Raw genomic sequence first — 57,671 nt, forward strand, 5'->3', positions numbered from 1 at the left:
TTCCTTCATCAATAGCTAATTCAAATATATTTTTATGTATAAAGTTAATTGTTAATCCACTCTCTTTAGCCCGCTCTTTTCCCCATTTCAAACTTTCTTCAGATGAATCTACGGCATCAACATGACAACCTTTTTCAGCAAAAAAGACTGCATTTCTCCCGGGACCACATCCCAACTCCAATACTTTACTCCCTGGAACAAACAAGCCCTTATCGAAATACTCTACCAAGTTTTCATCAGGCTGATTAGAAAAAAAAGGTACATTCCGATCACGATTTAAATAAAATTGATCCCAATCAAACCTGGTTTTTTCTTTTAATAATTGGTCCATCATCTTCAGCAAATCTTCATGGCTATAAATAGTTTCCACTACTTTTTCCTGCCTCTCTAAATTTATCAACCAATCACATATTACCATTTTATAACAATCCAGCATATTAGACTACATTACTATTAGCAGTCATTTGGAATGATACATCCATCTGTACGACGTTTTAAAATAGCATGTAAAAGCCAGGGATTATAGCGGCCTTTTAATGAATGTATAATTCATCTATATAACAATGCCATCTTCAGGAAGTGATGTTTCACCTAGAGTTGAATGGTTTTCTATTTTGAGTATAACAAAGAGCACCTTCTGGATTATAGGCGGATATATCGATATCCGTTTCTTGCCCGACTATTAACTTTGAGAGCTGTGAAGCGATAAATGGACCCATCGTCAGACCTGATGCCCCTAGGCCATTTATGACATAAAGATTAGAGTGATGCGGCATGCGGCCGAATACTGGAAGAAAGCCTGGCGTAAAAGGCCTGAAGCCAACCCTTGTTTCGACCAAACCCGCATTCGCAAGACCGGGAGCAAGCTTAGTTGCTTTAGTTAGTACTTCCAGTACACCGCCTGCCGTTACCCCGGTATTCATCTCTTCATCGTTTTCGTGCGTAGCACCAGCTATTATCCTTCCATCTGGAAAAGCAAGCAGGTATTGATCGTTAGGCGGAATAATTACCGGCCAATCATGTGTGTCAATATTGTGCAGCTGTAAATGACAAATCTGCGCTTTCTGAAAGCTGACTTGCATCTGATATCCTAAGGGTTCTAATAATTGACCTGCCCAAGCCCCAGCAGTAACTACGACCTGGTCAGGCATCCATTCTTCATTGCCAGCTGTCACAACGATTCGTTCTGCTTTCATAGAAAGCTGTGCTTCGGCTGATACGAATCGTGCATTGTATTTCCTAGCTGCCCTTTGCAAGGCATTTCGTAAAGCCCGTCCATCAACGCGCGCAGCACCGCTGATATGTACCGCTCCATATCCTTCAGTAAGCAAAGGAAATAACCGTTTTGCTTCGTTTTCGTTAAGAAAGCTTATCTTGCCCATCTCCGGTGCATCCGTTTTTCGCATTTCAGCACGTTGAAGCATCGCATCCAGTTTTTTCGGATCCTCATGCAGACTCAATGCACCTACACGGGCATAACCTGTTTCAGTTTCTCCATCTTGACGAAGTTCTTCAATTATTTCTGGATAATAGCGAGCACCACCTTTGGCCAGCTGGTACCAATCTTTATTTCGACGCTGGGAGAGCCATGGACAAACAATCCCTGCTGCAGCATCTGTCGCTTGTCCTTTATCAAAACGATCGATCACAGTTACCTGTAAGCCCGCCTTGGCAAGCTTATATGCGGTAACCGAACCTGCTATACCTGATCCAATTATTGTTATATGCATATATACCGAACATCCTTTTCTTCATTTAACTACAATATACCATAGCACAATCGGCCTTTTCTCAGTTTTATGAGTGAATGGGACGCAGTAAAAGTGACCTGAACATTCTCAAGACGGACCACATTGATGAGGATAGACTTACTTTGAATTTGAGAAGTGACAGGTTAGTTGCAGCTCACTCAATCAATAAAACAAATCATGAATTAACAGAAAAAAAGCCTAAAAAAACCTCTCATACGAGAGGTTTTTAAAAGCAATCCTTCTATCTTTTTATACTCAAAATCTCTTTATGGCATAAGTACCATGTTGAATTTTCCTTTATTGCTATCCCCTTCTATTCTTTCGTCGGAACCCAGCCTTTTGTCTGCAGGATGATGTTCCAAAGCGGTTCTGGAAGGCCATGACGATCTTCGCGAGTAGGATCAATCAAGCTGGTAATTTCGTCTTCGCGTCCTTCTTTGAGCTTTGTAACGAATTCCGGGTCGATTAACAATTCACGTCCCATGGCAATCAATGGTACTCCCGTATCTTTGGCTGCAGCCACGTCTTCGGCAGAGTACAAGGATCCAACGCCGATAAGAGGCATTCTATTATTGATGCGTTCCTGGATCAAATCAATGCGTTTGGCGCTCGCATCCGCACCGCGGCGAGCTGTGGAATGGAAGTCCATTAAAGAAACATGCAGGTAATCTAATGGCTTTTCCACTAGAGCATCAATCAGCTCAAGTGTTTCTTTCATCGTTAATCCAGGAGTTTCCGGTTCCTCAGGAGAGAAACGATAACCAACTATAAAGTCTTTGGAGCCGTGTTTATCAACAGCACTTCTGACTGAGTCGATGACAGCCAAGGGGAAACGCAAGCGCTCGCCCCATTCATCTTCACGGCGATTGGAAAATGGAGAGTAGAATTGTTGGATAATATACCCATTTGCACCATGAATTTCGACGCCATCAAAACCAGCTTCGATAGCACGTCGAGTTGCTTCGCCGAAATCAGCAACGATTTGCTGTACTTCTGCAGTTTCCAGTGCACGTGGTGTAGCTGCACCTTCTTTTTCTACAGCGCTTGGAGCAACTACATCCCCATTGGGTACAAGATCTGCTCCTGATTCCCGTCCACCGTGGTGAAGTTGGATGATTGCTTTAGCTCCTTCGCCTTTTATTGTATCTGCTAACTTCTTCAGACCTGCTATATATGTATCGCGTACAATGGATGGCTGTCCTGGGAACGCCTTTCCGTTATCGGATACATTTGTTGCAGCAGTGATGACTAAGCCGATATCCTTGGAACGCTGCGCGATATATGGAAGCTCCTGATCGGAAATCGTACCATCAGGATTAGAAGAGTAATGTGTCATTGGAGCGAGTATGAATCGGTTTTTCAGCGTAACGCCATTTGGCAGTGTAAAGCTTTCAAAAAGAGAAGCGTATTTTTCATTCATGAACTATTCCTCCTTTGTATGACCTTTATTCTAGTGAGTTACAAAAAGGGTAGCAAACATAACGCTCATTCGTAAGCAGGTTATGATTTGTAACAAGTAAACATGGAAGAAGCTAATCATTGGTTTGCTGGGTTCAGCAGTTAATGATTTCGGATTATGAATTCGTCCAAATTTATTGCTTTTATATTGATTCAAATTCCCCCTCGAAAATTTAGTTACTTATTCGTAATAAATTTAATATCTTTTTCATCTAAATGATATTGATAATCGTTATCATTTGAATTATACTAATGGTAGAACACATCATAAAAGCCATAGAACATAAATCCCCCCCTCTTGCATAAAGGCCCTAAGATTATCTCTTAGGGCCTTTAGCTATTTATCTATTTCTAAACCCTATCATTTCCATATACTTCCTTACCTTTGCTATGATTGAATCATTACATGTTAAGGGGGTTTTTTTATGAATAACAAAATTCAGCTAGGTAAAACAGACTTACTTGTAAATCCGATAGGTCTTGGAACTAATGCAGTTGGAGGCCACAATATCTACCCAAATCTCGATGAGGAAACAGGACGGGAAATCGTACGGACTGCCATCGATTATGGCGTGAATTTTATTGATACTGCCTATATTTATGGCCCGGAACGGTCAGAAGAATTAATTGGAGAAATTGTTAAAGAAAAAGGCAATCGTGAAAACCTTGTTATAGCTACAAAGGGGGCTCATAAATTCATTGAAAATGATGTTGTAGTTGATAACTCCCCTGCATTCCTTATTAAAACTGTGGAAGAAAGTCTAATGCGTTTACGTACAGATTATATAGATCTCTTCTACATTCATTTCCCAGATCAGGATACACCAAAGGACGAGGCAGTCGGCGCCTTAAAGAAACTAAAAGATGCCGGAAAAATCCGTGCGATCGGGGTATCCAATTTTTCATTGGAGCAATTAAAAGAAGCCAATAAAGATGGATACGTGGATGTAATCCAATCTGAGTACAATCTATTTAAAAGAGATGCTGAAAAAGAGCTTCTCCCCTATACCGCCCAACACAAAATTTCCTTTGTCCCATACTTCCCGCTGGCTTCTGGTCTTTTAACCGGAAAATTCACAAAGCATTCTACTTTTAATGATGGACGTTCCCGTAATCCATTATTTCAGGCAGAACTTTTTAAGCAAAACCTAGAAAAAGTAGAACAACTGCGAAAGATTTCGAAAGCTAAAGACGTTGAAATCGCTCATCTTGTCCTGGCATGGTACTTGGCGCAGGATTCAATTGATGTTGTTATCCCTGGCGCAAAACAGCCGGAACAAGTCGTTGATAATCTTAAAACACTGGAAGTTATGTTATCCCGTGAAGAAATCCAACAAATCAGTTCAATCTTTGAATAAGAAATTATGATACAAATGGTAAAGTGGAATCGAACAGATGATTTGCTTAAGCCAATCGTTTCTCTGTATCAACAAATATGGAATATTAATACCGACTGTACAGAACGATTCATGCGGCACATGGACTACGCTGGTTTCAGAGGATTTGTATGCCTGGATGAAGAGGAAATGCCTGTTGGATTTGCCTATGGTTATGCTTCTCTATCAGGCCAATATTATCGCGAACTATTGACAAGCCATTTGAAACCTGACTTATCCAATGAATGGCTGGCAAATTGTTTTGAGTTCGTTGAATTATGTGTTCATCCATCCGTGCGCCAAAAAGGAATCGGATCACTATTACATGATTCCCTAATGAAAGACATACCTTTTGATACAACTATATTAACAACCCAACAATCCAATCTGGCTGCACGGAATCTATATGTTAGAAAAGGATGGATTGTCATTGATGATTCCTTCTTCCCTAATGAAAAGACAAAAGAACGGTATCTAATATTAGGTAAAAAGCTATCTTAGCTTGCATCAAAAAAAGGAGAGTAGCCTACTCGGCACTCTCCTTCCATCTTTATATTAACCTTGTATTTGATTAATTTTTGCAAGCGCCTGGTCAGTACTCCAGAATATATTGTCTTCTCCAACAACATCCAGAATACCACCTCTTTCAAATCTGCTAAGAACTCTCCGCTGTACTCCGCTAAAGATGATTTTTACACCTTCTTGTTTCTTTAATTCACAGAATTCCACCATAGCTTGTACTCCTGAACCGTCAATGGAGGATACTCCACGCATAGAAAGGATCATAACTCCTTGATTAATGTCTTCAAGGCGCTCAGTCAAAGAGCTCACCGTTGCAAAGAATATAGGACCGGTGAGATAAACTACCCGAATATCTTCGTATGTCTGATTTGATTTTATCCCTTTTCCTTCCAATTTTTCGATATCAACTTTACTGACATTCATTTCTACGTCGGCACTGTTAATAACAAACAATATGGCTGAAAGGACAATTCCTGCAACAATGGCAACCGTTAAATCAAACACAACAGTAGCTAGCAATGTTAGCAAAAATTTAAAGATAGCGCCTTTGAATTTGTGAGAAAAGATATAATGAATACTTTCCCATTCATTCATCCGCCATGCCGTCACAATCAAAATACCTGCTAATGCAGACATCGGTATACTCGACATAATTGGGCTGAGGAGAAACATTGACAAAAGCAAACCAATCGCATGGAAAATCCCCGTCAATCTTGTTACCATACCAGCTTTAATCGCTACACTCGTACGGGCAATCGCAGCAGTAGCCGGAACACCGCCAAAGAATGGGATAATCATGTTCCCAATTCCCTGTGCAACTAGTTCCCGATCCCCATTCATTTTTTCTCCAACCATGCGACCGGCAGATGCTCCGCATAATAAACTTTCAATCATTCCTAATGCCGCAATACTGATTGCCGGCCATATCAAGGCTTCTATTTTAGCGAGGGATAAATCACTAAATACCAGTCGATTTTCCGGAAAAAATGTTTTCGGTATATCTCCCACGACCGCAACCGGTAATTTTAAAACGGTATTAATAATTAAAACAATCAGTAAGGCTGCTAAGGATGACGGGATTATGGCGTTCCATTTTTTCGGCCATACAATCATCGTGACAACTGTTATAATACCAATTAATAATGTAGCAAAATCAGGATTAAAACCATTCTCTATATAAGACATGATTTGGGCAATTGGATTCTCTCCGCTCGATTCGACTCCAAAAAAGTTATCTACTTGTCCCATCGCTATAATGATAGCAATTCCTGATGTAAACCCCGTTATAACTGGCATCGGTATGATAGAAACGACACGGCCAAATTTCAGTAGACCGGCAATCACCAGTAGGATACCCGCCAGCAAACAGGCAATAAATACTCCATCAAGTCCATACTGGGCAACAACAGCAATCAATATAGCAGACATCGCTCCCGTTGGTCCTGATATTTGATAGGACGCGCCTGATAGCATACTGATAATTAATCCTGCAAGAATCGCTGTAATTAATCCAGCAGCCGCATCCGCCCCACTGCTCACCCCGAACGCTAGAGATAAAGGAAGTGCAACAGCGGTTACTGTAATACCAGCCATAATATCTTTGCGTAGCTTTTCAGAATTATAGCCGGCAAATTCATTATGCAAATCGTGAATATATTGTTTAAGCATGCTGATTCTTCTCTCCATAATAATATGATAATAATCGCAACCTTATTATTATACTGACCTCAGATAATGAATTCTATTAACAATCAATTCCAAATTCACCTAGTATAAAAGAAAATGGTATATATCGAATATTAACGTATATTTATTCCCCAAATTTAGAGAATACTATATCGTAACTTCTATACAGCACTCCATTTAGGATATATAAATAAATCCAAAAGTTTACAAAATAACCTATAATTAAACTGTAAAATATTGTAGAAATAATTTTTAATCCCATTAGAAAGAGTGAGTTACTCTGTATAAAAAAGTCTTCAAATGGCAAATTGGCCATCGTTTCTTCTGGAGTTTATTATCAATTGGATTTATCTGGATATATTTAAACTTAGGTTCACTGTTCTATGTTAAAAGTGAATTTTCTTCATCGAACAAAGTGCTGAAACAGCTGGATTCTATGAATCAACATGTCCTCGTACTCTATCAGTCTTTAATTGACCAAGAGACCGGACAGCGTGGGATGCATCTCAACTCCCTCTCCATCTCTCCTTTTTATCTATTTTAATGCAAAAAACACTTCATTTTTAGAATGATTTCTTAAATATGAAGTGCTAATCTTAAATCTTGGTTCTCCGATTCTCGGATATCCCAAATACTGTTTAACATGCTAGTCCCCCTATCTAAAAAAGCCCAAACTAAAAAGCATTTCTATCCTCTTCTACTAAAAAGATAGAAATGCTTAAAAAACGTTCCCTAAAACTTAGGTTTACTACTTTTCACACCTCCCTATCTCCACGTAGGTGTTGTAGTGTTAAAAAAGAATGGTAGGTCTCCTGACTTAGGATCTTCACTTTTTCCATATTCGTATAGATTAGTCAAATACCCGTTTTAGGAATCAACCTGATGATGCGGTCATCCTTGTCTGATGGATTCCCCCTGCCATCCCTATTATTCGTCATCATATATAAGGTTCCATCCGGCGCTTCGATGATATTCCTGATGCGCCCATACTGATCTTTAAAGAGCGATTCTATGCTTTTCACCTGTTTTCCGGATTCATCAAGCTCTACCTTAAGAACCTGCACGCCACGCAGATTGGCAATCAGCAATTGGTTTTTCCATTCACCCTTCGAGACAAATGTCATTCCCGACGGGGCCCATGTTTCAGTTGCGCTATGAGCAATCGGCGTTTCCATTCCCTCTTTTGCTTCATCCCCCTGAATTATTGGCCATCCATAGTTTTTCCCTGCTTCAATCAAATTAATTTCGTCATGTGCTGATTGACCATGTTCCGAACTGAATAAATCTCCTGTAACAAGATGCCAGGCAAGTCCCTGCGGATTGCGATGCCCGTAGCTATAGACAGGCGACCCCTCAATTGGATTATCATCCGGAATGGAACCATCAAGATGGATTCTAAAAATTTTACCGCCCATACTTGTCTTATCCTGGGCTAAGTCAGGTTCATACCGATCTCCTGCTGTAATATAAAGCATCCCGTCTGGTCCAATCATAATTCTCCCACCATTATGATTTGTATCTCCAACAATTCCATCAAGGATCACTTTATCAATCCTTGCTTGATTGTCACCTACTACAAGACGAAGAATACGATTTTTGATTTCACCATTATCTTCATAGGAGTGATACGTATACATAAAATGATTCGTTTGGAAATCAGGATCCAGTGCCAGTCCAAGTAATCCTCCCTCCCCTTCACTGATAAAAGGCGCTGGCAAAGACAGGAGAGGTTCTTCCCTTACTTTCCCATTACGGATTTCTCTTATTTGGCCAGGCCGTTCCGTAAAAAATATTCGTCCATCATCGGCTATAACCATTTCCCATGGTACATTGAGACCTTCAGCAACGACTTCTATCTCATATGGCTGCTTTTCATCTGTCTCAGTCTGTTTAACAACCGTGTCATTTTTCTCTTCCTTTGAACAACCAAGCAGAGCCATCATAATCAAAAAGGGGGGTAACAAGCGAAATATTTTTTTCATATTGGCCTCCTATTTATATGGGCTTTTTCAATGATTCTTCTAAAGAGGTCATACAAGGGGATTACTACTTCTCAGGGCGAGTAGGAGGATATCCCTGCGTATTTCGATATGCCTTCCGCTCGTCCGTAAAATCAGACCATACTAACACACAATTCAATTCATTGGCATGATAAACAATACAGCGGATTTGATCTTCCACACATGGATCGACACGGCATCCAACCAATTCTTCATAGCGGTCGAATAATTCTACAGGATTTTCATTTCTAACGTCGTTTACAGAATAGAATCTCAGTACTTGTACCATCATTTTAGATGCACCCAGCCCGATTGAAGGGATTTGCTGAAAGTCTAACAGACCTTTTAACTCCTTAGCCCGATCTGCAGAACAATTCAGTATGGTTTTTAATTCCTCTGTTGTTTTCGTTGGTATTTGGTCTATTCGAACCCTGTTTTTACGAAGATTACTCCGTTCCGTCCCCGATAAAGGCAGTTTCATTTTTAGCCTCCTCTTATTCTTAGTTTTGTTAAATTTTATCATAATCCTTTCATACAGCTAAACGATATCGTCTAGAATACAAATACTATATAGAATCTCTTGAAATATTTAAGTAAATTATCCATAATAGAATAACTTGGGAGGAAATGAAAAAATGACTAATTCTGAAGCAAATATCACCTTATTTCGTGCAGTCAATGACATTGGTAAAGAGTATCCGGACATCAATCCACTTTTTATTTTTTTTGCTGAATATACAGTATACTGCTTAATGCTGGTTCTATTGTTTTACTGGCTAACTCGTAATACTAGAAATAAATTAATGGTTGTCAGTGCTGTTATTGCTTTTTTTATCGCCGAAGTAACGGGCAAGTTAATTGGTGTGATTTATTCACATCATCAGCCATTTGCCGTTTGGTCCGATGTAAACAAGTTAATTGAAAAAGAGGTTGGAAATTCTTTTCCGAGTGATCATACAATTGTATTCTTCTCAGTTTGTATAACCATTGCTCTCTTTCGTAAACGATTTTGGTATTTATGGACAGCACTTGCACTCCTTCTTTCTATTTCCCGAATCTATGTAGGAGTCCATTACCCCGTTGATATTTTAGTAGGTGCACTTCTTGGAATAGGTGCGGCTTTGCTCGTTCACAAAATTATTCCTAAACAAAAATGGATTAGACAATCCATCGCTCTATACGAAAAGGGCGAAAGCTATCTGTTTAACCGAAATAAAAGTATTTAATCAACGTTCATTACAGCAATACAGCCGCCGACTAGATCGGTGGCTTTTTTATTTTTGCGTATCTTTTTAAAAGAAGCTATGTTAAGGTTTAATTGTCTGAAAATTACATTTATTAATTTTTAGGCATTATATTATCAAGGAGGTTAATTATATGAATATGGGACTATATCACAACTCAAAAAAAACCAAGGGGAATACAGCTAAATAAAAGAGCGCTTCCCCAAATTAGAAAGGGGAAAATCAGTTGAATCAACTATTATTAATTATTGATGCACAGCAGGAACTAATAGATGGGAATCAAGACATGAGGGCTGTTTTTAAAAAAGAACAGCTTATTCAAAATATTAATTTAGTAATTAAAAAGGCAAAAGAGGCAAATGCCACGATAGTTTGTGTAAGAGATCTTGATATAGCCGGAGGTAAAGGGAAAGGATTTCAAGTTCATGATGAAATTCATCTACCTGTGGAAACAAAATTCTTTGACAAAGCAGCAACGAATTCCTTTCACGGAACTGGACTATTAAATTATTTAAAATCTAATGAAATTAATCATATTGTTATAATGGGCTGCGAAACACAGCATTGTATTGATAGTGCAGTCAGAACCGCTACTATTAATGGCTTCGATGTCACTTTAGTTGGTGATGGACATTCCACAATCGGCAATGACATTTTAAGCCCGGAACAAATCATAAACCATCATAATAAAACACTTCATGGCCATTACAATATAGAACATTTTTCTATTGTAAGAAACGCGGAAGATCATTTATTTCATCCCAGCCATGATTCGTACCGATAAACAGCAACAGGATCCCAATTCTTAAACAAATTGGGATCCTGTTTGTTTTACTCAATGATTATCACTGGATTTCTTCCCTGCCGGTTTATCAAAAAGGGCTAAAATGAAGACGGTACTGATAATACAGATTGTACCAAGCCACTCGGCTATTCCAAACGTAACATGCAGCCAAAGTATGGATACAACCGCTGCAGCAACTGGTTCTACAGATGCCAGCACACTTACCTCTGTAGCTCGAATATATTTCATACTTTCCAAATAGCATATAAACGGAACAATCGTACCAAATATAATCACAAAAATAACAGCAAGTATTGCATAAAAGCTCCAATCTCCCTTAAACTCCCATGGAGGATTATAAAATGAAAAGCAAATTCCTCCTATTAGCATTGCCCAGCCTAAAACGAGAGTTGATCCCCATTTAGGTAGCAGCTTACGCGGAAGCAAAGTATAAAACGCCAGAGCGAATGCCGAACCAATTCCCCACATCAAAGCACTAACCGAAATGGATAAACTATGCATATTTCCTTTAGTTGCAATTAGAAATGTCCCTAATATGGCCAAACCTACAACAAGGATCTCTTTATTTGTAGGCAGCCTTTTTGAAATCAAGGCAAAATAACAGGTAATGATAACGGGTGTTAAGTACTGTAAAACGGTGGCCGTAGCCGCATTGGAATAATTGATAGCCATAAAAAATGTGTATTGCACAGCCAATAAACCTAAAATGCTGAACAATAAAAGACTTCTTGCGTCTTTCCTGTCCTTCCAAATAGCACCTATCCTACTCTTTACTTTTAAAGAGGCTAGAATCAAGAGAACCACTCCAGATACAAGCAAGCGAATACCCACAACCCATTCAGGGGTAAATCCGGCATAATGAAATAAATACTGCGCTACTGTTCCGCATACTCCCCATAATATACCGGCAGTTAATACCAGTAAAATTCCTTTAACTCTTGTATTTTTCAATAAAATCATGCTGTTCCCTCATATATTTCATAGTTTACAGTGCTATTATACTTTTATTTTCACAAAAAAGGGGAGGTTAAGCAGGAAGGTAAGAAAGTAATATTTGAATCATAAAATGCTCTGCTCAATAATAAGATATCCTTGTGTCAAAAAAATCTTTGAAAGCAGGGATGTTAACGTTAGCTTTACATGCAAGAAAATCCTCTATTCTGTTTGCCGTCGTAACAGCCGTTCTTCTACTCTTTTCAACTTTCTTCAGCCCAATGCATGCTGATGCAGCACAGTCTAAAAGTCAAAAGGCGGTTGCTTATTCAAAAAAAATAACGAACAGTCCATATAAATGGGGCGGAACAACACCAAAAGGGTCCGATGCCTCCGGTTTCACACAGTATGTATTCTCAAAAAGCGTTGCAAAAAAATTACCACGTACCAGTGCCGATCAATATAAAACAGGTACTTCCGTTGCCAAAAACAAATTAAAAGCCGGGGATCTAGTATTTTATAAAACGGACGGGAAAAAGGTATCATTTGTTGCCATTTATATCAGTAATAATAAATTTATTGGCGCTACGTCAAAAGGAGTTAAAACACAAGATATGAAACTCGATTATTGGAAGAAACGTTATGTAGGAGCAAAACGAGTAGTTAATTAAATAACTGGATTAGCAAAGTAAAAACTCTTTTTCTTTGGAGAAAAAGAGTTTTTACTTTTGATCAACCTCTATACACTTATAGACTGAACCACTCACATGAGCAGTGGATGTACTATTTCACCCACATCAGCCAGGTGTTCTGTTTATTAAGTTGTTATATTTTTATACACGAAAATGCCAGCACAACTGGAATTCTAAGCCTTCTTTTATATTCTTTCTCATCGGTAAAGTTGTCACGCACAGGTGTACCTTCTCGCAAATCAACCACTGAAAATCCGGAACTGATAAGCGCTCTAAAATACTGTTCGACTGTTCGGTGATATTTCACCACGATTTGTTCAATCCAAGGTTCTTTTCTTTCCCCCTCAAGGAAATAGTCATCCACAATCCAATTTTTACGTCTATCACCTGTTTTTTTACTAGTAAAAGAAGCTGTCGTAAGAGGATGCTGAACGCTGAAAACAAACTTACCTTCCTCTTTTAAAGACAAATGGATGTTTCGAAACAAAGCATCAATATCAGATACATAATGGATTGCAAATCTGGAAGTTACAATATCAAACTTTTCTTCTCCGTATGTATATGATTCCATCGTATGATGATGCACGCTTACATTCACATGTGATAGGTTTCTCTTTGCTGCTTCCACCATTTGTTCAGATCCTTCTATCCCAGTGTAGGACGCTGCACCGCGTTCTACTAAATCTTTGCCGAAGGAAGCGTCACCGCAGCCCAAATCTAGTACATCTTTATTTTGAAAATCTTGTATTAGCTCATACATGATTGGAGTTTCAATAGCATTATTGGGACTATCTTTCCTACTTCTTCTTTTCATATAATCCGAAAAAAATTCTTCCTGATCATAAACACTAGGTCCCCTATATTCCATACATTTCTCCCCCTATGAAGTTCTTAACCTAACCTCCAGTTGGTATATTTATCTGCTTTCAATGCAAGAGCAACGGAATATTAAAAGGAAGGCTGCTCAAACCTCCCCCTCTTAGAAGATTATCCTCTAAGACTCCTAATTTCAGTTACCTTCATAGTCCCTGCTTCGGGAGTGTGTAAACCTCGAACCTTAATTCACACCCGCTTCAAGTATGCTAAATGTTTTTCTTTCACAATCCAATTCAGCCATAGCCCCGAGAGGAATAATACTCATTGGAGCCGTATGTCCAAAACTCATATTATATAGAATCGGCAAATCCGTTAACTTTAGCTCATCCCGTACCACACTAAGGATTGCTTCCTTATACTCATCGTAATAACAATCATCATATGGCTTGGAAAATAATAAACCCTTAGCATTTTGCAGAATTCCCTGCGCCGCGTAATTTCGCAGCCATCCAAGAAACAGATCCGGACTCACTTTCACTTCTGATGTCTCAAAAAATATCAGTTTATCCTTCCATTCATCAATTGCAGGCCACACTACAGTGCCTTTAAGCATTTCCAGCACATCCATGCATCCTCCTAATAATTTCCCCTTATGTATTCCCTCTCCCTGTAATAACTCATAACCGCTATGCGGTGATGTTTTTCTTTTACGTGTCCAGTTTTGCTTTTCCCAAGGGATAAATTCACTTGTCCATTCAGATGGCGGTCCAACTTCGCCAATAGGTTCACCAGAAAATAAAACCCGTTTCACCCAATGATTCGTATAATCAAAAGCCTCTACATTCTCTGCAAATTCAGCCAGAATCGAAGGACCATAATAACTCATTACCTCTGCCTTATAACAAATAAAATGCGTGACGGTAGAGTCAGAATAGCCAAGGAAAATCTTTGGATTATTTTTGATTACCTCATAATCAATGTATGGCAGCATTCGAATGCTGTCATCTCCGCCAATACAAGAGAATATCCCCTTAATCGATGGATTTTGAAAGGCATCCATCAAATCGCGTGCCCGTTCTTCTGGATGATTATATACATACTCTGATCCCTTTAATGTATGAGGCAGCTCAATAACTTCTAAACCAAACTCCTCCAACCGTTTTTTCCCTATCTGATAACGCCAGCGAATATCTGGATCTCCTGCCCCACCCCAAGAAAAACTGGCAGTAGCTATCCTGTCACCGCTACTTAGTCGATCTGACTTCTTCAAATCCATCTCATCCACCACTTTCTCTAACATTTCTTTAGCTTAGTTGAATTATATTATAAAAAATCCCAAATATATAAATAATTGTTTATTTATTATATTTCTAATAGTAACCTTCCATTTTCCTATAAGCTTAAATGTAGGAATAAAGTGTGACGAACGTATTGAAACTCTGAAAAATTACAATAATTGTACAATATTAACTCTCAAAGACCTGAAACAGCATTATAGTAAATAGCTCCTTTAATCTTCCATCAAAATCGTAGAGTAAGTTCCCTTTTAACGCATACAAAATACCCCCATATGTACACAAACCCAACTTGTACATACGGGGGCTAAAACCCATAAAGTGTATAAATCAAGATTTCCCACAGCATTTCTTATACTTTTTCCCGCTTCCGCATGGGCATGAATCATTTCTGCCCACTTTTATGCTTCTGGAAGCCTGTGAATTTCCGGGTTGATAATGACCAGCCCACCAAGTGAACTCTTCATGAACATTTGTAATGGGCCGGCAATCATCTGCATATAACGGATCATAGTTCCTAAATTGCTCCTCCACATCATCGAGCGACATATCAAGGGCATTCACTTTCTTTTGGGCAAAAACCTCTGCGATATCATCATATAAATCTCGGAAATTTAATACCATACATGAATCAATTAGAATGGTATACATATAACCTGATTCATCTACCAAATCCCCCTGCAGTAGATCATGATAGTAATATTCAACCATTTCCCTTGATATACGTTTTTGCAGGACAAGGGATGTAATTGCTTGAATTCCAGTAGCACGAATACACTCATCCAAAGATTGATCATCAATTAAATCAAATAATGCATCCAAATCCGGCATGGAAGGGATATTTCCATCCATAACTATTTCACCGGGATATGTATCAGCAAGTATACGGCCAGCCGTTGTAACCAGGTAATCATCATATAATTCCAATGCATTATCATCCGGTAATTTTAATGTTTGTAAAAATGGATAAAATGCTTCTCTGATGTTTAACTGTCCCAACAAAACAGCTGCATAAATATGGTCAATTCGATCGGGTTCACTAAGAAACAATTCTGGTTCCTTGCGAACCAAATCTAATATACTCAATAGTTCAGGAATAGCATCCTCACGAATCAATAGAAGATCAAGTTCCTCTTTCGGATAGGTGTCGTCTATATAGCGAATTTTTTTTACTAATTCCTTGGTCGAAATAGTTGGATCATCCATCTTATTTCACCCCCGTACCTTTCTTATATAATTAGTTTATCAAACTCTTTCTCGATTCTTCTACTCGCAAACCAATTTTATAATTGCTAAAATGAACAACAGTACAAACAATCTGCTATATTGTTATATCACTAGGGAGTTGTTTTGATGAACAGACATTGGTTAAAGGTTATTATAGGGGCCTTCTTTGAAATCATCTGGGTAAGCGGTCTTAAAAATGCAGACAGTATATGGATGTGGCTGATTACACTTGCTGCAATCTGTATCAGCTTTTATATGATGATTGATGCAAGCCGCTACCTGCCGGTTGGGACGGTATACGCTGTCTTTGTCGGATTGGGAACAGCTGGAACGGTTATTGCGGAGATTCTCTTCTTTGATGAACCGTTAAAAATAGAGAAAATAGCATTAATTCTTCTCTTATTAATAGGTGTGATTGGTTTAAAAATAGTGACTGATGAAGACACCTCCAAAAAGGAGGCTAACTAATAATGGCCTGGTTTGCACTGGTTATCGCTGGATTTTTAGAAATATTTGGGGTCGGCATGATTAATAGATTGAATAAAAATAGGGATCTCTTATCTCTGCTTCTTTTGATTGTCGGTTTTTCGGGGAGCTTTTTCTGTCTATCATTCGCAATGAAGACACTTCCCATGGGTACTGCCTATGCTGTATGGACTGGTATTGGTGCCAGTGGAGGAGCATTAATTGGCATGCTTTTATTTGGAGAAGCGAAAAGCTTAAAACGAATTATTTTCATATTACTCATTTTAATCTCTGCCATTGGTCTTAAATTTGTATCAAAATAGCCCATAACAAAATGACTCGCCCAAAAAGAGCCATGCTATGGCAAACTACTTGCTAACATGGCTCTTCTATTACTTATTCAACCATTCCATGATGATTTCTCTAAACCTTCCATAGCAGGAAGTACCCCTCAAGATAGAATCATGATTTAATGAAGCAATCATATTTTTAACTAAGTAATGTCGCGGCTCTTTATTATGCAATAGTTCATCTTGCAGGAATTCGATTATTTGTAGCTTTTCCGCACGAAACTCAGCATCAACAACCTCTTGTTCAAGGTAAGTCTTTAGTTGGTTAACGGATTGGATTAAATCGTAGCAAAAATCCCTGTTTCCTTTTGGACCCCCCGGAATAAACATAGTTAACACTTCCGGTTCTATTAAAACAACATCATTCTTACTTACATCATCAACAATCACCTTTATGCGATCTAAATAATAACGAATTGCTTTTTTCGCATCAAGATCTCCTTTTGCAATACTATAAAAATGCATGTGGTGTTGGACCATGGCGGATAGAATAATTGCACAATCTAACAAATACGGTTTCTTCTCCACCCCAAAAATATCGACAAGGCGGTTGTGAATCCAATTTAAATATAACCATCTCGTTTGTTTCAAATAATCTTTTAGTTCATTATCATTAGATACCATTACATCTTCAATAAGGGCAAATAATTGATTATGCGAATGTGATTTCCTTTGTACATAAAGTTGCTCTATAAAGATGTCTATATTACTGAGATCCCTCCCAATAATTAATTCATCTCGCTGTTGGTGATACTCTTCAAGGAAGGAATCGTATACAGCTTTGAAAAGTTCACTTTTAGAAGGAAAATAATTATAAAATGTTCCTCTGGAGATCCCGCTATCTTCAATAATTTCTTGAATAGACGTATTTCTATATCCCTTTCCAATGAAAAGTTTCTTTGCATGGCTGATAACTTGCTTTTTTCTTACGTTCATAACAACTCAATCCATTCCTATGACTTCAGTTATTTGAGTGTATATTAGCTTATTTTTAGGGTAAATACAAATTTATATATTCTAAATTATTTTAATTGCTAAACGAAAAGAAAGAGAGTAATATAATCAACATGAATTATGAGTCTAATAATTAAACATATAGTATAAATCAAAAGGAGAGAAGTACATGACAGCAACAGAAAGACAACAAATGCGTCCCAATTATGGGATTATAGCCATTCTTTTAGCCGGTGCATTTGTATCTATATTGAATTCAACATTATTGAATGTTGCCCTTCCGTCCATGATGGCGGATTTTAAAGTTGAGCCAACAACGATTCAGTGGCTCGCAACAGGTTATATGCTGATAAACGGAATTATCATTCCATCAACAGCGTTTTTAATTCAGAAGTTCTCGGTTAGACACTTATTTATAACCGCGATGATTCTATTTACAATCGGAACAATCTTTTCCGGATTTGCACCGAGCTTCGCATTATTATTGGTTGGAAGAATGATTCAAGCAGCAGGCTCTGCCATTATGATGCCCCTCTTAATGAATGTTCTTTTAACGAGCTTCCCAATTGAAAAACGTGGTGGTGCGATGGGGATTTTAGGGCTTGTTATGATTTTTGCCCCTGCAATTGGTCCTACATTATCAGGGTGGATTATTGAACATTATGAATGGAGATATCTGTTCTATATGATCATCCCGTTTGCCGTTATTGTTTTACTACTATCGATTTTTAAATTAAAAGATAAGAAAGAAAAAAGTAACGCTTCATTGGATGTATTATCCGTTATTTTTTCAAGTGTCGGATTCGGAGGGTTATTATATGGATTCAGCTCGGCGGGTAGTAAAGGCTGGGATGATGTTGAAGTATTCGGTACACTGATTGCAGGTGTAATTGGCTTGATTTTGTTGATTGTTCGCCAATTTCAACTGGAAAAGCCGATGCTCGATTTCCGTGTCTATAAATATCCAATGTTCTCCTTATCTTCAGCTATATCGATTGTTTTGAATATGGCGATGTTTTCAGCCATGATTTTAATGCCAATTTACCTGCAAAATATACGTGGTATATCCCCATTAGATTCTGGTTTATTAATGCTTCCAGGTGCAATCATTATGGGAATTATGTCACCAATTACAGGTAAATTATTTGATAAATTTGGCGGTCGGATTCTTGCCATAATCGGTTTAACCATCACAGTCGCTACAACTTATTTCTTCAGTCAATTAACAACTGAAACTACTTATGGAACATTAATTGTGATGTACTCTGTTCGTATGTTCGGTATGTCAATGGTCATGATGCCGATTATGACCAACGGGATGAATTCATTGCCTGCCCGATTAAATCCACATGGTACAGCTATGAACAGTACACTTAATCAAGTATCCGGTGCAATTGGTTCCGCCTTACTTGTTTCCGTTATGACATCACGTACGAAAATACATGCGGAAGAATTGGCAGAAAAAGCAATGAGTAAGCTTACCGGTCAACCAAGTCCAGAAGAAATAGCTCAATTGGAGGCACAAATCTATACTCAAGCAACAGTAGATGGGATTAACGATGCATTCTTTATAGCGACATTTATTGCTGTATTGGCTCTTATCCTTGCCTTCTTTGTTAAACGACCAAAGAGAGCAGACGAACAAATCAACTTACAAAAAACACAAGACCTCTCCCAGTAACAGGAGAGGTTTTTCTTATTATTCCCAAGTCCATTCTTCTATATTGTTTAACAAAGATAGAGGCTGTTCATTTGATTGAAATGCCAGCTCCCCTAAATTTAATCCTTTCTTTGTATAGTATAAATGATCTGGATGGACCAACCATATCCATGGTAAATCCTTCGCGGTCTGCCTCAGAATTGATTGCCATATTTTAAAATCACCGCTAGCGAGCACTCCCTCAACCAACTGATTCACTTCAGCAGATATATGTAAATTCACCTTAGAATTATCTTTATGGAACCTATGATACAAATCAATCGGACTATGATTACCCACACGCATAATTAACGGATTATTAAACTTATTTGAATTGATTTCCTTCTCATTCTGACCAACCACTTCTACTGAGATTCCAATTTCAGCTAATTGTTGCATAAGTAATGTCCCCATGGACTGCGCTATGGGGTCAGACTCCAAAAATAAAAGCTTAAACTTCGCTTCTATTCCCTGTTTTTCCAATACACCATCCTCATCATTATCAATCCATCCCGCAATTTGCAAAATTTCTTTAGCTTTGTCGATATTATTATATTCAACCTCTGTATCTTTGTGGCCCCATGGAAGCCGCTCAGCATCATGATAGGCTGCTTCTCCATATCCATATAGAACTTCATTTATGAGGTAATCACGATTAACTGTTAAATTAATTGCCTGGCGGATGGGCCATTCACTCGTTACCTCGTTTCCAGTTTCTTTGGCAGAGACATCCGATTTCGTTGGGGCAGCAGTAAAGGAGATTCCATACTGATCACTACCTTTAAAAGCATTGATATCCATTCCATCTATTACGCCGACATTTGCAAATGCGGGAGATGTTTGAGCGACATCTACCAGATCCTTTTGCGCCGCTGCATAGGCTTCTTCCTCATTCATGAAAAGAATGATAATCCTTTTAAAGATAGGCTTTTTCCCATAATATTGCTCATTTCTGACAAAAACCGCCTGCTCTCCTGCATTCCAATCCTCCAGAATATAAGGACCTGAACCAATAGGATTCAATGTGAATAATTCATCATAATGATTCTCAGGGACTATTCCAAGCTGAGCAGCTGTATAACTAAAGGTTGACAAGGGTTTCTCCAATCGGAAATGGATAGTGTATTCATCTATGACCTTGACTTCTTTTAACAAAGATAAATCCTGCCATCCATTGTACTTAGCAGTATTAAAGGTAAAAGCTACATCACTCGCTTTCACTTGTTCCCCATTCGAAAAATATGCATCATCCCTAATTTTAAATTCCCAGGTCATTTTATCTTCACTGACCTGATATTCATCAGCTAAATCATATGTAATTCCCATATCCTTATCAAAGGATAATAAAGTACTTTGAATTAAAGGAGAACCGTTTGCCTGTGTATACAGAAAAGGGTCAAATCCTTTAATCGCATTCGGAGACAGCGCAACCGTTAATTCTTCCTGAATGGCTTCAGCTGTACCTATCCCTGCTCCCATATTAAAATATCCGGTAATCAAAATTATGATGATGATCCTTTTTATGATTTTCTCCATCTTAATCCCCCGTTAGATAACGGCATTACTTAAATAGATACCAAGTAGCCACAATAATAATATGTATTATGTACATACACCCCTAGTTAATTCTATTTATCCAAAAGAAAAGAAACAGGCTTTGAAACCTGCCTCTCCTCTAAATTCCTTTTATTTATCCCCTTAGAATCCAAATCAGTATAACTAATGAAATATACCTGATTATCTAACTAATATGAGTAGTCTAAGAAGTGCCAGGTATGTTTTGGATTCTATCGTCTTTATCTTCTTTTTGATTCTCGGAGCTCCCCTCCGAATGGTTCGGAACTACATTTTCACTTTCAGAACGACCTTCTGAATCATTCGGAGTCTTATTTTAATTATCTTTTGTTTGTTCTATATTGTTGCCGTTGGAATCAATTATCCCAGCTAAGCTTTTTTTAAATAAATACGTACTTCATAGGCATCTAATTTTGTGCTTGTCGTTTCATTATAGTTAGAAATCAGAATAGATGTCCCCTGCAAATCCATTTCACTGTTCAGCTCAATATGTATAGTGTTCGGCTGAACATTAGAAACAAAGTAAATCGTCTCATCAGCGTAGCTTCTTTTGTATCCATAAAGATGAGAATGTCCTTTAAATAATTCCTGATAATCCCCATATACAAAGACCTTGTGCTGACTCCGCAGCTTGATCAGCTTTTGATAAAAATAAAAGATTGATTCAGGATTATGCAATTCATTGTTCACATTGATTGATTTATAGTTTGGATTAACTCGAATCCACGGTGTACCTGTTGTAAATCCCGCATGTTCTTCATTGGTCCATTGCATCGGTGTACGGCTATTGTCTCTGCTTAATGGCTGCAAATCTCTAAGAACCGTATTCGGGTCCCATCCCTTTGACACCAACTCAGCATACTGATTTTTCATCGCAATATCGTTATATTCGTCAATAGAAGAAAGGCGAATCCCTGTCATTCCTATTTCCTCTCCTTGATAAATATAAGGCATACCCGGCAAAGAATGCAGCAACGCAGCAAATAGTTTGGCTGATTGAACACGATACTCTTTATCATTACCATATCTGGTTACCACTCTTGTATGATCATGATTATTAATAAATTGTGAGTTCCATCCTTTCTCTTTCAATCCTTCATACCAGCGCGCCTGAATCTCTTTAAATTTCTTTAAGTCCCAGGTTGGCATTTCATCACAAACTTCAAAATGAAACAAGGTATTCAGTTCATGGCGGTTTTTATCCACATATAATAACCCTTGCTCCGGCGTCACGAAGGCTACCTCCCCTACGGTTAACACATCATAATGACGGAATACCTGTTCATTCATCTCCTGCAAATAATCATGAACTTTGGGATGGTTGGCCAAATAACGAATATCATCCGGATCGTCTGCATCCGGAAAATCCTCCGGCTTCGCAAGCAGGGCAATTGCATCTAGCCTAAATCCATTAATCCCTTTCTTTAACCAAAAATTTAGAATTCGATATATTTCTTTACGGACTTCTTCATTCTCCCAATTCAAATCGGGCTGTTCAGCTGCGAATGAATGAAAATAATACTGACCAGTCCGTTGATCATATTCCCATGCTGACGGGGAAAAGTAAGAACGCCAATTATTGGGAGGGTTCACTTGGTCTCCATCTCTCCAAATATACCAATCTCTTTTTGGATTATCTTTGCTGGATCTGGATTCTTTAAACCAATCATGCTCATTTGAAGTATGATTTATGACTAAATCCATAATAATTTTTAGATCTCGTTTTTGTGCTTCCCTCATTAATTCCTCAAAATCCTCCATACTGCCCGCTTTCGGCATAATGGAATAATAGTCGGAAATATCATATCCATTATCTTTATCAGGAGAAAGGTAAAAAGGATTGAGCCAGATTACATCTGCACCCAACTCTTTTATATAATCCAGCTTCCTTATTACCCCTCTTAAGTCTCCATATCCATCCCCATCACTATCATAAAAGCTTCTCCAATAAACCTGGTACACGACACTTTCTTTCCACCATTGTTTATCCATCTCTCCCACCTCATAAAATGAATTATGTGAAGCTTATCTTTCTATTATTTTTCATTAGTTTAAGTAGAACTTTTTCTCTACCATTTAAGAGCATACATCTCGCGCTTCTTCTTGTTCCTCAGCAATTTAAATAAGAAAAGTTGAGCTTGTATGCCCTTTCATTTTTATTTTTAGGATATCGCAATATTTAATATAGAAGTTCTATTTGAAGTAAGCCTGCTTTCTAAATCCTTTTAATATTCGCAGTGCGTCCTTTAACAACACGTATTCTTCCAGGGAATTAGAAAGCTGAAGTCTGTCATATAATTGACCAGCCTGCTCATTTACACAATCCCCTTCTAAAGCCAGAATCGAATCGAGCTTTACTAATATTTCTCTCATCAGATGGACATCTACATCCTCCCTTTGCATCCGCAAGAACATATCATAAATGGCATGATTCAAACGGCGCTGAGATGATAGAAAGTTTTCCATTTCTTCAAGCTGCAGCATTTGATTATTTAAAAGTATTCTTTCCTCTATTAAAGCGGAAACGGCAAATAAATGATTGATTGTATGTGCATTATTTCTTTGGTTTAAATAAGCGGACACTTCATGCTGCAATTCCTTGGATACTTGTTTGTAGCTTTTCATCAAATCTCTTGTACCCTTTTCCAGCGTATGTGGAAGTAATAAACGATTTGCAAGCATACCAATACCTATCCCTATCAGTACAAGCATAACTCTTCTCAGTGACAGGAGCGTCGGGTCGCCCGTGAGAGCAGCTGTTCCAAGAGCAGATATCGTGACAGTCAATACGACATTTCTATACTTCACCGCATAGCCATTCAAATACCCAACCAGCAAGACCAGGAAGGAGCGTATAGTCGTTTCATGAAAAATACTAAATAATAGTACAAAGATAGCCGCTCCCATTAAAGTGCCGATCACGCGTTCCTTGAAGCGATATTTAGCTGTCTCATAATAAGGTTGCGTCACAGAAAATATAGTAAATAAAATCCAGCGTCCTTCATTGATGTTAAAATAATCAACGATTAAAGCAACAGCTGCAATAGTGATACCCAATCGCAGTGCATATGTGAAACGAGCTGAATGTCGATTAATGTCCTTTAAAAATTGATAGGTATTCCGGTAGCCTCTAGGAATCTCTACCACACTCTCAACCTTGTTCAGTTCAGATGATTCACTGGTATGAAGGTACCTCAATAATTCACGCAATAATTTCAACGTACTAATCATTTCGACTATGTATGCGGATTCATGTTTGTTAAGCGCTATGTTTAGATTATTCAATGAATCATCAGATAAGCTTGACCCTTTATTGGCGTAATCCCTCATCTGTCTCAATTCAAAATTCAGAGCATCCAAGACATCCTCTGGGTAGTCACTTGCAGCTTTGCGGTTTAACATCAAATGCAGTTTTTCAAGACAGACCGAAATCTTCAAACGAACTCTGCCTTCGTGAGTCAGATAATAACCCTTGACACTCCGAAAATAAATCACCTTCCTGAACTCGTTGATATCAGACAGAATGATGGAATCCAACTCTTGATCAGGCTGGTTATCTCGAATACGATTTAACTTTTCTTGCAAATGGCTACATACCTGCAAGAAATAATGATTGCCCCTTTTAGATAATTTCCTTCTATTAAATACCCATTGTACCATCATGATAATCAAAGCCCCTGCAACCAGAGACATTAGTCTCAATGGGAATTCCTCCAACGGAACTGGATCGGTCAAAATGAATAAATATTGCAAACCAACCGCAATATGGATAGGTCCTTTTATGTTAGATGTGAAAAAGTATCCTACAATAAACATAGCGATAAAGTTTACTAAAATTCCTACCCAGGGATTGATCAAGGCCAGTTGACCAAATATTCCTTGGGACAAATTGACTGCCAAAATCAGCATGAAACTCTTCCATGGGGATACAGTAAAATCCCTCTCTAAATACATGAGCAGAGCAACCACAGTCGTGACCCCAATCAAAACATTATGCTGCCCAAACACAGCCTCAAAGCCTGTCACAAAAAGGATAACAAAGATAAATATCAATGTTTTTGATATGATCAGCTGCTTCATAGCTTCCCTTCCTTACCTATAAATTGCTATACCAGAATATTAAATCACAGTATAACATACTATGCTGCCAGGAAAAAAACACAGGAAAAGGCTTTCTAGCTTGGAACATTCATTAATGCTAATAAAAAAATGTCCCAAAAGATAAGTTTTCACTTCCTTTTGGGACAGTCTATATAAAATCTATATTTATAGTACTCTCTTATTTGCCTATAAACATTTGTGTCCAGTAGTTGCCGTTCTCCACATAACCAATTCCGATATGTGTATAGCTGGAGCTTAAGATATTTTTTCTATGACCGTCACTATTCATCCACGCATTTACTACTTCTTCTGGCGTGCGTTGACCCATAGCAATATTTTCAGCTGCCGCTCTATAAGAAATGCCAAATTGTTTCATCATATCAAATGGAGATCCGTAAGTTGGGCTTGTATGACTGAAATAGTTATTCTTCTGCATATCCTCTGATTTGATACGCGCTACTTTACTTAGCTCTGTATCTAGTGTTAAAGGTTTTAAGCCTTGTTTTTCACGTTCCGCGTTAGTAAGTTCTAGTACTTCCTGCTCATATGCACTTACTTCATAATCGTTTGATTCTGTATCATTGGAATCAGAATTATCTTCTTCCACAGTTGGAGCATCCGTACTTGGTTTATTTTGTTCCACGGCATTGTTTGAACCAGAATCCGTATCCTGACTTGGTTTATCAATAGTTGGAAGTTGAACAGATCCCCATGGGAATTTAATAATGCCTCCGCTGATCATCACTTTATATGAAGTTGTTGTATTCGGTTTAGAAGATACACTGGCTGCCTCCGCTCCTGTTATAGCTGTAATGGAAAGCGCTGCGGCTGCTGCAATTGTAACGATAAGTTTATGTTTCATTGGTAAATCTCCTCCTGTCATGATATTTGTTTAATCGACAAAGACATCGTAACATGAGTTTTTTGTAACATTTGAACCATAAACTACCAGACAGCTCGAGATAGGATAATAGACATCCTTCTCACATAGCGCGCACCTAACTTAATATATTGATATATCAACAGTCCTGCTTAAATCTCTCTTTTTTCCATATTCCGGATATCAAGTCCCTCTTTTTGTAAAATCCCCACTTTTATCCTATAAAATAATTATTGACAGGTATTTAATAATAGAGGATTCATTACTGTTACTACAGGTATGTTACAAGCATTGCAGTTATTTTTAAATAATGTTGAGTATACCCATATTGCAGTCTATGGTATGGGGAATTTAAATAGATGGAGTTTCCTATACAGTACTTTTATAGAACAAATGGAGAAAACAAATTGTTTTCTCCATCTCTGTTCTTCTGACTTGTTCGTTGAATATAGCAGGGTAATTTCTATATAGTAGACATCTCGTAAGCGACACCATAAACTTTACAATCAAATCCTTAAAGGTTAACTAACTACTTTAAAGAGTCGTGACAGTTACTTATATATACAGGAGACTGTCGCAGAAAATCCCTTTATCATAGTCAATTGAAAAGGAGCAGGTTGTTACCTGCCCCTACCATATCACATTCATTTGTGACCTCTTTATTTCCATTCGACAACTTTGTCTACTGCAAGACGCATAGTCGGGAATCCATTATCAGCCGCCTTACCCATGGTCATAATCATGACCGGAGCATGTCGTTCTTGATCCAATCCAAACACATCATTAATACGGGTTTTATCGAATCCCGCAATAGGATTGGTATCATATCCGTGAGCACGAGCCACAAGCATCAATTGCATAGCTACATGGCCGCAGTCGGTCATGACGATATCTCTGCGATCCTGTTCAGTTAGTGAAGCAATCCATCCTAAAACACCTTCAAGCTGGCGTTCTTTATATTCAGCAGGCATATACCCAAGCTCTACATTTGCGCTATAAATCTCATCAGCTTTTAATGTATTGTGCAAGTCGCCAAAAATTGCAATCGTCACCGCTGATGTATCAATTTTTTTATGATTGGTCGGTGAGGCAATATCCATCAATTTTGCTTTTGCCTCATCGCTTTCTATAACAAGAAAAAATCAAGGCTGTAGATTCGTTGAAGATGGTGCGCTGGTTGCTTCACTGAATATTGCTGTCATCTCTTTATGACTGATTTTAACCATAGGATCGTAACTTTTTATGGAACGGCGTCCCATTAAGATTTTTCTGAAATCATTAGTTGGGATAACATGAGAACTATTGGACATGTTTATTCTCCTTTATGATTAGATTGGACTGGACGGTATTACATCAGGTCTTGATTAAAAAATTTATTCAGTTTCCGAATCACTATTAATATATAACTCTATTCTCGATTGCTTGATAGGCCTTGAATAATCCCTTACATTCTTCATGATCAACTCGCTGTAAATCATATGAACGCTTCCCATCAATCATTTTATAAAAGACATCATCTCTAAACCCTATTTTATCTGTATCCAATCGATCACATCCATAATAAACAGTCGTGATACCTGCCCAAAGGATGGCCCCTAAGCACATAGGACAAGGCTCAGCCGTTGTATAAAGCTCTGCTCCGGATAGGTCATAATGATTTTCATGAAGGCATGCTTCCTTAATCGCAACTATTTCTCCATGCATGGTTGGATCAAGCTCCTTAACCACCATATTATGGCCCTTTCCAATGATTTTACCATCCTTGACAATGACAGCTCCGAAAGGTCCGCCATGCCCTTGTTTAATTCCTTCATATGCTTCTTCAACAGCGGCTTTCATAAATGGATTCATACGCCTTAATACCCCCGATATTTGATTTATCAATAGGATGCTGTATCTTCGGTGTAGACTCATAATTCAAATCTATTGTATTACTTGACGGTTAGTCAATATTCCCGTTAGACCTTACTCATAATCATCAATTGCTTTATCACGCCATTTTTGTTCAAATAGATAAAACACTTCCAAATAACGATTTTTAATCTTTTCCTCATCCATTTACTATCTGATCCATGCGCGTATAGTCAGTTCTCATCAACTGGCAACCATTCATTATCAAACGCAGGGATGGCCCTCACATCATTCATTAAATATTTGAAAATGAATTAATCGGGAATATAAAAACAAGAGTATTCCAAATGATTAATTAATTGGAATGCTCTTTTTTATGGATTTTATTCTATACTAATAAGTAATGATGAATTCAATAAAAAACATGAGGTGACCTTTTTGGAGAAACAAAAATACAGGGACCTTAAATTAGGTGAACGCGGAGCAATCCTAAGTATTGTTGCATACTTATTTCTTTCCATATTAAAGCTGATTGTTGGATATATAAGTGAGTCTGAAGCATTACGTGCAGATGGGCTGAACAATATAACTGACATCATTGCCTCAGTAGCTGTATTAATTGGTTTAAAAGTTTCTCAGCGGCCTCCCGATAGCGATCATGCATATGGGCACTGGAAAAGTGAATCGATTGCCTCTCTCCTATCTTCTTTTATCATGATGACAGTAGGTATCCAAGTTCTAACGGATGGATTCCAATCCATTTTAAGCAGGGAAAAAAATATACCTGATATAACGGCAGCATACACGGCGATTTTTTCCGCCCTCGTCATGTACTTCGTCTATCGCTATAATATAAAGCTAGCCAAAAGAATCAACAGCCATTCCGTAAAAGCTGCTGCCAAAGACAATATTTCTGATGCGTATGTCAGTATTGGAGCAGCAATTGGCATATTCGGCTCCCAGCTAAATATGCCTTTCCTCGATACAATTACTGCCATACTCGTAGGGTTATTGATTTGCAAAACAGCCTGGGATATTTTTAGAGAAGCATCCCATTACTTATCAGATGGCTTTGATGAGTCTAAGATTAAAATCTATCAAAATTCCATTGACCAAATAGAAGGGGTTAAAGGAATTAAAAAAATTATGGGACGAAATTACGGAAATAATGAAGTCATTGATATCATTATTTTGGTAGACAACACGTTAAATATTAAAGAAGCCCATGATATTGCTACTCTTGTAGAAAAGGATTTAATGAAGGATCATGGAGTCTATCGTGTCCATGTTCATGTGGAACCATATGAAGAAAAAACAGAAAAAAGGCCAGGCCCAAATTAATGATAGGTATCCGGCTGTTTGCCCTAAAGAGCTACAAATTGGTTGTTTATATTACTGAATCTACCACTACTCCATAAACCTTCTGATATTTTATACGAAAAAAGGCATTCCAATGGGAACGCCTTTTTCAATTTAATAAGCTAGCCGGTAGATCAGTATTCTCTCAAACGGATTCGTTTCATTTAGAACAATCTCTTTGTGTAGTTCAAACACAGATTGATTTTCAAGAAAATATATATAATCCTCAGATGGATAATATAATATTAGGTGTACCTCGCGATATGTTTCTTCAACGGACAACAGAATGTTCGTTAGAACCTGGCGGAATATTTGTATCGTAAAAGGATTAAAGAAATAAAACCTATTATAAGTTGGTTGAATTTGAAACTCCTCTGCCAGACAACAGTGAAATTGAATTCGGTCTTTCCCCTTGTAATTATAGTTCTTGAGATTTTCCTCAGCTTCATTAATAAATTGTTCATTCATTTCTACCCCACTTACAAACGCCCCTGTCTTGTAATGAAGAAAGAAATTTAGTCTCCCCTTTCCGCATCCAAAATCGACCATATGATCATCCCTATTAAGGTCATACTCATCCAATAACTTTTCTAAAATCCAATACGGAGTCGGCTCATATCGGTGATAATGCATAGAATTATAAAATCCAGTTTGATTACCGACTGTTTTTATATGTAATAACTCATCATAATCTTTTTCGTTCATTGTATAACTCCGTTTCACTTATCTAGATTACTCATAAGTTTAAGCCTTTTTGATACTGATCGAAACCCTTTTTCTATATAATAGGCGTTTTCAGATTTCACATCCTAGTATTCACATAAAAATGCTACTTTAAAGTGACAATTTTACAATAAATTCTAAGAATATAATTAATTGTTAATTTGTTCACAACTTTGTCAAAATTGAAGATTTCCATGTCTTCTTTTAGTTTCATATATTTGTAATTTTGAAATTCAGTTATTATATTGAAAATCAGGGGCTATGGAAAAAGGAAGAATTATACCTAAATAGCAGCAAGAAAGGGAAATTATAACTATCAAGGTGTGCAGATTTACTGAATTTCCCTTACATAGCTTGAATTTACTTATTACATTAGGAAGGGGAAAAATATGAATAAAAAATGGGCACTTTTGAGTTCCATGATGGCGTCTATTCTTATGTTAGCGGGATGTGACTGGGTTGTATTCGACACAAATGGTCCTGTCGCAAAAACACAATCCAATGCCATTCTTTTCTCAATGGCTTTAATGGCAGCTGTTGTGCTTGTAGTATATGTACTTTTTATCGTTATTTTATATAAATACCGAGCATCCAAAGCTCCAAAAGATTACGAGCCTCCACATATGGAAGGCAGCAAGGCGCTTGAAATAACATGGACAGTCATACCAATTATTATTGTAGCCGTTTTAGCTGTAGTCACAGTTAAAACTACATTTGAAGTAGAAGGAAAGCCAAAAGGCTATGAAGATCAAAAACCATTGGTTATCTACGCAGCTTCTTCAAACTGGAAATGGCATTTCAGTTATCCAGAGCAAGGTATTGAAACGGTTAACTATGTAAACATTCCAACTAATAGAGTAGTAGAATTCCGTCTATATTCTTATGGACCAATTACAAGCTTCTGGATTCCACAGCTCGGTGGTCAAAAATACGCCATGAGTGACATGGTAACAAAATTAAATTTTGTAGCTGAAACACCAGCTTCCATGATGGGAAGAAATGCAAACTTCAGTGGTGAAGGCTACGCCCATATGGATTTTGAAGCACTGTCTATGACTCCAGATGATTTCGAAGAATGGGTTAGTGATGTAAAAGCAAATGAAGATAAGTTAACAGAAGAAAAATTTGAAAAACTGCTTGATACAGCACACGTCGGCAGACAATCATATTCTTCTACTCACTTGGATTTCAGCCCTCCACCGGAAGGACATCATCATGGTTCTGAACCATCTTCATCAAACGAGAGCGATGAAGCAGACAACACGTTTGATGAAGATACAGAAAAAGGTAATTCCGAGCACGAAGATCATTCAAATCATTAAAATTAAAGCTTTCATAAGAAAGGAGTTACAACCTTGGATTGGGATAAATTTATAGTACATGGTGGCCCGTTAATCTATGGCGCAATGGTAAGTATTGTCGCTGTATCGCTGGCTATCGTTACCGGCCTGACTTATTTTAAGAAATGGCGCTGGCTTAAAGATGAATGGCTTACCACTGTTGATCATAAACGTATTGGGGTCATGTATATTCTCTGTGCTTTAGTTATGTTATTCCGCGGCGGTGTTGATGGTTTATTAATGCGTGGACAGTTAGCTAAGCCTGAAAACGGACTGCTTGATGCACAGCATTATAACGAAATCTTTACAACGCATGGCGTGGTTATGATTTTATTTATGGCAATGCCATTTATCATTGGATTAATGAATATTGTTGTGCCTCTTCAAATTGGGGCGCGTGACGTTGCTTTCCCTTATTTAAATGCTATCAGCTTCTGGTTATTCTTTGCCGGAGCAATGCTATTTAATATCTCGTTCGTTATTGGTGGATCACCGGATGCCGGATGGTCAGCCTACTTCCCGCTTGCAGGTATAGAATTCAGCCCTACTGTGGGGAATAACTACTACAGTATTGCGATTCAGATTGCCGGTATTGGGACGCTGCTAACGGGTGTTAATTTTATCGTTACCATTTTAAAAATGAGAGCACCTGGTATGACTCTATGGAAAATGCCAATGTTCACATGGTCTATTTTAATCACTAGCATCATTATCGTTTTTGCTTTCCCTGTTTTAACAGTAGCTCTTGCCTTAATGATGTTTGACCGTTTGTTTGGTACACAATTTTTCACTATGCAAGATGGCGGAATGGATATGCTTTGGGCTAACCTGTTCTGGGTATGGGGCCATCCTGAAGTATATATCGTTATTCTTCCTGCCTTTGGTATATTCAGTGAGGTTATTTCAACATTCGCGAGAAAAAATCTGTATGGATACAAATCAATGGTGTTCAGTATGCTTGCCATCTCTGCCCTATCCTTTACTGTATGGGTTCACCATTTCTATACGATGGGTCAAGGTGCCATGGCAAACAGCTTCTTCTCGATTACTACGATGTTAATCGCTGTACCTACAGGAGTTAAGATATTTAACTGGCTCCTTACGATGTATAAAGGAAAAATTGAAATTACCACGCCAATGCTGTATGCCCTGGCATTCATACCAATCTTCACCTTTGGTGGAGTCACAGGGGTTATGCTAGCGATGGCAAGTGCGGATTATCAATATCATAATACAATGTTCTTGGTAGCCCATTTCCACTATGTTTTAATACCGGGTACAGTGTTTGGGGTACTGGCGGGTATGTATTTCTGGTTCCCTAAAATCTTTGGATTCAAATTAGACGAGAAATTAGGAAAAATCGCATTCTGGATTATTTCTATTTCATTCAATGTCACATTCCTGCCTCTATTCGCATTGGGACTTAAAGGGATGAACCGAAGAATGTATACGTACTCTGAAGAAACTGGGTATGGACCATTGAACCTTATCGCATCATTAGGTGCTGTAGGTTTAGCAATTGGATTCATCGTTCTCGTTTATAGCTTCTACTGGAGCTTCCGTTATGCTCCAAGACTAAAAGGAGACTCAGATCCATGGGGTGGCCGTACATTGGAATGGGCAACGAAAACACCTGTTCCAGCCTATAACTTTGCCATTACTCCTGAAGTGGATTCTGTAGATTCCTGGTGGGATCACAAAAAAGGTACACATAATCTGTTCACACGAAAAATCGAAGAAATACACATGCCTAGCAGTGACTTTAAACCGTTTCTAATGGCAGTGGCCTTCTTCTTCTGGGGATTCTTTATGGTATTTAGTATGTGGATTCCAGCCATTATCGCTGCGGTTCCAATTATCTATTTGATGTTTGTACGTTCCTTCAATGATGATCATGGGTTCCATATATCTGTGAAAGAAATTGAAGAAGAAGAAAGAAAATTGCGAGGTGAAACAGAATGAAATTAGATGCCTCTCAACCATTGGAATATAGTACTGAACAAAATCAGCTTAAGATACTGGGCTTCTGGATTTTCCTTGGAGCAGAGATCGTATTATTCGCTACACTGTTTACTGTCTACTTTGTACTGGAAAATCGTACAGGTGATGGGCCTTCCGGGAGCGATATCTTCGCTCTTGGTGGGGTTTTAGCTGAAACCTTTATTCTTTTGGCAAGTAGTTTTACGATTGGGATCGCGATTCACGCTATGCGGATGGGCATGAAAAAAGCAATGATGGTTATGTTCTCGATTACGCTTATCCTTGGATTAGCCTTCCTAGGCATTGAAATTTATGAGTTCTTCCATTATGTACACGAAGGAGCTTCCATCCAAACAAGCGGCTTCACTTCTGCATTACTTACATTGCTTGGAACACACGGAGCCCACGTAACCGGAGGAATTCTATGGGGAATCGCTATTCTGATTCAAGTGAGCAGACGCGGAATTAATCACCTTACTGCCAATAAAGCATTTATTTTTTCACTGTACTGGCACTTCCTGGACGTTGTTTGGATTTTCATCTTCAGCTTCGTCTACCTGAAAGGACTGATGTAAAATGGCTAAGTTATTCCCTAAAGAGCATATCATAGGATTTTTATCATCCATCGCTCTAACAGTGGCAGCATTATTAGTTCTTTTCCTGGAGATATCATTTGGATTTAAAATGGCTATTTTGCTTATCACAGCTGGCTTACAAGCAAGTTTGCAGATATTCCTGTTCATGCATATTAATGAATCCAAGGAAAGAAGAACACTCTATACCAATATCCTTTATGCATTATTTGTAGCCCTAGTTACCATCTTCGGTTCCATGTTCGTCTTGCTTTGGGATTGGTAAAAATCGATACAGCTATACGAAACGGACAGCGAGTTCTAGTCGCTGTCCGTTTTTCTTATTATGAGTTTGCCAAAGTAAGAGCTCCTATGCCTACCATTCCCCTCATTCTGTTCGTCCCTTAATCCTATATAATAGATATTTCTCTATTACTCAAATTACCTGCATACCATACACATGCTTCTATAAACTACCATGTATTCATTTTAAAAATTCTTTTATGATGGAACTATATGAACCAGGAGTGATTGTATGAAAATATCTCTAATAAACAAGGATGGCATTATAAAAGAGGTCAAGCTTGGCTTCAGTTGGACTACTCTCTTTTTTGGAATATTCCCTGCTTTATTTCGCAAAGACTATAAATGGGCGATTATTATGCTTGGTATATCCATCACAATCAATCTTTTTCTATTTGGATTAGGCGCATTGCTAACAAGCGGCGTTTTCGCCTTTATCTATAATAAAATCTATATTAAAAACCTAATTACAAACGGCTATCGCCCTGTTTATGCTGCCGATCGAGAAATATTAATCAAGAAACAGCTATTAGCTGCTTAAAGTTATTGGTCCCTTAGCCTTAAGGGACCATTTCTATTACAACCCCATCTACTCATCTCTTTTCATTGGAAGAACCAATTTATAACCTCAACCACCCTTTCTAATCTATCTACTCTCGAAAAAATATACCTGCAACGAATGATTGACATAAAATACAGCCATCTTATAGAATGAAACAGTCACTCATTTATATAGACCAGTCATTATACTTGAAAAGAGGGATTTCATGTGAGTGCAAAAATGGACTCGCGTCAAAAAATTTTAGAGGCTGCTACTCGCCTTTTCAACATACAGGGATATCATGCAACAGGCTTAAATCAAATTCTGAAGGAAAGCGGTGCCCCTAAAGGGTCTTTATATTATCACTTCCCTGATGGTAAAGAACAACTGGCCGTAGAAGCAGTCAATAAAATGGCCGTTCAAATTGAAAATGATATTAAGCTGGCCATGAATCAGTATGATCATGCCTTAGAGGCATTCCAATATCATATTGAAAAAATCGCTCAACATTTCAATAAAAATGACCTTTTTGAAGGTTTACCAATTGGATTATTGGCAGCGGAAACTTCCTTAATGAGCGAACCTTTACGCAAAGCGTGCAAGGCAGCATTTGAAGGCTGGGAAACACTTTATTATGATAAAATGCTTCAAGATGGCTTTGAACCAGAAAAAGCGCACCGTTTAAGTCTATTGGTTAATTCAATGATCGAAGGAGCCATCACCCGTTCGCTAACCAATTTAAATGGACAGCCTTTACTAAACATCTCTAAATGTCTGCCCGATATATTAAAGAAATAAGCAAACATAAATGTATATCCTTATCAGCGTATTATATAGACTGGTCTAGTAATTATACATAATGAAAGGGGAATATTATTTGAGTAATAATCATGCTACAAATTTAGAAAATAAGCAGATTAAGCCACTTCCAATCGTGATTGCTATTATGATTGGTGCTTTTATTGGACTCTTCAGTGAAACTGCCTTAAATATGGCTTTTACAAACATTATGGATGACTTTCACATTGGTCCCCATGTCGTTCAGTGGTTAACAACAGGATATTTACTTGTACTTGGGATTCTTGTGCCTGTAACTGCATTACTGCTCCAATGGTTTACTACCAAGCAACTATTTAGTGCCTCCCTCATTTTTTCAATCGTAGGGACCTTAGTAGGAGCTATGGCACCTAACTTTGCCATTCTTCTATTAGCACGTGTCATTCAGGCTATAGGAACAGGTCTATTACTACCGTTAATGACAAATGTTATTATGGTTATATACCCACCTCATAGACGCGGAACAATTATGGGGATGATGGGGCTTGTCATTATGTTTGCACCTGCTGTCGGTCCAACCCTATCAGGATTAATCGTAGACAGTCTGGGCTGGCAATCGATTTTCTGGCTATGCTTACCTTTGCTTATTTTTACATTCGTATATGGTCTCATCTATATGCAAAATGTATCAACCATCACAAAACCAAAAATAGATATTCTGTCTATTATTCTTTCATCCATTGGTTTTGGAGGAATCGTCTTTGGTTTCAGCAGTGCCGGGGAGGGTGCTAGCTCATGGAGCGACCCAGCTGTTCTTTTACCGATTATTGTTGGGGCACTCAGCCTTATCCTATTCTCTTTCCGCCAGTTTAAAATGGAACAGCCAATGCTTAATTTACGCGTATTTAAGTTCCCTATGTTCTCTATTGGACTTTTAATGGTATTCCTGGGTATGATGATCATCTTATCCTCATCCATTCTTTTGCCTATGTACTTAAAGGGCGGAATGTTATTGTCAGCTTTTGCAGCCGGCCTTGTCTTATTGCCTGGCGGTATTGTGAATGGAATTATGTCACCAATTACGGGGAAATTATTTGATACCTTCGGGCCAAAATACTTGGTTATTCCCGGTTTTGTATTAACAACAATATTTACCTACTTATTTACTAATATAACAACCGAAACTACCCAATTAACGGTTATCATCTTGCACACATGCATGTTGATTGGGGTTGCCATGATTATGATGCCTTCGCAAACAAATGGGTTAAACCAGTTGCCAAGACAGTATTACCCTGATGGAGCTGCTGTCATGAATACACTTCAGCAAATAGCAGGGGCGATTGGGACAGCAGTTGCTGTTAGCATCATGTCAGCTGGCCAGGCAAGCTATTTGGCTACGGCTGATCCCAATAATCCGCTTGCTGCCTCTGAAGCTTTGACAGCCGGTGTCCAAAACGCCTTTCTATTTGCGTTAATTGCCTCCATAATCGGACTGGTAGTCTCTTTCTTCATTAAGCGTGTAGATGTTTAAAAGTATATAGAATAAGAGGGTGGCAAAATCGGTGCCACCCTCTTTTTTATTTATTAATCTAATTACATAACAAAATCTCTCTTGTAAACCCAATCTTCTTCGCTTGACATCGATCCTGTATAGTTAAGCCAGCTTCCTTAATCATGTCATCAATTCGTTCCCCGGTAACAACAACAATTCTGTCTGCAATGCGATTGGCATGCGTTAAAATGGATAATTGTTCCTCCGGGCTCGCTGTATGGCATAAATTATAGGGTAAATCAATAATAGCTGCATCGTAATAGTCGGTAACTTCCTCAATTGCCCCTATTGCAATATCACAGCTATATCCAAAATGAGCTACATTTTCTCTGGCGCCAATAGCTGGCAATGGCTTGATATCACGTCCACATATCGTAATCCCCATCGACAAGGCTTCTACCAATACATTCCCAATTCCACAGCATGGGTCAATCGCTTTCACACCAACAGGGTTGGGAACCGCGATATTAGCAACTGCTCTTGCCATTCTAGTACTGAGAGCTGTCGAATACTCTCGTGGTTTCTTCTGATGATGCAACCAGATCGCTTCATTTTTTTCATAAATACCTACATACCATTTACCGCCGCAAGTAATGATGCCAAGAACGATATCCGGCTTCTCCAAATCAGCTTCACCCTGGATTTTTAATCCGATTTCCCGTTCAATCTTTCTTCGTTGACTAAAGCTAACTTTATCCTCTAGATCATTCGTTTTCACAAAGATTGTTTTGAATGTCTGATCCGGGAAGGAAAGTTTGTCTGCCTTGTGATAAAGGGCCTCCAAACTATCCCCTTCGGTCAGTACTTCTATTCTTTCCCTAATAAAGGGACTTCGGCTTGGATCGACTTTTCTTGTACTTTTAAAAACAAAATCATCAGGATTCATATCAAACAACGCCCTGAATTCCATTTTGCATAAAGGTTCTTCCTCTGAACTGCATGCATATGTGTATATAAAAATTGGCTCCACCAATCCCATTCTGTTGTATTCTCTTCAACAATCTATAAAAAGCTTATATCACTCTATTATAATGCATTTTTATAGGAAACTAAAATCCCATCCATTATAGTTAAGAATATACCTCACTTGAAGGAGGCACCAAAAATGATTATTGAAATGGACGAAGAATCAAAAAAGTGGATTTCATCAAAAGGAGATCAAGTAACCATTAAAACGTTGGATGTTAAAGCCTGCTGCGGACCCGGTGTTCAAGAACTTGTAGCATTGCCTGGTAAACCTAAAACTCTGAATCATTATTATCAAATTACATCCGATCAAGTATTATTTTATATTCATAAAAATGTACGAAAAAAGGAAAAACTGATTCTTACATTATCGGGCATTCCTTTCCTAAAATCCCTCTCCGTTAAGCTTCAATAATTCGCTTTTAAACATAAAAAAACAGGTAAAGAGACCATTTATTCGGACCCTTTACCTGCTAATTTTTCACATCGTTTTCATCAATTCTTCCTCTGACTGTTTAACCAATTCTGCTTGTGGTATTTTGGATAGATTAATCCATTTCATGATGGAAGCCACCATAATCACTACACCTAACGCAAGCATGATAATGGATAGAACACCGTTCAATACATTATATCCACCTGCATCCGGATTCAAATAGACATTCTTAATCATCCAGAATCCACCCACATTAACCGTAACATATAGATACGCCAATGGGACTAAGCATGTCAGCATATACCAGCGTTTCTCTGCAATTTTCAAAACAACTGTAGCTCCGACAATCAATCCGATTGACGCCATCAACTGGTTGGATACTCCAAACAGTGCCCAGACGGAACTGATATCTCCAGAGAATAATAGATATCCCCAAATAAAGCAGGCTAATGCACTGGCAAAAATGTTAGCCCCAAGAGAATCTGTTCGTTTCAAAGGTTTAATAAAGTCTCCGAAGAAGTCCTGGATGAGATATCTGGCAACCCTGGTTCCTGAATCAATCGCTGTTAAAATAAATACCGCCTCAAACAGAATTACGAATTGATAGAAATAGGAAGCTAAGTGTTGGAAGAATGGTACACTGGTGAAGATTTCCGTCATACCAACAGCAAGTGTTACGGCTCCACCTGTTCTTCCTTCAAGGTCCATATCTACTGCTTCTTCCAATCTATCTAAATGGACTGTTTCCATTCCTAATGTTGAATAGACCTCAGGTGATGAGTTTATCGCAAAATAATCACCAGGCTGAAGAGCAACTGCAGCAATCAATGCCATAATAGCCACTAAACATTCTACTAACATCGCACCAAAGGCTATGCCTTTAATATCGCTCCAACGGCTGACCATTTTCGGAGTCGTACCTGAACCAACAAAAGCATGGAAACCTGAAATGGCACCACAGGCAATTGTGATTGAAATAAACGGCCATACTGGGCCGGCCACAATTGGTCCTCCACCGTTAATGAAATCTGGAATAATAGCAGGAAACTCAACTGAAGGGTTAACGATAAATACACCAATAATAAGTGCTGCGAAAACTCCTATTTTCATGAATGTACTTAAATAATCACGTGGTGCAAGCAATAACCAAACAGGAAGTGCAGCAGCGAAAAAGGCATATACTGGTAAAATAATAGCAAGAGTGCTCTTTTCAAGCGTTAAGAAATTGCCTAACCATGTTCCCTGAATTTGTGGACCAAAGAAAATTGCTAGCATAATTAAGATAAATCCAACGGTCGTCGGGACTTTTAAATTCCCTGTCTTTTTATGATAGATTCCCACTAACATCGCAATCGGAATTGTAATCCCTACCGCAAATGTACCCCATGGGTTTCTTTCAAGTGCTCCAAGTACAACCAATGACAAACCTGCCATCGTAATTGTGATAATGAATAGCATGGCCAATCCAGTACAGAATCCCGCTACAGGCCCAAGTTCTTCTTTTGCTACCTCGGATAATGATTTACCATCGCGGCGCATAGAGGCAAAGAGCACAACTGTATCATGAACTGCTCCTCCAATTACTGCCCCAACCAATAGCCAAATCAGTCCGGGTAAATAACCAAACTGAGCTGCCAAAATCGGACCAACCAATGGGCCTGCAGCAGCAATGGCTGCAAAATGGTGTCCAAATACCACCCATTTATTTGTTGGCACATAGTCCTGACCATCCTCAAGCTTTTCAGCTGGTGTTGGTTTATCATTAGATAATTTCAACACCTTTGCCGCCATAAATGTCCCATACAAACGATAGGCTATTAAAAGGATACAAATCGAGCCGATAACAATTGTAATCGCATTCATTTTAGTGTTCCCCCTTTTTTTGCATACGTATTATACTATCATAGTATCAAATGAAAACACTTACACCTCATTTTCAAAATGAACCGCAAAATAAATGGGATGAATTACAACTTACAACTAATGAATAGCAAATCAATCCTATAATCCTAGTAATTGTTTCAGTTCCTTTACATAGGTTCGACTGACTGGAACCTCGGAACCATCCGACATACGTAAGTTATAGGTTGAATTAAACCATGGTAATATCTCCACGATATGATCGATATTCACAAGATAGCTCCGATGTACCCGAAAGAACTGTGTCCGGGGCAATTTTTTTTCCAATCCAATCAGTGCCTCACTTACTTTATAAAGATGATTAACAGCCCGGATTTTACACTTTCCTTCGTATGATTCTAGGAATACGATATCATTGCATGTAAGCAATATAATTTTTTCTTCTGTCATAACAGCTATTTTTCCCTTACATTGAAGATTACTGGTATCTACTTTTCCAGGCTCCTTTGTGTGTAAATGAAGCTTTTTAACTTTGTCCAGCATCTTATGAATACGTTCTTCACTGAAGGGTTTCAAAAGATAATCTACCGCATTTACGTCAAAAGCCTGAAGAGCATACTCGTCATAGGCAGTCGCAAAAACGATAGCTGGAACCGGGTTCAGTCCTTCTAGTTTAGCGGCTAAATGTAATCCGTTCTCTCCCGCTAATTCAATATCTAAGAAGACAATATCCGGCTTTAACAGTGGAATATCATGTAATGCATCTTCTATACAATCACTTTCACCCAAGACCTCCACTTCTCTGCTTCTTGCTAGTAAATATTTTAATTCGTCCCTGGCTAATGGTTCATCATCCACTACATAGGCTCGCAGCATCCTGCTCGTCACCTCCTTTACTTTCCAGCGGGATTAAGATATTAACAGTGGTGCCCTCACCCACTTTGCTATCAACCTTAAAATGGGCTTGGTTATTATAAATACCTTTTAAGCGTTCACTAATATTAAAAATGGCTGTACCGTTTCCACCGGCTGACGGTACAACCTGCTTGCTCAGACTTTTCAATCTTTCTTCCACAATCCCCTGTCCATTATCCGCAACAATCATTCTCATATAATTGCCATTTGAGCACACTTGTATATTAATTTTCCCAAACTGTTTTCTTTGTGGAAATGCATAATGAATCGCATTCTCTACCAAAGGCTGCAATAAAAATGGGGGAATCAATACATTTTCTAATCCATTCTCTATATCAAAATTAACTTCATATTTATGAGGAAAACGTGTTTGCTCTAAAGATAAATAGGCTTTTACATTTTCCAGCTCTTTTTCTAACGGGATCAGCAACTGTCTGGCTCCCTGTAAATTGCCTCGAAAAAATAAACTTAATTCCAATAGTAGTTTACGAGCTTTATCAGGATCAGTCCGGCATAAGGCAGATATCGTATTTAAACTATTAAATAAGAAGTGTGGATGAATCTGAGCCTGCAGGGCTTTAATCTCAGCATCCTTTAAAAGCCTCGCCTGCCGTTCCGCTTCTGCCAGCTCAAGCTGAGTTGAAAATAAATTAGCCAGCCCCTCTGCTAACTGCTGCTGAACTCTGTCTAATTTATCCGGCTTTGTATAATACAATTTTAAAGTTCCAGAGATTTCCCCCTTCACTTTTAAAGGGAGGACGATGGCAGCTACGAGCGGACAGTCCTTATGCCTGCACTCGATTTCCTCCTTCGATTTGGCTATTGAAACATATCCTGATTCAAGTACTTTTTTAGTCAGCCCAGTACTCGGCTTCACGCCAGGTTTATGATGATCGGAGGCTGCCCCCAAATGTGCAAGAACCAAATGTTCATCCGTGATAGAGACAGCATCTGCATCGGTTAAATTAAGCATAATTTTTGATATTTCTTTGCATGATTGGGTGTTTAAGCCCTGTCGAAAATGCGGAAGAGTCTGGTCCGCAATTAAAAATGCCTGATTGGTTTGATTCGCACGCGCTATCTCCCCATCACGTTTTATAGACTGAACGATCAGCATAAATAATAGTGTTCCGAATCCATTCATGGTGATCATTGGTAAACCGATAAACTGCACGAGGCTCCATGTATGCTCAAGAGGTTTGGCAGTCGCAAGGATAATCACCATTTGCAAAGCTTCGAGGGACATCCCAATTCCTGCAGCAAACAAAGGAGTTATCTGACCCCCGCTCCTTTTTCTTCTGTTGCCTATATACCCTGCCAATATTCCGGCCAGGATGGTAGAAAGGGCGCAGGAAAAGGCTGTAAACCCTCCCAATGTATAACGGTGTATACCGGCTATCAGACCAGCTCCTCCTCCAACAACGGGACCTCCCAATAATCCGCCTATCACAACACCCATCACTCTTGTATTAGCAATGGCACTATCTTCTCCAATAGCTGAAAGCCATCTATTCTCTTCAACCATAGAATGATAAACTTCTATTCCAGTATAATTACTAATAACCCCAAACATGCCGAATAATAGAAATAATTTCAACTGCTCATTTAGATTATGGTCTGGGTGAATGATTTGGCGAAAGGAATTCATTTTAGAAATTAAAAAGGCTACAATGACAATAATGCCTACCTTTTCAAGCATAATTGGGACTAAATCTAACATAGCCATCTCCCCTGGTTAGCGAACTTTCCATCCTCTTCTATAATTGTTAATTCTCCCTTTATTATATTTGAAAAATTAAGAAAAACAAAAAGATAGCCCTTTCATTACTATTGTTATATTAAATGCACACTTCTATTATAGTTTCATCCTTTAAATCCCTTGACACAGTTTACAATGAAATTATATTCTTGACTCTGTGACTCTATTAAAATTCATTTTTATTCACAGCTCTGCTCTCCGTTTTGCAATAGCAGCAGTAACGTCTTCTCACTTGAGTAAACGATTCTGTATGTCTTGTTATACGGGGTTCAGAAAGCTTATTAAACTTCAACAAGGAGAATCGTTATGTGGTTTATTTTTTCACTACTAACAGCTTTAGCATGGGGTGGTGCTGACCTATTTTATAAAAAGGGATCAGACAGCAACGACAAGTACAGCCATATTAAAATTATCATCATGGTTGGTCTTGTCATGGGAATTCATGCAACAGCCTATATGATTATAAAAGATATACAGTTCAATCCAATGGAGATGATTCATTATTTACCAGTATCTTCTTTATACATCCTTTCCATGGCATTTGGGTATATTGGTTTGCGCTATATTGAATTGTCTATCGCCTCACCAATACAGAATTCCTCAGGTGTCGTAACAAGCATTCTGCTCTTCATCTTTTTCACTCATGAGCTAAGTATCATTGAAGTACTTGGGATTATCATTATCACTCTTGGGATTGTGGGAATTGCCGTTCTGGAAAAAAGAGCAGAAGATGAAGTTCGTCGACTGAATTCCGAGCATATCGATAAAAAATACCAAATTGGTTTCTTGGCTATTATCTTCCCAATTTTATATTGCATTATTGATGGACTTGCTACATTTGCGGATGCCATCTATCTGGATGAATTGAATCTAATCAGCGAAAATTCAGCTTTACTTGCGTATGAATATACCTTTTTCCTATGCGCTGCCGTATGTTTTATCTATCTTCGCTTTATAAAGAAGGAATCCTTCCATGTATTTAAAGAGCGCGATAAAGGGATAGCAGCTATTTTGGAAACGATTGGTCAATTTTTCTACGTATTTGCCATGGCATCAGGCTATGCAATTATCGCAGCACCATTGATTGCTTCTTACAGTATCTTTTCAATTATCCTGTCACGAATCTTCCTAAAAGAGAAGCTGACTAAAAAACAATACATGATCATCGCAGTTGTTATCTTCGGTATTATCCTGCTGGGGATAGCGGATGAACTCTAAATTTGAATTTGCCTTTTAATAATGTAGATTAAAGACCAAATCCCTTATGGATTTGGTCTTTTTTTCAGAATGAATTGTGCTACTGCTAAGATAAACATGAAAAAGAGAGCTCTCGATTCTGGCCTTCCCCTTAACCTCATTGCCATGCTTATATTTCTAAAGGAAAAAACAAAAAAAGAGAGATACCTAGTACCTTTCTTTACTATTTAATACTTATAGTATGGTTTATCAGAACTGAAGCTTGTTTAGTATCATTAATTGATTGTTCAAAAGCATATGGATTATATATATTTCAAGTAAATCTTGGGCTCTTCCATATGCTTCAACAAATCATTTAATTACATGTACTTAGTTTGACAACATAATAATTTAGTGATAGCATTTTTTTCATAATATTTTTTCAGAATTATGTTAATAAGTTAACATAATCTAATAATTGATAATTTAATATAGCACGCTTTGATCGCTGTGGATAAAACTATGGCGGGAGCAGCTTCTGGAGAGACTGTATTTATACAGCGCCGAAGGATTCACAATCTCAGGCAAAAGGACAGAATGGTAACGATTTTTGTTATTCTTGCCCTTTTAGAGATTGGAGACAACCAATCTCTTTTTTTATTGTCAAATATCAATAGTGAGGTGAGACATAGTATCTAAATAAAGCGAGAAAAATGATAAATATCTATTTTACTAGGTGCCTGTTTTAGACATCTAAGATTAAACGGGGGCATGCAACTTGGCTAAGCAAGAGTTAAAAAGGGATTTAAAAAATCGTCATATACAATTAATTGCAATTGGGGGCACAATTGGAACCGGCTTATTTTTAGGCTCCGGAAAATCCATTCATTTAGCCGGTCCATCCATCCTATTTTCTTATCTTATTATCGGAATAGCTCTATTTTTTGTTATGAGAGCATTGGGTGAATTACTTTTATCGAATACAAATCATACATCATTTATCGATTTCGCAGCTGAATATTTGGGTCCATGGGCTGGATTTGTGACAGGCTGGACGTATTGGTTCTGCTGGATTATGACAGCCATGGCCGATATTATCGCTGTTGGTTTATATACACAATACTGGTTTGATGTCCCACAATGGGTGCCTGCCATTATCTGTTTAGTAATTCTATTAGGATTAAATCTATTAACCGTCAAACTGTTTGGTGAGTTGGAATTCTGGTTTGCGATTATTAAAGTCGTTACCATTGTTGCACTTATTGTCGTAGGAATCGTACTGCTTGTGATTGGATTTGAAACAGATAGCGGAACTGTTTCTGTTTCTAACCTTTGGAATCATGGCGGCATGTTCCCGAATGGAATATCAGGGTTCTTACTATCACTGCAAATGGTTGTCTTCTCCTTCGTCGGAGTTGAACTTATTGGTGTATCTGCTGCTGAAACAGCTAATCCACGAAAAAACATTCCATCTGCTATCAACAAAATACCGGTACGGATTTTACTGTTTTATGTAGGTGCCTTATTTGTTATTTTATGCATCAATCCTTGGGATCAATTAAGTGCGACAAGCAGCCCATTTGTAGGTGTCTTCGCCTTAATCGGGATTCCAATGGCGGCAGGTATTATCAACTTTGTTGTATTAACATCGGCAGCCTCTGCTGCAAACAGCGGTTTATTCTCAACCAGCCGGATAATGTACAACTTAAGCAATCATAATGAAGCACCAAAAAAACTTGGCAAATTAAATAAACACCATGTACCGAGCAATGCATTATTAACTTCTACTATTGTAGTTTCTGTCGGTGCACTGCTTAGCAAGCTGATACCAGAGCAGGCCTTTACAATCGTCACAACAATCAGCGCCATCTGTTTCATTTGGGTATGGAGCATTATTTTAATCTCGCATATCAAATATGTAAAAACAAGACCTGATTTAAGAGCTAAATCTACATTCAAAGCTCCATTAACACCAGCTATAAATTATGTAATCCTAGGTATGTTTGCTTTCATACTGATTGTAATGCTCATTGCTGCGGAAACACGCTTAGCAATGCTGCTTACACCATTATGGTTTGTCTTATTGTTCATTTTATATAACTATCATAAAAAGAAGAGATTATGATAATAGAGCAAAAGCAAAAATAATAATGCACTCCAGTTGTTAGATTACACTTAACAATTGGAGTGCATTTTTTTCTATAGTATTCTGCTTGAGGTTTATTACTTAAGGTTATTGATTGGAATTATTCGTGTTTGTGCATATCGATGACCATACGGCCCTGGATTTTACCTGCTTCCATTTCTTCAAAAATATCATTTACTTCATGCAAGCATCTTGTTTCAACGATTGGCACTACTTTGCCCTCTGCTCCAAATTGGAAAGCCTCTTCTAAATCCTTACGTGTACCAACTAAGGAACCAACGATTTGAATACCATCCAATACGGTTTTCACGATAGCCAAATCCATTGTTTCAGGAGGTAATCCTACTGCAACAACTTTAGCAGTGGCACGAACAGAGTTAACAGCCTGGTTAAAGGCAACTTTGGAAACAGCTGTAACAACTGCAGCATGAGCTCCTCCAACTTTCTCCTGAATCCACTCACCTGCATCTCCATCTGTTAATGGGTTACATACAAGATCTGCTCCTACTTCTTTGGACAATGCCAATTTATCATCATTAATATCCACTGCAATTACTTTTGCATTGAATACATTTTTCGCATATTGGATCGCAAGGTTACCTAATCCACCACAGCCATAGATAGCAATCCATTGACCAGGTTTAATATCAGAAACTTTAATTGCTTTGTAGCAAGTTACCCCTGCACATGTAATACTGCTCGCTTGAGCTGGATCAAGACCTTCAGGTACTTTAACTGCATAGTCCGCTTCTACGATACATTGCTCAGCCATTGCTCCATCAACCGTGAAGCCGGCGTTTTGTACGCTGCGGCAGAAGGTTTCATTTCCCGTCACACAGTATTCGCAAGTTCCGCATCCCTTAAAGAACCAGGCAATGCTGACACGATCTCCTACTTTTAAACTTGTAACGTCGTCTGCAATTTCTTTCACAATGCCGATTCCTTCATGTCCAGGAATTCTTCCCGGAACTGCACCGAAATCACCTTTTGCTACGTGCAAGTCTGTATGACATACTCCGCAATATTCTACATCAACTAAAGCTTGACCGGGTTTTAACTTAGGAAGCTCCTTTTCAACTAATTCTAACTTACCAGGGTTCGTTGCACTCACTACAGCTGCTTTCATTCCAATCAATCCTCCGTATGTATATTAACTTGCTCAATGTTTCACATACTTATTATAATTATAATAGTTAGCAAAGTAAATACATATTGAACGATTTTATATATTCAGATTATTAAAATATATACATCTCCAACTAACTTCCACAAATACGACTAAATTACGTGTTTTAGCAGAATTGTATACTCAGAAATGTATAATACACCTCAAAATCCAATACACCACGTGTTGCTTTCTTACTAATAAATCCATAAACACTAAAATGGCCATTCCATTTGAAGAGAAGGCCATTTTAGTTTCTATATATGATTATCATATTTGCATTTGTACAATGATTATTCAGCTTTTACTAATATTTTAATATGATTTCGTTCGTTTAATAAACCTTCAAAGCCTTCTTCAATCACATCATCCAACTTAATTCGTTTGGTAACGAGTTTGTCAGCTGGGAAGTAGCCCTGAGCCATTAAATTGATAACAGCAGGAAATATATCACGGTATCCAATAATACCGTTGATTGTACGTTCTTTCATAACAATATCGTTTGGATGAATAGACGCTTCTTTTTCAAAAATACTAACAATCATCGTTTCACCATTAAATTTAGTTGAATGAATAGCTTGTTTTAAAACAATCGGTACTCCTGTTACTTCATATGAAACGTCAACACCGCCATTTGTCAATTTAGTTAATTGTTCAACGACATCACCCTGATTCGGATCGATAGCAATAGCACCAAGTTCTTCTGCTTTTTGCCTGCGTTGTTCTGATAATTCTACTGCATAAATTTCAGCCGCACCAGCTGCTTTTAACGCTTCAATAACTAATAAACCAATTGGTCCTGTTCCAAATACCGCTGCTTTATCGCCAACTTTAAGTTTACTTTGTTTAACAGCGTGTACAGCAACAGCTGAAGGTTCTACGAGTGCCCCTTGTTCAAATGAAACATTTTCAGGCAGCTTATGTAACATATGTTCCGGTATAGAAGCGTATTCAGAGAATCCTCCACCGCCTCCTGCTAAACCATAAAAGCCCATTAGCTCACATAGATTATATTTTCCTTGTTTACAAGCTTCGCATTTTCCACAGGAGTAGACGGGCTCAACTGTAACACGGTCACCAACTTGGACTCTGGTTACGCCTTCGCCAACCTCTACAACTTGTCCAGAAAATTCATGTCCCATTACAATCGGAGCTTTCTCCTTACTCAATGGGTGTGGCTCTTCGGTTGGGATAAAAATTGGACCGGCTGTATATTCGTGTAAGTCACTTCCACAAATACCGCACCATTCAACTTTAATTTTTGCTTCTCCCTTTTTGGCAGTAGGTTCCTCTAAATTGTCTAACCTTAAATCTTTAGCATTGTACCATCTGAGTGCTTTCATATTGGTCATCTCCTAAAATTTTGTTAGAAACGCATAATACAGAACACTTTTATTATATCATTATATCGATTGATAACAAATTTATTAACTGATTAATCTGAATTATATTTGTTTTTATGACAAACACTTGAACAATAGAAAGGTAATCTTAATAACCCCTAAAAATATCTTAGTCATATATTTGTGTAAAATAACTTAAATATTAAAGGATGACTCCATCACTAAGAGCCATCCTTTAATTCACTAAAAACCAAGTTTTAATTAAAATCCTGCTTACGCTTCAATTCTTTTGCTTAAAAACAACTTAACTTCATCCATACTTGGATAAGAATTCTGTGTACCACGTTTTGTGACACTTAATGCTGCAAAGGCATTAGCCATTTTTATCGATTGGACAATATCCCCATTCTGAATATAATTATAGGCGAAACAGCCGATGAATGCGTCTCCGGCCCCCGTTGTGTCTACAGCATCAACCTTGAATGAATCAACGATTTGCGTTCCTCTATCGGTTATCCACATCACGCCTCGGCTTCCCATCGTCACGATAACATTTTTAACTCCTTTATCTATCAGGCTGACTGCAGCAGCTTTAATTTGCTCAATCGTTGAAACAGGCATGCCAGTCAAGATATCCAGTTCACTTTCATTGGGAACAAAAAAGTCACATTTGCATACATAATTGAAATCCAATTTTTTGGTAGCAGGAGCAGGATTCAGAATAACAGGAATCCCATGCTCGTTCCCAAATTCTATCGCCCGATAAACGGTTTCGAGCGCGATTTCTAACTGAAGAATAATTAAAGAACATGTCTTGAGCTTTTCGGCCGCTTTATCGACATCCTCAGGTAAAAGGTACTGATTGGCCCCTTTAATGATTAAAATACGATTTTTGGAATCCGAATCTACAAAGATTGGTGCGACCCCGCTGCTGCTTCCGGGGACCTTATTCGTAAATTCTGTATCAATTCCATAGCGTTTAAGATTTTGAATGGTGTTATCTGCAAAAATGTCATCGCCTACCTTCGTAACCATCATGACCTTGGAGCCCAGTTTTGCAGCTGCCACTGCCTGGTTGGCCCCTTTTCCTCCACACCCCATTGAAAAGCTAGGTGCTTCAAGTGTTTCTCCCTCTTCTGGCATTCTATCAATATAGGAAATTAGATCGACCATATTGGATCCTATCACCGCAATATCCATGCTATTACCACCTTATTTTTCTCTTGCCGACTGAATTAAATATAGATCATTTTTTTTTGCAGCGCTGCATTTCGGCAGAATAAGAGCGCCCGTATCTGTTGGTTGCTGTTAGTAAAATTAAACAGCCTGTCTCCAATCTCTTGTTCCATTCATGGGTGAATAATTCTCTTTAGATGTAATAGATAACCTGCAAAATTTATCTATCTAGTAACGAGTAATGGAAGACACATTTTTTTCCTATTTCTATACTACACTTATACATCATATTTCTCCTATATTCACAGTCATATTATTTGAAATTTTATCAAATTAGACAAATAATAGTATAGAAAACGCTTTACTGGTGTATTTTTATTCCAAAATGGCATCAAAACTTTACATTTAAGAGTTTTCAATACGAACATAGGGGAGATATCAACATGATTTATGCAAATCCAAATACAGAAGGCGCAGTTGTGCATTTCAAAGAGAAATACGATAACTTTATTGGCGGAAAATGGGTTGCACCTGTTAAAGGTCAATACTTTGAAAATAAATCTCCGGTAACTGGAGAAGTTTTTACAAAGGCTGCTCGTTCTTCTGCTGAAGATATTGAATTAGCATTAGATGCGGCACATGCAGCAAAAGAAGCTTGGGGGAAAACTTCTACTGCTGAACGTGCACGTATTTTAAATAAAATTGCAGATCGTTTAGAAGAAAACCTGGAAATGCTCGCAGTAGCTGAGACTTGGGATAACGGGAAAGCAGTACGTGAAACATTGAATGCTGATGTTCCTTTGGCAATTGATCACTTCCGTTATTTCGCAAGTGCCATTCGTACACAAGAAGGAAGAACTACTCAATTAGATAATGATACAGTAGCTTACCACTTCCAAGAACCACTTGGTGTTGTTGGTCAAATCATTCCTTGGAATTTCCCAATTCTAATGGCTGTCTGGAAGATTGCCCCGGCATTAGCAGCAGGTAACTGCATCGTATTAAAACCTGCTGAACAAACTCCTGCATCCATTATGGTTCTTGTTGAGTTAATTCAGGATATACTCCCAGCGGGTGTTCTGAACATCGTAAATGGTTTTGGTATTGAAGTAGGGAAACCACTTGCAACAAATCCACGTATTGCGAAGATTGCCTTTACTGGCTCTACAGCAGTGGGACGCCAAATAATGCAATATGCTACTGAAAACATTATTCCTGTCACATTGGAGCTTGGCGGTAAATCACCTAACGTATTCTTTGAAGATGTAATAGACAAAGATGATGAATTTTTAAATAAAGCAATCGAAGGCTTAGTGATGTTTGCTCTAAACTCCGGTGAAATTTGCACATGCCCTTCCCGTGCATTAATCCAGGAATCAATCTATGATAAATTTATGGAACGTGCATTAGAGCGTGTGAAAGCTATTAAGATTGGCAACCCACTTGACACAGAAGTTATGATGGGCGCACAGGCTTCAAATGAACAAAAAGAAAAAATCTTATCCTACATTAAACTCGGCAAAGAAGAAGGTGCTGAATGTTTAATTGGCGGAGAAGAAAATGACCTTGGTGAAGACCTTAAAAATGGTAACTATATTAAACCGACTGTTTTCAAAGGTCATAACAAAATGCGTATATTCCAGGAAGAAATCTTTGGTCCAGTTCTTAGTGTAACGACTTTCAAAGATTTTGACGAAGCAATGGAAATTGCAAATGATACCTTGTACGGATTAGGTGCCGGTGTATGGTCCCGCAGTGGAGATCTTGCTTACCGTGCCGGCCGTGCGATACAAGCTGGTCGTGTATGGACAAACACATATCATCAATATCCAGCAGGTGCTGCTTTCGGCGGTTACAAATTATCCGGTATCGGCCGTGAAAACCATGCTATGATGTTAGATCATTACCAACAAACAAAATGTTTGTTAGTAAGCTATGATAAAAATGCTCAAGGTTTCTTCTAAAAGGAGTGACTCTAAAATGGTAGAACGTGTCGTAGCAACCGAAGAGGCACTTCAATTAATAGATTCATTAAAAAGAACTCACGGCTCTATTATGTTTTACCAATCCGGAGGCTGCTGTGATGGATCTGCTCCCATGTGTTATAAGGAAGATGATTTTAAAACGGGGGATTCTGATGTATACCTCGGTTCCATTGGAGGAGCACCGTTTTATATCCATAAGATGCAATATGAGTACTGGAAACATACTCAATTGATCCTAGATGCTACTGATGGAAGAGGAGCAGCCTTTTCACTTGATAGTATAGAAGATTGTCATTTCATTACGAAATCACGAGTATTCTCTGATGAAGAATATGCAAAACTAAAAAATCAAATAGAAGCCTAAATAAAAATGCCCCAAAGTTATCAATAACTTTGGGGCATTTTCTATTAAACATTATTTATTCTTCTTTATTTATCACACATAATCTAACATTTTTCGACATATTTCTATTAAATCAGCAAAATTATAGTCTCTCAATTTTGATTTTTTAGTTAATCTAAAATAAAATGGTATATTGTACTACATCATGCTAAAGGAGAGAGAATTTTTGGTTAAATTAAACAAACAGTCGGGTGTTCCAGGCATTCCGAACACAGGTTTTTTCGGACACCCTAAAGGACTTTTCACATTATTTTTCACTGAGTTTTGGGAACGTTTTTCGTATTATGGAATGCGGGCCATCCTGGTCCTCTACTTATACGCTGAAGTTAGCAAGGGCGGACTGGGGTTTGATCAAACCACAGCCATGTCAATTGCTGCAATCTATGGATCTTTAGTCTATCTATCAGGTATTATCGGTGGATGGGTTGCGGACCGTTTACTTGGGACAAGCAGAACCGTATTCTACGGTGGAGTTTTTATTATGCTTGGTCATGTTGTTCTGGCATTACCGCTCGGGGCTGAAGCCTTTTTTGCCAGTATGTTCTTAATTATCATTGGTACCGGATTGCTAAAACCGAACATTTCCAGTGTTGTTGGTGACTTATATACAAAGGCCGACAATCGCCGAGACTCAGGATTCAGCATCTTCTATATGGGGATTAATTTAGGTGCTTTTATAGCTCCATTTGTTGTAGAAGGATTACGCGGGCATTACAATAGCTACCATGCAGGTTTTTCAGCTGCTGCTGTAGGTATGTTTCTTGGATTAATCGTATTTGTTATTACGAAAAAGAAAAATCTGGGCACCATTGGAACACAGCCACCTAATCCATTAAGCCCTGAAGGCAAAAAGAAATTTGCTCTTTATTTTGGGGTGACAATCGCTCTATTAATTGTCCTTTTCTATGCTCTGATTTCAATCGGTTGGTTAACCATTGATCGATTTGTTTTACTCGTAACGATTTTGGCAGTTATCATACCAGTCGTTTACTTTGTATGGATGTACAAAAGCTCTAAAACAACTGCAGAAGAACAATCAAGATTACTTGCCTATATTCCATTATTCCTTTCAGCAGTTATCTTCTGGGCCATTTATGAACAAGGCTCTAATTTACTGAATATTTATGCTTTAGAACGGACTAATTTAACTATGTTAGGCTTTAAAATCGCACCTGGTGTGCTACAGGCAATGCCTGCCCTCTTCGTAATCATCTTTGCACCAGTTGCAGCTTGGTTATGGATGAAGCTAGGAGATAAGCAGCCTTCAACTTCCAGAAAATTTTCAATTGGCCTACTATTAGCAGGTCTATCATTTATTGTGATGCTTGTACCAGGATACCTAAGTGGCGGTGACTCACTTGTTAGTCCTTATTGGCTCATATTGAGCTACCTAATCGTCACACTTGGAGAGCTTTGTCTATCTCCTGTTGGTTTATCTGCTACAACTAAATTGGCACCTGCTGCATTCTCCGCTCAAACGATGAGCCTATGGTTCCTCGCTAGTGCTGTTGCACAGGCCATAAATGCACAGCTTGTAAAACTTTATAGTACGGAAACGGAACTCCTGTATTTTGGATTAATCGGTGGATTCGCAATTCTATGTTCAATTATTATTTACTTCATCTCACCAACCATCCAAAAATACATGAGAGGCGTTAAATAAGAAAAAAGATGCCCCTGGTTTTAAAACCGGGGGCATTTTTATGTTCTGGATGTTCTCTGCTATAAGGCAGCGAACAGATAACCACTTTAGCGCTGTCTGTTCACCATATAATTCAATAAGTGCTTTAAAAATGAACTCTTCGGTGAAATCTGTACAATAGCTTCCATAGCATAGCAGTAATGATCCCACATTACTTTACGAGCACCCTCCCTGCCAAGAACTGATACAAATGTAGAATTATTATTCTCTTTGTCCTGTCCGACTGGTTTTCCAAGTAAAAGGTCATCCCCCTCCAGATCAAGCAAGTCATCTTTAATTTGAAATGCGATTCCGGCATGATGGGCGAATTTTTTTAACTTCTCTATCTCGGATTCCCCTACTTGAGCAAGAATGGCAGGCATAATGAGTGATGCCTCAAATGCGATTCCTGTTTTGTAGAAGGAAAGCGTGTTTAATTCCTCTAAAGTCAGCATTTTCCCTTTCGATTCCAAGTCCATTGCCTGCCCTCTGCACATATCCATGGCTACCTGGGATGAATATCGAATTAACTGTAGAACAGACGCAGCATCAAACTGTTTCAGTGATGCTTGTTCCTTCATAGCATTCTGAATAAGATATACTGAAGTTATTTCTGCTATTCCTGTATTATGGACCGTATGCAAGGTAGCACGGCCTCTTCGAATAGGCGCATTATCCTGAGATGGCAGATCATCGAGAATAAGAGATGCCGTATGCATATATTCCAGGGATTTAAGAAGCGGCACAATCGCTGTAGAATCCAGCCCATACTCCCTGACTCCCATCATCCAGGTCACGATTGGCCTTAGCCTCTTTCCATCACCTTCAAGACTGTAATTTGCCGCATCAATGATTGGATCATTCGTCAAAAGTGTAGATTCTAGTTGATTAATAGGCAGATATTGATTAATCTCCTGACGAATGCTCTTTATTGTGTTAGCAAATTCGCTTTCCTCTTGACGATCCTTTCTCATATTGGAAAGGATATGATCTCGGAGCAATTTATCAAAGAAATCCACATCATCTGCTTTCTGAACCATCGTTTGGATAAGGCGATTAAATGTCGGCATATTTGCTGTTAATAAATTCATCAATTCATCATACTGCTTAGTACCTAATCGTTCTTTATTTCTTTTTAGGCCATTAATTGCTCGATCTAGTATGACCTCACAAGCATGTGGATCAGAATCATATACATGATGAATCAAGTTGAAAATAACCGTCCAATATAATTCGAATGGGTTAATAAGGTCAGGACGCTTATCATGATAGGTTAGATAATACGTATATGGAGTGACCGCTCCTGCATCCATATCATCAAATAAATCCGCAAAGTCATCTGCCAATTGATTGTATATTCCATAGTAAAACGTGCGTTTGTTAAACCCTTCATCCTCTGGTGCACTAATAACAGAACGAACGATCAATCGTGAAGATGATGATTTTAATATGATTGGAATAAACAAATCTTCATTGGTGTAATGTTCATTTGTTAACTCTTTAACTCGGTCTACTTCCTGTGAATGAAAAAACACATACGCCTGGTCGAAAAATATCCTGGAATTTTCAGGGCTTTGGCAACCTTTAATATACTCGAATGCTTCCTTCAGTTCTGAATGAATAAACCGGATAAGTTCTTCATTTTTACCAGACCACTCGTCTATTTCTGGGACTGTCCCATTTATAAGCGTCATTCTAATGATAGTTGAAAACTGCTTTTTCTCCTCATCGGATAAAACATTTGCATCTAGTAAATCATCTATAAAAGGATAGGTCAGACCATAGGAATATCCTAGCCGAATGGCTTCATCAAGTTTCTGTGCCCGTTCCTCCGGGGAAATATCAGAGCCCATCTCTTCCCTAACGTGCATCATAACTCCACCTATGATTTTGATTAATTTACGTTGGGCATTTTCGGCATCCATTCCATTCGGTATAGAGGATGACACGATTCTTAGCTTGTCGAATAGCCAGATGACTGTTGACTCGATATTCTCCTTTTGGCCCCATCTGTACAAACCGTGTGTACTAAACAAATCAAACTCACTAGCTTCTTCAAATTTATCTGTAACTAATTGAGAGATGAGCGTATCCACGACTTGTTTGATTTTAGTTTGTGTTTCAGGCTTGTCCAGGGCTTTGCCCAAATCTCTCAGATAGATATATGAAATACTTCGATGAAGATACTGCTCCAGTTTCCCTCTCTTATTCAACCAGCTTATATACTGATGATACTCCTTATTTGTTGTTTTTTTATTTTTATGAGCAAAAAGGGAAGCTAAGGATCGATGACGAATATGATTCTGCTTCCACGATTGAATATCTTTCGTTAATGCATCGATATAGCTCTTTTCAATCACCTGCGCACGCAAGGATTCAAAATACTTTTCAGCCTTCTCTTCAGCCAATACATAACATTTATCACTATTATTTATGACCTTCTCATTCATAAGTTCAACTACCTCTTGTTTTCTTTTGGTTATACAATTTCCTACTTACTTAATACAAAAGTACCATCTTTATAAGCATAAAGCTAAAATAAACAATGTGGTATTTTTGACCTATTTCTCAGTGAACGATTATCGCCCCTGACCAACGTCTTATTTATATACTCTTCAGGAAAACATACCTTTACTAACTATAAAAATCCCCCTTCAAACTTTGAAAGAGGATTTCTCATCCATGTTTTATAAATAACATTTAATTGATTTTTCAATCCAATAGGTAAATATCGTATTTGGACATCTTTTTTCAAATAACTTCATTTTTAAATACATATCAATTCCATCCGAAACATCATGCCATAAATCCGTAAAAACAAAATCAAATTGACCCTTGGCCATAGATTTTTGAGCATATTCAAAGGCATTAGCTTTAATGATCTTAATCTTTTGATGGTTTTTGAATTGCGGCAATATATACGTTTGGAACAAGTTAATCACGTCTTCATTCATTTCGACTACCGTGATGCTGTCAACATTCTCTTTTTCAGAAATCATATAGGTATAATAACCAAGTCCCAATCCATATGTAAGTACATTTCCAAACGCCTGCTCAATCGGTTCTTTCATGGTTTCGATTTCATTAGGCGTTACCGTCATCCATATTCTTTCGTTTTCTAAAATAGCTGGATACTCAAATTCTGTTTCAAAAAAACCGATTTGCGGGATTTGCCTGCCTTCTTTTGTTTTGACAATATCATTGCATACAAAACCCTCAAACGGTTTATACTTTTCATATTTTAGTTCACTATTACCAATCTTCAACGTTGGGATCTTGATATTCTTATAATAAGGGTTTTCGCAATATTCCTTTTCATCCAATTTAAAAAACATTCCATTAAAGTAATTGTTGAATAGATTCTTATCATCCATCTTATCCACAATATCCAATCCAAAAGCAGCCGCTAAAATGACCGCAAATGCATGCTCATAAGATACGCCATACTGAACAATCTCATTTATCTCTTCTCTATCAACAAAATCGGGCGCCTTATTTAAATAATTGCTTAGCAATGCGAACACTTTATAATTATCTTCTTTTACTCCATCATTCGGTTTCATTTCTTCACCTGTATTCATTGAGTTATAGTAAAATAATAGCGAAAAAATAGAGATGGAGCAATGAAACTGGAATTCCCCTTAAGTAAACACAGGCACTTCAGATAAATGAATGAATAAAAAAAGTCCCTGATTCCAGTATAGAAATCAGGGACTGCTTACTGTATAGCTTTACTGCATTTCGATAAGCAATTAATATGTTACTTTTTATGCACTTTTCGCCTTAGCCTGTTTACTTTCTCCAATTTTCTCTATATCCTCTAAACTGCG

Annotated in this window: 49 protein-coding genes, 1 pseudogene and 1 riboswitch (1 of these 51 running past the window's edge); of the genes and pseudogenes, 22 read left to right on the plus strand and 28 right to left on the minus strand. The window is 38.1% G+C overall.

Features of this window, described 5'->3' with window-relative positions; translation table 11 throughout:
* The 3 genes from AC4BHA_RS13525 to AC4BHA_RS13535 all read right to left on the minus strand — a co-directional run.
* The coding region (locus tag AC4BHA_RS13525) for a class I SAM-dependent methyltransferase (protein ID WP_490558822.1) at positions 1-334 on the minus strand (334 nt) is incomplete at its 3' end.
* Between the two features lie 253 nt (positions 335-587).
* Positions 588-1,730: an NAD(P)/FAD-dependent oxidoreductase gene (locus AC4BHA_RS13530; protein ID WP_140462181.1), complete on the minus strand. Its 1,143-nt coding sequence runs from the start codon at positions 1,728-1,730 to the stop codon at positions 588-590.
* A gap of 334 nt (positions 1,731-2,064) precedes the next feature.
* The gene (locus tag AC4BHA_RS13535; protein ID WP_140462180.1) at positions 2,065-3,171 is read right to left on the minus strand and encodes an NADH-dependent flavin oxidoreductase; all 1,107 of its coding nucleotides are present in this window, start codon (positions 3,169-3,171) and stop codon (positions 2,065-2,067) included.
* 463 nt (positions 3,172-3,634) lie between these two features.
* On the opposite strand from AC4BHA_RS13535, the gene AC4BHA_RS13540 reads away from it, so the two are divergent.
* The gene (locus AC4BHA_RS13540; RefSeq protein ID WP_139892690.1) at positions 3,635-4,567 is read left to right on the plus strand and encodes an aldo/keto reductase; all 933 of its coding nucleotides are present in this window, start codon (positions 3,635-3,637) and stop codon (positions 4,565-4,567) included.
* 6 nt (positions 4,568-4,573) lie between these two features.
* On the plus strand, positions 4,574-5,086 hold the full coding sequence (locus tag AC4BHA_RS13545; protein WP_139892691.1) for a GNAT family N-acetyltransferase: 513 nt from the start codon (positions 4,574-4,576) through the stop codon (positions 5,084-5,086).
* A gap of 54 nt (positions 5,087-5,140) precedes the next feature.
* Here the strand turns inward: AC4BHA_RS13545 and AC4BHA_RS13550 are convergent, their stop codons facing one another.
* The 3 genes from AC4BHA_RS13550 to AC4BHA_RS13560 form a co-directional block, all read right to left on the minus strand.
* Positions 5,141-6,775: a SulP family inorganic anion transporter gene (locus AC4BHA_RS13550; protein ID WP_066108084.1), complete on the minus strand. Its 1,635-nt coding sequence runs from the start codon at positions 6,773-6,775 to the stop codon at positions 5,141-5,143.
* Between the two features lie 872 nt (positions 6,776-7,647).
* Positions 7,648-8,775, minus strand: coding sequence for a PQQ-dependent sugar dehydrogenase (locus tag AC4BHA_RS13555; protein ID WP_490558789.1), 1,128 nt, complete (start codon positions 8,773-8,775; stop codon positions 7,648-7,650).
* 64 nt (positions 8,776-8,839) lie between these two features.
* On the minus strand, positions 8,840-9,274 hold the full coding sequence (locus AC4BHA_RS13560) for a helix-hairpin-helix domain-containing protein (RefSeq protein ID WP_490558790.1): 435 nt from the start codon (positions 9,272-9,274) through the stop codon (positions 8,840-8,842).
* Positions 9,275-9,428: 154 nt separating this feature from the next.
* Between AC4BHA_RS13560 and AC4BHA_RS13565 the strand changes: the two genes are divergently transcribed.
* Positions 9,429-10,019 carry an undecaprenyl-diphosphatase gene (locus AC4BHA_RS13565; protein ID WP_490558791.1) on the plus strand — a complete coding sequence of 197 codons (591 nt, stop codon included), beginning with the start codon at positions 9,429-9,431 and terminating at the stop codon, positions 10,017-10,019.
* Between the two features lie 244 nt (positions 10,020-10,263).
* Positions 10,264-10,821, plus strand: a complete 558-nt coding sequence (locus tag AC4BHA_RS13570; protein WP_066108091.1) for an isochorismatase family protein — start codon at positions 10,264-10,266, stop codon at positions 10,819-10,821.
* A 51-nt stretch (positions 10,822-10,872) separates the two neighbouring features.
* Here AC4BHA_RS13570 and AC4BHA_RS13575 read toward each other — a convergent pair whose 3' ends face one another.
* On the minus strand, positions 10,873-11,802 hold the full coding sequence (locus AC4BHA_RS13575) for an EamA family transporter (protein ID WP_490558792.1): 930 nt from the start codon (positions 11,800-11,802) through the stop codon (positions 10,873-10,875).
* Positions 11,803-11,936: 134 nt separating this feature from the next.
* Here AC4BHA_RS13575 and AC4BHA_RS13580 point away from each other — a divergent pair, with 134 nt between their 5' ends.
* On the plus strand, positions 11,937-12,446 hold the full coding sequence (locus tag AC4BHA_RS13580) for a C40 family peptidase (RefSeq protein WP_490558793.1): 510 nt from the start codon (positions 11,937-11,939) through the stop codon (positions 12,444-12,446).
* Positions 12,447-12,600: 154 nt separating this feature from the next.
* Here the strand turns inward: AC4BHA_RS13580 and AC4BHA_RS13585 are convergent, their stop codons facing one another.
* The 3 genes from AC4BHA_RS13585 to AC4BHA_RS13595 all read right to left on the minus strand — a co-directional run bounded on the left by AC4BHA_RS13585 (position 12,601) and on the right by AC4BHA_RS13595 (position 15,784).
* Entirely contained in the window at positions 12,601-13,335 is a 735-nt protein-coding gene (locus tag AC4BHA_RS13585; RefSeq protein ID WP_490558794.1) for a class I SAM-dependent methyltransferase, read from the minus strand.
* A gap of 189 nt (positions 13,336-13,524) precedes the next feature.
* The gene (locus tag AC4BHA_RS13590; protein ID WP_490558795.1) at positions 13,525-14,559 is read right to left on the minus strand and encodes a S66 family peptidase; all 1,035 of its coding nucleotides are present in this window, start codon (positions 14,557-14,559) and stop codon (positions 13,525-13,527) included.
* Between the two features lie 349 nt (positions 14,560-14,908).
* On the minus strand, positions 14,909-15,784 hold the full coding sequence (locus tag AC4BHA_RS13595; protein WP_066108100.1) for a DUF1186 domain-containing protein: 876 nt from the start codon (positions 15,782-15,784) through the stop codon (positions 14,909-14,911).
* A gap of 147 nt (positions 15,785-15,931) precedes the next feature.
* Here AC4BHA_RS13595 and AC4BHA_RS13600 point away from each other — a divergent pair, with 147 nt between their 5' ends.
* Complete coding sequence (locus tag AC4BHA_RS13600) at positions 15,932-16,273, plus strand: DMT family transporter (RefSeq protein WP_066108103.1); 342 nt, start codon at positions 15,932-15,934, stop codon at positions 16,271-16,273.
* 2 nt (positions 16,274-16,275) lie between these two features.
* Positions 16,276-16,593 carry a DMT family transporter gene (locus AC4BHA_RS13605; RefSeq protein ID WP_066108107.1) on the plus strand — a complete coding sequence of 106 codons (318 nt, stop codon included), beginning with the start codon at positions 16,276-16,278 and terminating at the stop codon, positions 16,591-16,593.
* Positions 16,594-16,662: 69 nt separating this feature from the next.
* On the opposite strand, the gene AC4BHA_RS13610 is transcribed toward AC4BHA_RS13605, so the two are convergent.
* Positions 16,663-17,556, minus strand: coding sequence for a TetR/AcrR family transcriptional regulator (locus AC4BHA_RS13610; RefSeq protein WP_490558796.1), 894 nt, complete (start codon positions 17,554-17,556; stop codon positions 16,663-16,665).
* A 187-nt stretch (positions 17,557-17,743) separates the two neighbouring features.
* Between AC4BHA_RS13610 and AC4BHA_RS13615 the strand changes: the two genes are divergently transcribed.
* Complete coding sequence (locus AC4BHA_RS13615) at positions 17,744-19,255, plus strand: DHA2 family efflux MFS transporter permease subunit (protein WP_066108113.1); 1,512 nt, start codon at positions 17,744-17,746, stop codon at positions 19,253-19,255.
* Between the two features lie 18 nt (positions 19,256-19,273).
* Here AC4BHA_RS13615 and AC4BHA_RS13620 read toward each other — a convergent pair whose 3' ends face one another.
* The 6 genes and pseudogenes from AC4BHA_RS13620 to AC4BHA_RS13645 all read right to left on the minus strand — a co-directional run bounded on the left by AC4BHA_RS13620 (position 19,274) and on the right by AC4BHA_RS13645 (position 27,680).
* On the minus strand, positions 19,274-20,809 hold the full coding sequence (locus AC4BHA_RS13620; protein WP_490558797.1) for an ABC transporter substrate-binding protein: 1,536 nt from the start codon (positions 20,807-20,809) through the stop codon (positions 19,274-19,276).
* A 408-nt stretch (positions 20,810-21,217) separates the two neighbouring features.
* Positions 21,218-22,840: an alpha-glucosidase gene (locus AC4BHA_RS13625; RefSeq protein WP_139892700.1), complete on the minus strand. Its 1,623-nt coding sequence runs from the start codon at positions 22,838-22,840 to the stop codon at positions 21,218-21,220.
* Positions 22,841-23,041: 201 nt separating this feature from the next.
* Positions 23,042-24,928, minus strand: a complete 1,887-nt coding sequence (locus AC4BHA_RS13630) for an FUSC family protein (RefSeq protein ID WP_139892701.1) — start codon at positions 24,926-24,928, stop codon at positions 23,042-23,044.
* 199 nt (positions 24,929-25,127) lie between these two features.
* Entirely contained in the window at positions 25,128-25,811 is a 684-nt protein-coding gene (locus AC4BHA_RS13635; RefSeq protein ID WP_066108126.1) for a CAP domain-containing protein, read from the minus strand.
* Between the two features lie 677 nt (positions 25,812-26,488).
* Positions 26,489-27,139, minus strand: a pseudogene (locus tag AC4BHA_RS13640) (nitroreductase family protein).
* 85 nt (positions 27,140-27,224) lie between these two features.
* Entirely contained in the window at positions 27,225-27,680 is a 456-nt protein-coding gene (locus AC4BHA_RS13645) for a nucleoside deaminase (protein ID WP_066108129.1), read from the minus strand.
* Between the two features lie 438 nt (positions 27,681-28,118).
* On the opposite strand from AC4BHA_RS13645, the gene AC4BHA_RS13650 reads away from it, so the two are divergent.
* Positions 28,119-29,021 (plus strand): cation diffusion facilitator family transporter, encoded by a 903-nt coding sequence (locus AC4BHA_RS13650; RefSeq protein ID WP_139892702.1) that lies wholly within the window; start codon positions 28,119-28,121, stop codon positions 29,019-29,021.
* Between the two features lie 132 nt (positions 29,022-29,153).
* Here the strand turns inward: AC4BHA_RS13650 and AC4BHA_RS13655 are convergent, their stop codons facing one another.
* Positions 29,154-29,744, minus strand: a complete 591-nt coding sequence (locus AC4BHA_RS13655) for a methyltransferase domain-containing protein (RefSeq protein WP_139892703.1) — start codon at positions 29,742-29,744, stop codon at positions 29,154-29,156.
* Positions 29,745-30,151: 407 nt separating this feature from the next.
* On the opposite strand from AC4BHA_RS13655, the gene qoxA reads away from it, so the two are divergent.
* The 7 genes from qoxA to AC4BHA_RS13690 all read left to right on the plus strand — a co-directional run bounded on the left by qoxA (position 30,152) and on the right by AC4BHA_RS13690 (position 36,809).
* The gene (gene qoxA / locus AC4BHA_RS13660) at positions 30,152-31,084 is read left to right on the plus strand and encodes a cytochrome aa3 quinol oxidase subunit II (RefSeq protein WP_139892704.1); all 933 of its coding nucleotides are present in this window, start codon (positions 30,152-30,154) and stop codon (positions 31,082-31,084) included.
* Between the two features lie 33 nt (positions 31,085-31,117).
* Positions 31,118-33,064 carry a cytochrome aa3 quinol oxidase subunit I gene (gene qoxB, locus AC4BHA_RS13665; RefSeq protein WP_490558798.1) on the plus strand — a complete coding sequence of 649 codons (1,947 nt, stop codon included), beginning with the start codon at positions 31,118-31,120 and terminating at the stop codon, positions 33,062-33,064.
* Positions 33,061-33,657 carry a cytochrome aa3 quinol oxidase subunit III gene (qoxC, locus tag AC4BHA_RS13670; RefSeq protein WP_139892705.1) on the plus strand — a complete coding sequence of 199 codons (597 nt, stop codon included), beginning with the start codon at positions 33,061-33,063 and terminating at the stop codon, positions 33,655-33,657. The genes qoxB and qoxC overlap by 4 nt, the downstream gene beginning before the upstream one ends.
* Before the next feature lies 1 nt (position 33,658).
* Complete coding sequence (qoxD, locus tag AC4BHA_RS13675; RefSeq protein WP_066108151.1) at positions 33,659-33,940, plus strand: cytochrome aa3 quinol oxidase subunit IV; 282 nt, start codon at positions 33,659-33,661, stop codon at positions 33,938-33,940.
* 249 nt (positions 33,941-34,189) lie between these two features.
* Positions 34,190-34,498, plus strand: coding sequence for a hypothetical protein (locus AC4BHA_RS13680; RefSeq protein ID WP_066108154.1), 309 nt, complete (start codon positions 34,190-34,192; stop codon positions 34,496-34,498).
* Positions 34,499-34,738: 240 nt separating this feature from the next.
* Entirely contained in the window at positions 34,739-35,296 is a 558-nt protein-coding gene (locus AC4BHA_RS13685) for a TetR/AcrR family transcriptional regulator (RefSeq protein ID WP_490553196.1), read from the plus strand.
* 79 nt (positions 35,297-35,375) lie between these two features.
* Positions 35,376-36,809 carry a DHA2 family efflux MFS transporter permease subunit gene (locus AC4BHA_RS13690; RefSeq protein ID WP_490558799.1) on the plus strand — a complete coding sequence of 478 codons (1,434 nt, stop codon included), beginning with the start codon at positions 35,376-35,378 and terminating at the stop codon, positions 36,807-36,809.
* Between the two features lie 58 nt (positions 36,810-36,867).
* On the opposite strand, the gene AC4BHA_RS13695 is transcribed toward AC4BHA_RS13690, so the two are convergent.
* Positions 36,868-37,809, minus strand: a complete 942-nt coding sequence (locus AC4BHA_RS13695; protein WP_139892708.1) for a TRM11 family SAM-dependent methyltransferase — start codon at positions 37,807-37,809, stop codon at positions 36,868-36,870.
* A gap of 126 nt (positions 37,810-37,935) precedes the next feature.
* On the opposite strand from AC4BHA_RS13695, the gene AC4BHA_RS13700 reads away from it, so the two are divergent.
* A complete protein-coding gene (locus AC4BHA_RS13700) occupies positions 37,936-38,211 on the plus strand; it encodes a CC/Se motif family (seleno)protein (RefSeq protein ID WP_140462166.1) in 276 nt (91 codons plus the stop codon).
* Positions 38,212-38,277: 66 nt separating this feature from the next.
* Here AC4BHA_RS13700 and AC4BHA_RS13705 read toward each other — a convergent pair whose 3' ends face one another.
* The 3 genes from AC4BHA_RS13705 to AC4BHA_RS13715 all read right to left on the minus strand — a co-directional run bounded on the left by AC4BHA_RS13705 (position 38,278) and on the right by AC4BHA_RS13715 (position 42,727).
* Positions 38,278-40,095: a carbon starvation CstA family protein gene (locus AC4BHA_RS13705; RefSeq protein WP_490558800.1), complete on the minus strand. Its 1,818-nt coding sequence runs from the start codon at positions 40,093-40,095 to the stop codon at positions 38,278-38,280.
* 138 nt (positions 40,096-40,233) lie between these two features.
* Positions 40,234-40,968, minus strand: coding sequence for a LytR/AlgR family response regulator transcription factor (locus AC4BHA_RS13710; protein ID WP_139892711.1), 735 nt, complete (start codon positions 40,966-40,968; stop codon positions 40,234-40,236).
* Positions 40,943-42,727 (minus strand): LytS/YhcK type 5TM receptor domain-containing protein, encoded by a 1,785-nt coding sequence (locus AC4BHA_RS13715; RefSeq protein ID WP_490558801.1) that lies wholly within the window; start codon positions 42,725-42,727, stop codon positions 40,943-40,945. Before AC4BHA_RS13715 ends, AC4BHA_RS13710 begins: the two co-directional genes overlap by 26 nt.
* A 345-nt stretch (positions 42,728-43,072) precedes the next feature.
* Here AC4BHA_RS13715 and AC4BHA_RS13720 point away from each other — a divergent pair, with 345 nt between their 5' ends.
* On the plus strand, positions 43,073-43,984 hold the full coding sequence (locus AC4BHA_RS13720; RefSeq protein WP_140462165.1) for a DMT family transporter: 912 nt from the start codon (positions 43,073-43,075) through the stop codon (positions 43,982-43,984).
* Between the two features lie 486 nt (positions 43,985-44,470).
* A riboswitch (glycine riboswitch) is annotated at positions 44,471-44,548 on the plus strand.
* A 172-nt stretch (positions 44,549-44,720) separates the two neighbouring features.
* Positions 44,721-46,067 carry an amino acid permease gene (locus tag AC4BHA_RS13725; protein WP_490558802.1) on the plus strand — a complete coding sequence of 449 codons (1,347 nt, stop codon included), beginning with the start codon at positions 44,721-44,723 and terminating at the stop codon, positions 46,065-46,067.
* A gap of 121 nt (positions 46,068-46,188) precedes the next feature.
* On the opposite strand, the gene adhP is transcribed toward AC4BHA_RS13725, so the two are convergent.
* The 3 genes from adhP to rbsK form a co-directional block, all read right to left on the minus strand.
* A complete protein-coding gene (adhP, locus tag AC4BHA_RS13730; protein WP_490558803.1) occupies positions 46,189-47,214 on the minus strand; it encodes an alcohol dehydrogenase AdhP in 1,026 nt (341 codons plus the stop codon).
* A gap of 332 nt (positions 47,215-47,546) precedes the next feature.
* A complete protein-coding gene (locus tag AC4BHA_RS13735) occupies positions 47,547-48,596 on the minus strand; it encodes a 2,3-butanediol dehydrogenase (protein WP_066108186.1) in 1,050 nt (349 codons plus the stop codon).
* A gap of 273 nt (positions 48,597-48,869) precedes the next feature.
* Entirely contained in the window at positions 48,870-49,796 is a 927-nt protein-coding gene (gene rbsK / locus AC4BHA_RS13740; protein ID WP_490558804.1) for a ribokinase, read from the minus strand.
* Positions 49,797-50,215: 419 nt separating this feature from the next.
* Here rbsK and exaC point away from each other — a divergent pair, with 419 nt between their 5' ends.
* From exaC to AC4BHA_RS13755, 3 genes are all read left to right on the plus strand, one after another.
* On the plus strand, positions 50,216-51,736 hold the full coding sequence (gene exaC / locus AC4BHA_RS13745) for an acetaldehyde dehydrogenase ExaC (protein ID WP_066108192.1): 1,521 nt from the start codon (positions 50,216-50,218) through the stop codon (positions 51,734-51,736).
* A 16-nt stretch (positions 51,737-51,752) separates the two neighbouring features.
* Complete coding sequence (locus tag AC4BHA_RS13750; protein ID WP_066108193.1) at positions 51,753-52,121, plus strand: DUF779 domain-containing protein; 369 nt, start codon at positions 51,753-51,755, stop codon at positions 52,119-52,121.
* Between the two features lie 205 nt (positions 52,122-52,326).
* On the plus strand, positions 52,327-53,823 hold the full coding sequence (locus AC4BHA_RS13755) for a peptide MFS transporter (RefSeq protein WP_490558805.1): 1,497 nt from the start codon (positions 52,327-52,329) through the stop codon (positions 53,821-53,823).
* 86 nt (positions 53,824-53,909) lie between these two features.
* Here AC4BHA_RS13755 and AC4BHA_RS13760 read toward each other — a convergent pair whose 3' ends face one another.
* From AC4BHA_RS13760 to AC4BHA_RS13770, 3 genes are all read right to left on the minus strand, one after another.
* A complete protein-coding gene (locus AC4BHA_RS13760) occupies positions 53,910-56,291 on the minus strand; it encodes a polyprenyl synthetase family protein (protein ID WP_140462164.1) in 2,382 nt (793 codons plus the stop codon).
* Between the two features lie 237 nt (positions 56,292-56,528).
* Positions 56,529-57,404 carry a spermine/spermidine synthase domain-containing protein gene (locus AC4BHA_RS13765; RefSeq protein WP_139892719.1) on the minus strand — a complete coding sequence of 292 codons (876 nt, stop codon included), beginning with the start codon at positions 57,402-57,404 and terminating at the stop codon, positions 56,529-56,531.
* Positions 57,405-57,608: 204 nt separating this feature from the next.
* Positions 57,609-57,671, minus strand: the 3' end of a protein-coding gene (locus AC4BHA_RS13770; RefSeq protein ID WP_066108204.1) for a sugar porter family MFS transporter. It continues 1,332 nt past the right edge of the window; only the last 63 of its 1,395 coding nucleotides appear in the window; its start codon lies off the right edge, out of view; its stop codon occupies positions 57,609-57,611.

This window comes from Pradoshia sp. Z3_51, assembly GCF_058215915.1.

Coding starts and splice junctions, on each gene's coding strand:
- AC4BHA_RS13530 (WP_140462181.1), bottom strand. CDS start 1,730: ATGCATATAACAATAATTGGATCAGGTATAGCAGGTTCGGTTACCGCA.
- AC4BHA_RS13535 (WP_140462180.1), bottom strand. CDS start 3,171: ATGAATGAAAAATACGCTTCTCTTTTTGAAAGCTTTACACTGCCAAAT.
- AC4BHA_RS13540 (WP_139892690.1), top strand. CDS start 3,635: ATGAATAACAAAATTCAGCTAGGTAAAACAGACTTACTTGTAAATCCG.
- AC4BHA_RS13545 (WP_139892691.1), top strand. CDS start 4,574: ATGATACAAATGGTAAAGTGGAATCGAACAGATGATTTGCTTAAGCCA.
- AC4BHA_RS13550 (WP_066108084.1), bottom strand. CDS start 6,775: ATGCTTAAACAATATATTCACGATTTGCATAATGAATTTGCCGGCTAT.
- AC4BHA_RS13555 (WP_490558789.1), bottom strand. CDS start 8,775: ATGAAAAAAATATTTCGCTTGTTACCCCCCTTTTTGATTATGATGGCT.
- AC4BHA_RS13560 (WP_490558790.1), bottom strand. CDS start 9,274: ATGAAACTGCCTTTATCGGGGACGGAACGGAGTAATCTTCGTAAAAAC.
- AC4BHA_RS13565 (WP_490558791.1), top strand. CDS start 9,429: ATGACTAATTCTGAAGCAAATATCACCTTATTTCGTGCAGTCAATGAC.
- AC4BHA_RS13575 (WP_490558792.1), bottom strand. CDS start 11,802: ATGATTTTATTGAAAAATACAAGAGTTAAAGGAATTTTACTGGTATTA.
- AC4BHA_RS13585 (WP_490558794.1), bottom strand. CDS start 13,335: ATGGAATATAGGGGACCTAGTGTTTATGATCAGGAAGAATTTTTTTCG.
- AC4BHA_RS13590 (WP_490558795.1), bottom strand. CDS start 14,559: ATGGATTTGAAGAAGTCAGATCGACTAAGTAGCGGTGACAGGATAGCT.
- AC4BHA_RS13595 (WP_066108100.1), bottom strand. CDS start 15,784: ATGGATGATCCAACTATTTCGACCAAGGAATTAGTAAAAAAAATTCGC.
- AC4BHA_RS13600 (WP_066108103.1), top strand. CDS start 15,932: ATGAACAGACATTGGTTAAAGGTTATTATAGGGGCCTTCTTTGAAATC.
- AC4BHA_RS13605 (WP_066108107.1), top strand. CDS start 16,276: ATGGCCTGGTTTGCACTGGTTATCGCTGGATTTTTAGAAATATTTGGG.
- AC4BHA_RS13610 (WP_490558796.1), bottom strand. CDS start 17,556: ATGAACGTAAGAAAAAAGCAAGTTATCAGCCATGCAAAGAAACTTTTC.
- AC4BHA_RS13615 (WP_066108113.1), top strand. CDS start 17,744: ATGACAGCAACAGAAAGACAACAAATGCGTCCCAATTATGGGATTATA.
- AC4BHA_RS13620 (WP_490558797.1), bottom strand. CDS start 20,809: ATGGAGAAAATCATAAAAAGGATCATCATCATAATTTTGATTACCGGA.
- AC4BHA_RS13625 (WP_139892700.1), bottom strand. CDS start 22,840: ATGGATAAACAATGGTGGAAAGAAAGTGTCGTGTACCAGGTTTATTGG.
- AC4BHA_RS13630 (WP_139892701.1), bottom strand. CDS start 24,928: ATGAAGCAGCTGATCATATCAAAAACATTGATATTTATCTTTGTTATC.
- AC4BHA_RS13635 (WP_066108126.1), bottom strand. CDS start 25,811: ATGAAACATAAACTTATCGTTACAATTGCAGCAGCCGCAGCGCTTTCC.
- AC4BHA_RS13645 (WP_066108129.1), bottom strand. CDS start 27,680: ATGAATCCATTTATGAAAGCCGCTGTTGAAGAAGCATATGAAGGAATT.
- AC4BHA_RS13655 (WP_139892703.1), bottom strand. CDS start 29,744: ATGAACGAAAAAGATTATGATGAGTTATTACATATAAAAACAGTCGGT.
- qoxA (WP_139892704.1), top strand. CDS start 30,152: ATGAATAAAAAATGGGCACTTTTGAGTTCCATGATGGCGTCTATTCTT.
- qoxC (WP_139892705.1), top strand. CDS start 33,061: ATGAAATTAGATGCCTCTCAACCATTGGAATATAGTACTGAACAAAAT.
- qoxD (WP_066108151.1), top strand. CDS start 33,659: ATGGCTAAGTTATTCCCTAAAGAGCATATCATAGGATTTTTATCATCC.
- AC4BHA_RS13680 (WP_066108154.1), top strand. CDS start 34,190: ATGAAAATATCTCTAATAAACAAGGATGGCATTATAAAAGAGGTCAAG.
- AC4BHA_RS13685 (WP_490553196.1), top strand. CDS start 34,739: ATGGACTCGCGTCAAAAAATTTTAGAGGCTGCTACTCGCCTTTTCAAC.
- AC4BHA_RS13695 (WP_139892708.1), bottom strand. CDS start 37,809: ATGGGATTGGTGGAGCCAATTTTTATATACACATATGCATGCAGTTCA.
- AC4BHA_RS13700 (WP_140462166.1), top strand. CDS start 37,936: ATGATTATTGAAATGGACGAAGAATCAAAAAAGTGGATTTCATCAAAA.
- AC4BHA_RS13705 (WP_490558800.1), bottom strand. CDS start 40,095: ATGAATGCGATTACAATTGTTATCGGCTCGATTTGTATCCTTTTAATA.
- AC4BHA_RS13710 (WP_139892711.1), bottom strand. CDS start 40,968: ATGCTGCGAGCCTATGTAGTGGATGATGAACCATTAGCCAGGGACGAA.
- AC4BHA_RS13715 (WP_490558801.1), bottom strand. CDS start 42,727: ATGTTAGATTTAGTCCCAATTATGCTTGAAAAGGTAGGCATTATTGTC.
- AC4BHA_RS13720 (WP_140462165.1), top strand. CDS start 43,073: ATGTGGTTTATTTTTTCACTACTAACAGCTTTAGCATGGGGTGGTGCT.
- adhP (WP_490558803.1), bottom strand. CDS start 47,214: ATGAAAGCAGCTGTAGTGAGTGCAACGAACCCTGGTAAGTTAGAATTA.
- AC4BHA_RS13735 (WP_066108186.1), bottom strand. CDS start 48,596: ATGAAAGCACTCAGATGGTACAATGCTAAAGATTTAAGGTTAGACAAT.
- rbsK (WP_490558804.1), bottom strand. CDS start 49,796: ATGGATATTGCGGTGATAGGATCCAATATGGTCGATCTAATTTCCTAT.
- exaC (WP_066108192.1), top strand. CDS start 50,216: ATGATTTATGCAAATCCAAATACAGAAGGCGCAGTTGTGCATTTCAAA.
- AC4BHA_RS13750 (WP_066108193.1), top strand. CDS start 51,753: ATGGTAGAACGTGTCGTAGCAACCGAAGAGGCACTTCAATTAATAGAT.
- AC4BHA_RS13760 (WP_140462164.1), bottom strand. CDS start 56,291: ATGAATGAGAAGGTCATAAATAATAGTGATAAATGTTATGTATTGGCT.
- AC4BHA_RS13765 (WP_139892719.1), bottom strand. CDS start 57,404: ATGAAACCGAATGATGGAGTAAAAGAAGATAATTATAAAGTGTTCGCA.